Below are 55234 nucleotides of genomic sequence, written 5' to 3' on the forward strand. Positions count from 1 at the left end.
AACTCGAGGCGAGCTGCGAGGTCCTGAAGATCAGCGATCTGGAAATGCTGGACTATGCCGACTCCGGGATGATGGGCTGGGCGACCAACGACGCCCCCGGATCCTTCTGGCAGACCCCGGTGCAGGAGGGCGCGGCCCGGCTCGCGGAACTCATGCGGCAGTACCGTCCCGATGTGGTCGTCACCTATGACGAGAACGGCTTCTACGGCCACCCCGACCACATCCAGGCCCACCGCATCACGATGGCGGCACTGGAGATAGCCGGGCCGGTGCCGAAGGTGTACTGGACCACGATGCCCCGCTCGGGGATGCGGCGGTTCGGCGAGATCATGCGCGAGTTCGGTGAGGACATGCCCGAGCCGGACCCCGCCGAGGCCGCCGCGATGGCCGAGATCGGCCTCCCCGACGACGAGATCACCACGTGGGTCGACGCGACCGGGTTCAGCGACCAGAAGTACGACGCCCTGGCCGCGCACGCCAGCCAGGGCGAGAACATCTTCTTCCTCAGGATGGGCAAGGAGAGGTTCGGCGAACTGATGGGCGTCGAGACGTTCCTGCGCGTCCGGGACACCACCGGCGCGACCGTACCGGAGAACGACCTCTTCGCCGGCCTGCGCTGACCCGCCCACCCGCCTGGCCGCCACCGGGCGGGCAGACGGGGCCACGCCCCGGCCACGCGCGCGCCCTGTCTACAGGCGGACGTCCAGCCGCCGGCCGTCCCGTGTGGTCCGCACCATGACGGACTCGGCGCGCGGGGCGTGGCCGGTGGCCGAGACGACCAGCGTGTACGAGCCCGGCCGCAGGCGGAGCCCGTAGTCGCCGTCCTCGGTGTATGTCCGGGCGACCCGCCGGCCACGTGCGTCGATGACGGTGATGCGGGCGGAGCAGCCGCCGGGGTGGGCGGCGCAGCGTACCGAACCGGCGAGATGCGACATGGCCGTGTCGGCCGGGTCGAGGGCCCCGGCAGTCCCGGTGACCCTGGCAGCCCCGGTGATCCCGGCAGTCCCGGTGTGCCCGGCGGTTCCGGTGCGGCGTACGCCGCTGTCCGCTCCGCCCGCCGGCTGTGTCCGTCCGGCGCCGGGCTCCACGGTGAGGCCGCACTGCTCCGCGAACGCGGCCAGCGTCGTGTCGAGCGCCTCCAGCTCGTGCAGGGCGGTCCGCAGCCGTCGGGCGCGGGGGCCGGGCACGGCGGACCACGCTCCGTCCCGCAGCTCACGGACGTACGGGGTGACGGGGCGCCAGACACCCTGGGCCGTGCCGTTGGCGAGGTGGTGGTCGAGCGCGCGCAGCGAATCGGTGAAGGTGCGCGTGATGAGCCGGAGGCGCTCGGACAGGCTCGCCGAGAGGTCGATGTCGATGTCGGCGGCGGACGCCAGCGCCCGGGCGTGTCCCGCGGCCGTGGTCAGCAGCGCCATCCGGTGGTGCGGCTCGCGCCCGCGGACCCCGAGCGGCATGCGCACCACCGGCCGGGACGCCTCCGTCACCTCGAACAGCGCGGCGTCGACGGCCCGTGCCGCACCCCGCAGCCGTACCGGACTGTCCGGTTCCGCCCAGCGGGTCGCCACCTGGGTGAGGAGCGTCTGCACCGCCTGGACGTACCCGTGCTCGGCCTCGCGGACGACGGTCCGGGTGGACAGGGGGAAGATCAGCGCGGCGCACGCCGACGCCACCAGGATGCCGATGCCGTTGTCGACGAGCCGTTCGCCGAGCAGGTGGTCCATCGCACTGTCCGGCGTGGTCAGCCCGTACAGCTGCACCAGGGCGACGACCAGTCCGGTGGTCCACAGCGCGTAGGCGCGCTGCATGCCCCAGGAGCCGAAGGAGAGCCCGAGGACGATGACGGCCAGCGTCCAGTAGATGTGCTGGTGGCCGGTCCAGTGCAGCAGGAGCACCCCGAGCACGGCGCCGGCGGCGGTGCCGGCCATGCGGTGGCCGAACTTGCGCAGCCGTTCGTGGGTGGTGCTGGTGCCGAACAGCGTGATCATCACGCCGACCAGGCCCCAGTAGAAGCGCTGCGGATCGATGGCGTCGGCGATGGGGCAGACGACGGCGGCGGCCACCGCCGCGTGCAGCGGGGCGCGCACGAAGGGCACCACGCGCTGCCATCCGCTCTCCGTACGGGCGGTGAGCGCACGCCGCATCGGCGCGGCCGAACCGGGGATCCGGTTGTTCTCCAGCGCCACGGCGGGCTCGAAGGGCACCGCGGCGGGGGCGTGCGGGGTCCGCCGGCCCAGCGCCAGCCAGCCGGTGAGGGAGTCGGCGAGGGAGTCCATGAGTTCGGCCACCCGGCGGGCGAGGGCGGCGCACTCGGCGTCCCGGGGATCGGCCGCCGGGTCCCGCAGGATGACGTCGGCCTGCTCGCGGATCGTCTCCACGGCGGGCCGCAGACCGCTCGCCCGGTCCGGCGGGGTGTCCCGGGCCAGCAGCAGCCCCACCGCCAGCGCCCGGCGCAGCCCTTCGGGCGGCGACTGCGCGGCGAGCACCTGGACCGCCTGGCTGATCCCGCGCAGGGCCAGCTCCGCGTCGAACAATCGCCGGTGCAGCAGCTCGGCCACGACGGGGTCGGCCGCGGCCTCGGGCTGCGCGAGGCGCGCGTCGATCGTGAGGGTGACGACGTTCAGCCGGCGCAGCGAGCGGTTGGTCCGGCGCTCGACCCGCCGGGGGTCGGCGTCCGGGTCGAGGGCGTCGACGGTGGCGTCGGCCAGACGGCGGGCCTCCACGACGAAGGCCCGCTGCGTGCGGAGCAGGTCCTCCCGGGGCATCGGATAGCACAGCAGCAGCCGGGTGGCCAGCACCGCCGCGGCGGACACCAGGGCCACCGTGAACGCCTTGCCCATCATGGCCGTGGGGATCGGCACGATGGTGCCCACCAGCAGGCCGTTGAACAGCATCATGCCGGTGAGCAGCGCCAGGGGGCCGAACCGGGCGAGCAGGAAGGTCAGGGCGAGCGCGGCGACGTTGAGGCAGATCTCCAGCGTGCGGTCGCCGTGCAGGAGCGCGGCCAGCCAGAGCACCGCCGTGTAGGGGAACGGCATCCACAGGATGAATCCGGTGAGCTGCTTCCAGGTGTTGCCGGACACCGCGAAGGCGCTCATCAGGCCCATCATCCCGGCGACCATCATGGCGATCATGGCGGGCAGACCGAGGGCCCGGCCCATGCCGTAGCCGACGGCGAGGGCGGTGACCATGGCGACCAGCGTCCGCCAGCCCGCCTGCAACTGCCCGAGCCCGGGATCGGCGACCAGCACCCGGTCCCACCACCGGTAGGGACCGGCCACCCGCCGGGGCGCCACGTCGGACACGGCACCGGAGGGCCCGCCTTCCGCGGCACTGGACGGCCGGTTCACCGTGGTGTCGGCGGCCGGGCCTCCCGCGGTGGCGGCGGGCCGGTCCTGTGTGGCGTCGGCGGACCGGCTTCCCGCGGCTCGGTCCCCCGTGGTGTGGTCGGCGTCCTGCCGGGCGGTTCCTGGGCTGGTCAAGTGGTCTCCGGTTCCATGGCTTCGGCGAGGGTGGCGACGGCCCGCCGGGCGTCGTACACCGTGCGCTCGCAGGCGTCGACGGTGGGGGAGTGCAGCGCGGTCAGCAGGGCGGCGGCCATCCGCTGCCGCCCCTGTTCGAGCAGTCGGCGGCCGGTGGGGGTGAGTTCGGTCTCCACCGCGCGCCGGTCCGCCGTGCAGCGCCGGCGGACGACGAGGCCACGGTCCTCCAGCTTCTGCAACAGGACGGTGACCTGCGGCTGGACCATTCCGGTGCGCGCGGCGACCTCGGTCACCCGCAACGGCCCGGCCTCCAGCGCGTCGAGCAGGGATGCCTCGCTGCGCGTCAGCCCGTAGTCACCGGCGCGGAACAGCGCCCGGGAGAGCCGGGAGAGGTCGCGCAGCATGCCGTGTGCCGCGCCTTCGATGCGGCGGGCGTCCGCGAGGGCGCCGTCACCGCCCGAAAATACATGCATATGGAAATTATATAGCGCGGGAGCGGCCCTCCGGTCCGGGCCGAGAGAGGAGGCCGTCACATGACTTTCCGGAAACGTGTCGAGACGAGTGCCGGGTGAACGACTGTTCGGGAGCAACCGACCGCACTGCTTCCCCGAAGTCACCGATGACGCTAGATTTGACACCATGAGTGCCATCACCTTGCGCATCCCCGACGCCATGGACAAACCGTTGCGTGACGCGGCCGCCGGTGCGCCGTCGTTGAACGACTACATCATGCGAGCCGTGCGCCGGCAGATGACGCTCGACGCCGCGCGCAAGCTCGCCTCGATCGCGCCGCTCGACCTCGCGGGCGAGGGCGACGCCCTGTGACCATTCGCAAGGGGGACGTCTGGGATGTCGACACCGGCAAAGGGACCCGCACGGTGCTCGTCGTCAGCCTCGACGGCCTCGCCGAGGCGTACCACGCGGTCGTCGTCCTGGTGCTGCACGCCCCCGCCCAGCACCCCGACACGGCGATGAGCGTGCGCCTGACCACCCCGGTCGACGCCTCCCTCGTCGCCGTGAACCTGCTCCAGCTCTCCGCCCTCCGCTTCGAGACCGCCACCCTGCACGGCAACATCGGCCCCGAGCAGCAGGAACTCGTCGACAACGCGCTCCGGGCGGTCCTCGACCTGTAGCGGGCCCGAGCCGCACCGGCCGCCCGCACCGGCACGGCCCGGCCCACCCGCGGAACAGAAATGACGGTCGATTCCCCGGGGAAGGGACAGTGCCTGGAGGGAGGTGGCCATGACCGCGCTCGCGGTTCCGCTGTGGGACGTCGACAACGGTCAGGGGCTGCGGCAGCTGTCCGAACTCGGCCTCGCCCTGCTGCTGTCGGGCCTGATCGGCTGGGAGCGGGCGGCGCGGCAGAAGAGTGCCGGTCTGCGCACCCACACGCTCGTGGGCATCGCCAGCGCCCTGATGATGGAGGTGTCCCAGCACGGCTTCACCAACGTGCTCGGGCTGGACAACGTCTCCTTCGACCCGTCCCGCGTGGCCGCCCAGATCGTCTCCGGCATCGGCTTCATCGGCGGCGGCCTGATCTTCGTACGACGGGACGCGGTGCGCGGCCTGACCACCGCCGCGACCATCTGGCTGACCTGCGCGGTCGGCATGGCCTGCGGCGGCGGACTGCCCATCCTCGCCCTGGCCGTCACGGCCGTGCACTTCGTGGTCGTACGCGGCTACCCCCGGCTGGCCGCGCGCCTGCTCCCCGGCACCGCCTCCGCCTTCGAACTGCGCATGACCTACCGCACCGGCACCGCCCTGCTGCCCCAGCTGATGGAAACCTGCACCCGGCGCGGCTTCCGCATCCTCCAGGTACGCGTCGACCGCCTCCCGGGCCGCGCCGACCCCGCCGCCCGCGTCCTGCTCGAACTGGAGGGCTCCGCCGACACCGGCACGCTGACGTCCGAACTGTTCCACAACGACGGCGTGATCGACATCGAGATGACCGCCACGGACGACGACGGGTAGCGCCCTCGGTACCGCGTGACGACCCCGCGGTGCCCGTGCCCGACGCCCACCGTGTCACCGGCGTCCCGGGACGGGAGCCACCAGCCGCAGTCGCTGCCGACAGGTGCCCACGCGTACCGTCTGCCCCCACGTCAGCTCCAGGGCGTCGCCCTCCATGCCGTCCCCGAAGGCGACGAGGCGGTCGGACTCCACGGTGAGGCACAGCCGGCCGGCGGCGGCGAGTTCGCCCGCCACCAGGGAGGTGCCGGTGGACGGGGACGGCCAGGCCTCGCGGACGAACCACAGCAGGCGGTCCTCCGTGGGGTGCGGCAGCCGCAGCTCGCTGTTCCGCTGCTGCCACACCGACCGGAGCCAGCCGGTCGCGCCGGTGCCCGTGCCCACCAGCACCCCGGAGGATGCCTGGGCCTCGACGACACCCCCGTCGCCCTCCAGGCCCAGGCGGTATCTGGCCGTCTGGTGTCCGACGGCGCCGAGGTAGATCTCGTTGAGCGCGAGCAGCCGCTGGGTGTCGTCGGCGACGGCCTCGACCATGGTGAGCTCGTCCACCCGCGCGGCCGGCGCATCGCGCAGCAGCGCCGCCGCGTCGGCCGCGCGGTGCCGCACCAGCACGCCCGGGTTGCGCCCCGGCTCCGGGTCCACGCCGATCACCGGCTGCCCGGTGAGGTACTTGGCCACGTTGGCCACCAGCCCGTCCTGGCCCACCACGACCACGACGTCCTCCGGGGCGAACAGGAAGCGGTCCAGGTCACCGCGTTCCACCCGGGCCTGCCGCCAGGCCGGCGGGACCGCGGCGGCCACCTCGGCCAGCGCCCGGTGCGCGCGGTGGTGGCGTGCGGCGATCTCTCCGAGGTCGCGGCCGCGGGAGGAGAGGAAGAAGGCGGCCTGTCCGTGGGTGCCGTGCCGGGCCAGCAGCTCCTCGTACTCCGTGGTGCGATGGACCAGGACGGCCCGCGGGGCGAGGCTCATCCCCGCTCACCGCCGCCGAGCCGGGCCAGCAGCCCGGTCAGCACGTCGGGGGAGAGGGTCACGCTCTCGATGCGCGGCAGGTTCTCCGCCAGCCGGGTGCCGGTGAGCGCGTGCAGCGTCGCCACGTCGACATCGCCGTGGACGCGCAGCCAGGCCGCCTGGGCCTCGGCCCGGGCCTCGCCGACCTCGCGCGCCGCCTGCGCCTCCGCCCGGGCGAGCGCCACCGAACGGGCGGCCTCCGCCTCGGCGAGCCGGACCGTGCGCGCCGCCTCGGCCTGCGCGCGCACCTGGTCGGCCGCCGCGTTCTCCTCCGCCTCCCGGCGCGCGTTGGCCCCGCGCTGCTCCACCAACCGCTCCTCGCGCCGGGCCAGTTCGATCTGGCTGGCCAGTTCGTTCTCGGCGATGGCGCGCTCGCGCTCCACCGCGACGGCCCGCCGCTCGTACGTCGCCCGGTCGGCCTCCTGCTGGATCAGCTCCCGGGCGGGCGTACGCAGCGCGCGCTCCACCTCCGCCTCGGGCCGTACGGCCATGACCCGTACGGCCACCACCTCGATCCCGGTGGCCGGCAGCCGGGGCTCGGTGCCGAGGCCCGCCGCGATCCGCTCGCGCACCGCGGCCACCCCGTCGACCAGCGCCTCGGACAGCGGGGTACGGGCCAGCACATGCAGCGCGTGCTGCTGCGCGGTCTCGGTGAGCAGGGTGCCCAGCTGCTCCAGCGGGGCACCGCGCCAGACGCCGGTGTCCGGGTCGATGGAGAAGTCCAGACGGGCGGCGGCGAGCGCCGGATCGCCGATGCGGTAGGTGAGGGTGGCCTGCACCGACACGTCCTGGAAGTCGGCGGTGCGGGCGCGGAACGTCATGGCCAGCTCCCGGTCCTCCACGGGCACTTCGGACAGCGCGGCGGTCAGCGGACGGAACCAGAAGCCCAGCCCGGGCCCGTCGTGCACGAGCCTTCCGTCACGGTGGTGCCGGATGTGCGCCGTGGGCGTGGCACGCAGGTGGCGCCAGCCCAGGCGCCGGGTGATGTCGGCCATGAGAGCCCCCTCTTTCTCGTCCCAGTGACGATAAAACGAGAGGCTCATAATCGTCAAGAAGACGAGAAAGGCTCGTGCGGTGGCGGTACGGCGTGGCCGCCCGCCGGGACCGCGTCGCCCTGTCGGCCGGCGGCGTCCCGCAGCGCGGGGGGATCGCCGTGCCGTCCGTGCCCGTCACCGCGCGGACACCGCCATGCGCCGGTGCGGGAGCGACTGTCAGACCCGCCTGAGATGCTCCGCGCATGGAGATGACAGTGCAGCTGACGATCGACTGCTCCGATCCGCAGCGGATGGTGGCCTTCTGGGCGGAGGCGCTGGGCTACGTGCCCGAGCCTCCGCCGGGCGGGCATGCCACCTGGCGTGCCTACTGGGCGGCCATGGGCGTGCCCGAGGAGGAACTGCCGGCCGGTGCCGGGGATGTTCCGGAGTCCCTCGTCGATCCCGCGGGACACGGGCCGAGAGTCTGGTTCCAGCAGGTTCCGGAGGCGAAGGCCGCCAAGAACCGGTGGCACTTCGACCTGAAGGTCGGCGGGGGCCGTGACGTCCCGCTGGACGTCCGCGTGCGGCGGGTCAGGGCAACGGTGGACCGGCTGGTCAAGGCCGGTGCCACCGTGCTGCGGATCAACGACGAGCCGGACATGGGGTTCTACGCCACGGCCATGCAGGACCCCGAGGGCAACGAATTCGACGTCGTCTGACGGCTGTCGCGGCCCGCTCGGCGCCGTCAGGCGAAGGTGCGGCCCAGATGCGCCGCCAGCTCCTCCGGTACGGCCGACCGGAAGCGCGCGGAGACGTAGCCGTCCGGGCGGATCAGCAGCGCCTCGCCGTCCTGCGGCGCGTACGCGGCACGGAACTCGCCCGCCGCGTCGCGCAGCCGGGGCGGACGCAGGCCGACCGGGCGGGCGTCCTGCGGGACCTCCGCGTCGGTGATCAGGTAGGCGTCGAGCAGCCCGTGGGCGGCGCGACGAGCCTCGGCGGCGCAGGCCTCGAGCCGCGCGGCGCCGTCGCCCGAGACGTGCCGCGGGCCCGCGTACAGCAGCAGCGTGTGCCGCGGGGTGCGCAGCAGGTCGAACAACCGCTGCGGGTAGGCGGCGAGTTCGCCCAGCAGGCCGCGGCAGTCCGGCGCGCGCTCACCCGACGCGGGACCGTCCGCGCGCTCGCCGTCCGCCGCCCGCGGCTGGATCAGCGGGCTGTCCGGGTAGGCGACCGTGAGCTGGGCCTGACGCCGCAGGAACACTTCGGGGCCGTTGCCCTTGTCGCTGTTGCCGCGGGCGTCGCGGACGGTACGGGCGTGCCGGACCGTGCGGTCGACCACCTCGCGGGCGACGGGGTGGCGTTCGGCGTGGTAGCTGTCCAGCACGTCGTCCGTGGCCAGACCGCGGACGGCGAGGGCGAGCTTCCAGCCGAGGTTGTGGGCGTCCTGCACACCGGTGTTCAGCCCCTGCCCGCCGATCGGCGGGTGGACGTGCGCGGCGTCCCCGGCGACGAAGAGGCGGCCGCTGCGGTAACGGTCCACCAGCCGGTGACCGGTCCGGAAGACGGACGACCAGCGCAGCGCGGAGGCTCTCGCCGGCTCGGGGGACAGCCGGTCCAGCACGGCCTGGATGTAGCCGAGGTCCGGCCCCTGACCGTCCCCCAGGTCGAGCGCCCCGTCCGACGCGCTCGCGCCGTCGTCGGCCCCGGCCCCGTCACCGGGCCGCAGCATCGACAGCCAGTACCGCCGCGCACCCGGCATCGGGATGCAGACGAGCATGTCGTCCACCGCACCGCCGGCGTCCAGGTGTACGGACCGCATGCTGTAGCCGGCGGGCATGTCCCAGTCGACCTCGACGTCGGCGATCAGGAAACGCTCGGGCAGGACGTCGCCCTCGAAGGCCAGCCCGGCCGCCTTGCGGACCAGGCTGTGCGCCCCGTCGCAGCCCACCACATAGCGGGCGGTCAGCCGCTCGGTGCCGCCGTCGGGGCCCGCGAGGACGACCTCCACCTCGTCCGGGTGCGCCGTGACCGAGCGGACCTCGACCGGCCGCTCCACCTCCGTGCCGAAGCGTGCGAGATGCTCGGTGAGCAGCCGCTCGGTCGTGTACTGGGGCAGCGTGGCGAAGGGGTACGGGATGTCCGGCGGCAGCGTCAGCCGGACCGGTCCGTCGCCCGGCTTGCCGTCGGTGAAGACCAGCTGGCCCAGATGCGGCACCGCCTCGTCCAGCACCCCGGGGACCAGGCCCATGCCGTCCCACACCTCCAGCGTGCGGGGCAGGACGCCGATGGCCTTCGCGTGAGGCTGCGGGGCGGCCAGGCGGTCGACGATGCGGCAGTCCACTCCGTGCCGCCGCAGCTCGGCCGCCGCCGTCAGTCCCACCGGGCCCGCGCCCACCACGAGTACGTCGACATCGGCCATGATCCGGCCCTCTCCTCGTCCGACAGGGGGTTCCGGGCCAGTCTGCGCCGGTGGACCGCGGGCGACGCGGCGGGGACGGGGCCGCTCGCCGCGCGAGGGCGACAGACCGGCTGGTCAGGACGGGTCCACCAGGCGCCAGGTTCACTGGATCGGCCGGGGCCGGACTGGAGTAGCGCCGCGCGGAGACGGCCCGTGGTTCAGCCGGCGGCACGAGGCGGCGACGGTGTTTCCGCGCCGTTCGGGGCGGTACTCCATAGCCTCGCACCGCTGCTGGGCGATTCGGTACCGGAAGGGATGATGGTGTGCTGCCCCGACTCGAGCGATACCTGCTTCAGGACTTCCCGTTCATCCACCTGGTCATCGGGGGCATCGGCAACACGACGTTCCTGATCGGCAGCGTGTTCTTCCTCTTCCCCAGCTTGGAACGGGTCGCCCTGTGGCTGTTCGTGGTGGGATCGCTGGGCATGTTCGTCGGCACCCTCGGTGAGGTCTTCGTCCGGCATGCGCGCAAGTCCCGTCAGCGGACAGGGAGCTGAACGGGCGCACCGGGCGGTCACGAGCCGGCCTCCGGGGAGGCCGGCTCGACGTCCGGATCCGGGCGCGCCGCGACTTGGGCGGCTCAGACCGTGAAGCGGTATGTGCCCGAGTCCACGTGGAAGATCTGGTGGCCGTCCTCGTGTCGTAGCCGTGTGCCGCCCGAGTGGGTGACGCGCTCCGTGGCGGAGGCTGGGACCCATACCTGGGCGGTGGTGTTCGGGGGGATGGAGCAGGTCAGTTCGAAGCGGCCCCGCTTCCGGCTCCAGCGGGTGGAGATCGGCCCGCGGACGGAAGTGAACGTGGCGCGGGCCGAGTCGATGCCGCCGCCGGGACGGGGGCGGATGAGGACCTCGCGGTAGCCGGGGCGGGCGGCGGAGATGCCGGCGATGTTCGCGTACATCCACTGGCCCACCGAACCGTAGGCGTAGTGGTTGAAGGAGTTCATGCCCGGGTCCTGGAACGTGCCGTCGGGCCGCAGGGAGTCCCAGCGTTCCCACATGGTGGTCGCGCCCCGGTCGATCTGGTAGCCCCAGCTGGGGAAGGTGCGCCGGGTGAGCAGCCGGTAGGCGACGTCGGTGTGGCCGGTGTCGGTGAGGACGGGCAGCAGCCGGGGAGTGCCGAGGAACCCCGTCGACAGATGCTCGTCGCGCGCCTCGATCAGTGCGACGAGCCGGTCGGCCGCCGCACCGCGCAGCGCGTCCGGGAGCAGGTTCATCGACAGGGCCAGGACGTAGGCGGTCTGCGTGTCGCCCTTCACCGTGCCGTCGGCCCCGACGTACGCCTTCTGGAAGGCGGCGCGGACCCGGCCGAAGAGGTCCTCCTGGGCGGCGGGGTCCTTGCCGAGCTCACGGGCCATCCGCGCGGCGAGGTCGGCGCTGTGCGCGAAGTACGCGGTGGCGACGACGTCCTTGGGCGTCTCGTCGGACAGGTTCAGCCAGTCCCCGTAGCCCTCCGCGGGCCGCAGCAGACCGTCGCTGTGCTTCTCCAGATAGCCGAGCCAGTCCACCACCGACGCCCACGCGTCCTGGAGCACCCGCAGGTCCCCGTACGCCTGGTACAGCGCCCACGGCACGGTCACCCCCGCGTCACCCCAGCCGGCCGCGCCGTCACCGAGACGGCCGACGTCGGGCGCCACATGCGTGAAGGAGCCCTCCGGCGTCTGTGCGTCGCGCAGGTCGGTGAGCCACTTGGTCAGAAAGCGGGCCGACTCCATGGTGTACGCGGCGGTGGGCGCGAACACGTTGATGTCACCGGTCCAGCCGAGCCGCTCGTCGCGCGCCGGTGTGTCGGTGGGGACGGAGAGGAAGTTGCCGCGCTGCCCCCAGGTGATGTTGCTGTGCAGCTGGTTGAGCAGGGCGGAGTCCGTCACGAAATCGAGGGTGGCGGGCGCGTCGGTGTGCATCACGCGGCCGGTGATGGCCTTCGCGGTGGGGGTGCCGGGGAAGCCGGTCACCTCCACGTAGCGGAACCCGTGGAAGGTGAAGCGGGGCTCGTAGGTCTCCGTGCCGCGCCCCTTGAGGACGTAGGTGTCGGTCGCCTTCGCCGTCCGCAGGTTGGCCGTGTAGACCGTGCCGTCCGGATTGAGCACCTCGGCGTGGCGCAGCCGTACGGTCGTCCCCGAGGGGCCGGAGACGGTGAGCCGCACAGAGCCGACCATGTTCTGCCCCAGGTCGAAGACGAAGACACCGGGCCGGGGCTCGGTCACCTCGACGGGCCTCAGTTCGTCGGTGACCCGGACCGGGCCGTCCGCCTGGGCGACGATCCGCTGCGGCACGTCCGTCCCGGCCTCGCGTACGGCGAGCCAGTCCCCGTCGTCGAAGCCGGGCGAGGCCCAGCCGGGAGTCTCCGCGCGGGCGTCGTACGTCTCACCGTTCAGCAGGTCGGCGGAGAGGATCGGTCCGGCGGACGCCAGCCAGTCGGTGTCCGAGGTGATGCGCGCACTGCTGCCGTCGGCGTAGTCGACCTCCAACTGCGCGAGCAGCGCCGGGTGTTCGCCGTACTGGTGCGGGCCGAACATGCCGACGTTGCCGGCGTACCAGCCGGGCGCGAGGTACACCCCGAGGGCGTTGGCGCCGGATCGCAGCAGGTGCGTGACGTCGTGGGTCCGGTACTGCACACGGGTGCGGTAGTCCGTCCAGCCGGGGGCGAGTTGGTCGGTGCCGACCCGGACGCCGTTCAGATGCGCCTCGTACAGACCGAGCGCGGTGAGGTACAGCCGGGCCCGCTCGACCTTCTTGCGCCGCAGCCGGAACGTGCGACGCAGCTGCGTGACGGCGTACGAGGCGGGGGTGACCGTCCCCCAGGGGCCGGAGCCCGAGGGGGCCGCCTCCTTGGCGGCCTCCCAGGCGGAGTCGTCGAAGTCCGCCTCGCGCCAACTCCCCTCCGGTTCCCGGTCGGTGGTCTTCCACGAGGCGTCGGTGACGATCCGCCGCTCTCCGGAGGCGGTGCGCACGACGAGTACGGCGAGCAGGCCGGCGGGACCGTCGGTGGCGTTGGTGGCCGCGACCGCGAGTACCGTGCGCCCGGACCGCGCGTGCGCGAGGACGTCCACGACGGCGGGCCTGCGCCAGTCCTCGTTGTCGGTGTCGAGGTCGGTGCGGGCCACTTCGGTGCCGTTGACGGCGACGGAGTACACGTTGTCGGCGGTGATCGCCAGCGTGGCCGAGGTGATGTCCGCCGGGAGGTCGACCGTGCGGCGGAACCAGCGGGTGCCGGCGGGGACTTCGGTCGCCGGATCGCCCTCGGGGAACCAGATCCAGTCGCACCCCTGGAACGACGGCGCGTCGGTCAGCTCGGCGGGCGGGGCGATCCACCGCGCGGTCCACTGATCGGCGCCGAGCAGCCCGGTCTCCCACCAGGACGGCTCGCTCCACCCGGACACCGCGCCCTCGCCGTCCCACACCTGTACGGACCAGAAGTACCGCTTCCTGGGCTCCAGCGCGGGACCGCCGTAGGGGACGAGGACGGAGTCGGCGGACTGCACCTTTCCGCTGTCCCACACGTCGGGTCGCCGCAGGCCGGCGGCGCTGGACGCCACACGTATCCGGTACGCGCTCTGCCGGACACCCGGCGCCTTCGACACCATCGGCCAGCTCAGGCGGGGGCGGGCCGTGTCCAGGCCCAGGGGATGCCGGACGTACTCGACGGTGGGCGCCACCACCTCCGCCGCGGCCCGTCGCCCCGCCGTCCCGGTGCCCGGGGACGCGGTTGCGGCCCCGGCCGCGGCAGGTCTCGCGGCCACCGCGGCGACCGCCGCCGCCGTACTCGCCAGGATGCCTCTACGACTGATCACTGCGCCACCTCGCACGGAGTAGGAGTGAATCGATTCAAAGCAGAGGAGCGCGGCCACGGTAGAGGCGGGCGCACGGGCGGGTCAATGAGTGTGCGTCAACTTACCGTGTTGATCGGGCTGTTAGCGTCAACGGGGGCGTAGGTAGCCGAGGATGTGTGGCGGCGGAGCGGAGCCCCGGTGGCCGGGAGGCGGGGAGATCGACTGAACGCTTTCAGACCGCCGGACGGTCGGCGTTCACGCCGGGAGGGAAGCGGCGCGGAACCCGCTCGGTCAGGGCGGCGACGACGGGGCCGTGACCTCCTTCGGCGTCGGGAAGTGACCACCGCGATGAGTTTCGAACCCTGCCGGAGTCTGTGGTGGTGAGCGTCGTCCGGACGCTCCGGGGAGGGTGACCCCGCGGTTCCGACGTGTCCGGAACCGCGGACACGGCAGTGCGTGCACCTACCCGCCGACGAACACCACGAGTGGGAGACCATGCGCAAGACATTCGCCACCCTCGCGGCCGGCGCGTTCGCGGTCGCCGCGGCCTGCTTCGCCGCACAGCCCGCGGCGGCCTACGACGGCAGTCCCCTCATCAACACCGAGGAACCGTGGATCACCGTGTGCGCGACACCGTACGGCGGGCACACCGTCAACGGCACCTACCTCACCCTGTGGTCCTGCAACGGTGACGACAGCCAGGCGTGGAAGTGGATCAGCACGTCCCAGGGCCGGGAGCTCTACAACTCCGCCAGCCGCAAGTGCTTGACGCCGTCGGGCGGGCGCAGTGGCACGGACGGTACCCAGCTCACGCTGTGGACCTGCGGCGTCGACACGGCCCAGCTCTTCGTGGCCGATCCGACCCAGGGCACCGTCTACACGAAGTACGGCAACGAGTGCATCACCAACTACGGTGGCAGTTTCACCGACGGTACGAATCTCGTCCTGTGGGGCTGTAATGGCAGCAGCGCCCAGAAGTGGTCTCTTTCCTGATTCGATCACCTTTCGGCGTCTGTCCCTGATCGCACCGGATCGCGCAAGGCCGCGGTGTCGATCAGGGACTACGGCCGGCCCCTTCGCGCGTCGCGTCTGCGGTAGCGGACATGGGTGGTCAGCGGTGAGTGGAGCACCTCGACGGGGTCGAAATCGAAGGTGGTGACGCCGTCGAACAGGCGCTCGCCGCCGCCGAGCAGGACGGGGGCGATGTCCAGGGTGAGTTCATCGATCACGCCGGCGTTGAGCGCCTGCCGCACCGTCGAGGCGCCACCGGCGATGTCCACACCTCTCCCGCCGGCGGCTTCGAGCGCCCGCGCGTACGCGGTGTCGAAGCCGTCGGTGACGAAGTGGAAGGTGGTCCCTCCCTCCATCCTGATCGGTTCGTGGGCGTAGTGAGTGAGGACGAAGACCGGGGCGTGGTAAGGGGGTTCGGGGCCCCACCATCCCTCCCACGTCTCGTTCCACTCCCTTCGGACAGGTCCGAACATGTTGCGGCCCATGACGTAGGCGCCACGCGGGCGCATCAGCCAGCCGTTGGCCGTCGCGTCGGCCTCGGTCGCGCGTGGGTCGCCGATGTGCCAACCGTGCAGCTCCTGTCCGCGCCTGCCCAGCGGATCGTCCCGGCTCTGCCCGGGTCCGGCGACGAAGCCGTCGAGCGAGATCGACATGTGGCAGGTGGTGTCGGTCATCAGCTTCCCTCTGAGCGCGGCGGGTGCGGGTCGGACTGCCGGCAGGTCCGGTCGGGGACCGGAGCGGTTCCGGCTGTCATGGCGCGACCGTAGCGCACGCCTCTGACATTGATCCCGATACTCAGGTTCCGGTGGTCATGGCTCTGCCGCGACCGGGGTCAGGCGGCCGTGGCCGTCCGCGCACCTGCCTCGCGCACCCCGCGCAGCGCGCCGGACCAGGCGATCAGCTGATCGAGCATGCCGCCCACGGCCGTGTCGAGGCCCTCCTGGGGGACGAAGGCGCCGGTGGCGAACGAGGCGTGGGTCGAGATGGTGGGCTGGGCGCGGACCGTGGCCAGCTGGAGCTCGGCGAGGACGAGCCGCAGCGCCTCGGCGGCCCGGGCCCCGGAGACCCACCCGCCGTAGCTGATGATGCCGGCGGCCTTGTCGTTCCACTCCCGGTAGACGTAGTCCAGGGCGTTCTTCAGGCCCCCGGGGTAGGAGTGGTTGTACTCCGGGACGAGGAACACATACCCGTCGAAGCTGTCGATGAGCGCGCCCCAGGCGCGGGTGTGGTCGTGCCGGTACTGCTGGAGGTTCGGGTTGCCGGGCTCGTCGAGATTGCCGAGGCCGTGGTCCGCGAGGTCGACGAGTTCGTACTCGGCTCCTCCGTGCGCACGGGCGGCCTCCAGTGCCCAGGCGGCGATCTGGTCGCCACGGCGTCCGGGCCGGGTGCTGCCGAGGATGAGCGCGATGCGAAGCGTCATGGTCTTCCTTCCGGTGGAGGCGGAGTTGATGTATCAACTCTAGGCCGGGAGAAGTTGAAGTGACAACTCCGCTGGTCGGTCGCGGTATCCTCGGTGGCATGACGGAGACGCGGCCGCTGGAACCTGAGGAGTGGGAGTTCTGGGATTCCTGGATGCGGGCACAGCGTCTGCTGGTCAGGGAGCTGGAGCGTGGTCTCCAGCGTGACTGCGGCATCTCCAAGGCCGAGTTCAGCGTGCTGGTGACGTTGTCGCAGGCCGCCGGCCGCGAGATGCGTGTCGGTGAGCTGTCCGAGTCGCTCGACTGGGACAAGAGCCGTGTGTCGCACCAGCTCACGCGCATGGAGAAACGCGGCTTCGTCGCGCGCACTCAGTACGGCGCCGATGGCCGCCGCGCGGGAATCGGGCTGACGGACAAGGGCCGCCACGCCGCCCGGAGCGCCCTCCTCGTGCACGGCGGCAACATCCGCCGCTACTTCCTCGACGCACTGACCCCCGAGGACGCAACGGCCCTCCGGGCATGGAGCGAGCAGGCGGTCGATCGCCTCGAATCGCTCGACGACGAGGCCACCGGCGACGACGCCTCCTGAACCCCGCCGCCCGCCCCCGCCCCCGCCGCCGTCCGCAGGGGCACCTCCGGCGCGGCCTGGACATCGCCGGACGGCCCGGCCTTCCAGGGCCTGTCTGGCAAATGATCCATGGCCGTTGGCGGCCTCTGCTTCACTGACCACCAGCGCTTTGGCTGCTCGGTGCGGCCACTCGAAGGGAATCCACCGTGGGTGTCGAGATAGAACTGCATGCCAGCCGGCCTGTGCTCGACTGGGATCGGTCCAGGGCGACTTTGATCCGTGGGTCGTACGCGCATGGCGACGCGCTGGCCGACGTCCTGCTCGGCATGGACGAGACCCATCAAGGCAACCTTGCGCGTGTGGATCCTTACGGGGACACGTTGTTCAACGAGCAGCAGGCAGAAGCCGCGCTGCGGGAGGTGCCTGACCTGTTGAAAATGTGTTCGGGACCGCCACAGACGGCGGCCGTCCTTGATCTTGAGGGGCTGTTGCAGTCCTGCTCGAAGACGTCAGGCAGCTACCTATGGTTTGTCGGCGACTGATCATCCCGCGTTTTTCAGGGCCGCGACAGGCAACGTTCGTCCCGTCGTCGACTCCAGTCGGTTCCCGGTGTCGTCGTGGTGGTCGCCCAGCGTGGGTGTGCCGGTGGGTTCGAACATGAGGAACGCGGCGCCGGACGGAGCGTGCGGCTTGTGCTCCGTGCCGTGGGGGACGGTGAACACCGCGCCCCGGGGAAGCAGCACCGTGCGTTCCCCGTCGGGCTCGCGCAGGGAGACGTGCAACTCCCCGTCGAGTACCAGGAAGAACTCGTCGGTGTGGTCGTGGACGTGCCAGACGTGCTCGCCCTCCGCCTTGGCGACCCGGACGTCGTAGTCGTTGACGCGGGTGACGATGCGGGGACTCCACGGGGCGTCGAAGGAGGCCAGGGCTTCGGCGAGGGGAATGGGTTCGTTGCTGTTCATGGGTTCAGCCTGGGCCGTTCCGCCCGGCCGGCGTGAGTGCTAGGAATCGCACATGGCGAAAGATTCCTCGCACCCGGCCCCCGGAACGGGGACACATCGGGTCGTCGTGATCGTGGACGAGAACTCCAACCCGTTCGAACTGGGCTGTGCCAGCGAGGTCTTCGGCCTGCGCAGACCCGAGATCGGCCGCGATCTGTACGATTTCCGGCTCTGCTCGCCCGAGCCCCGCACGCTGATGCGGGACGGGTTCTTCACCCTCACCGGAGTCGTCGGTCTGGAGGCGGCCGACACGGCGGACACCCTGATCGTCCCCAACCGGCCGGACATCGAGGTCCCCCGGCGTCCCGCCGTGCTCGACGCCGTCCGGCGGGCCCACGCACGCGGTGCGCGCCTGGTCGGTTTTTGCAGCGGCGCCTTCACCCTGGCCGAGGCCGGGGTTCTCGACGGGCGCCGGGCCACCGCGCACTGGCAGTGGGCGGCCGCCTTCCGCGCTCGCTTCCCCAGCGTCCGGCTCGAAGCGGACGTCCTGTTCGTCGACGACGGCGACATCCTGACCGCCGCCGGCAGCGCGGCCGCACTCGATCTCGGGCTGCATGTGGTCCGCCGCGACCACGGTGCGGAGATCGCCAACTTCGTGAGCCGGCGCATGGTGTTCGCGGCCCACCGGGACGGCGGGCAGCGGCAGTTCGTGGAGCGCCCGGTGCCCGACCTGCCGGACGAGTCGCTGGCGCCCGTCCTGGCCTGGGCCCAGGAACGGCTGGACACACCGCTCACCGTGACCGGCCTCGCGGCCCGGGCGGCGGTCAGCCCGGCGACACTGCACCGCCGCTTCCAGGCGCAACTGGGCACGACGCCGCTGGCCTGGCTCACGGGGGAGCGGCTCGCTCTGGCGTGCCGGCTGATCGAGCGGGGCGAGTGCCGCGTCGAGGTGGTCGCACGGCGCAGCGGGCTGGGCAGCGCCGCCAATCTGCGTCGGCTGATGCGTCGTGGGACCGGCCTCACGCCGTCGGAGTACAAGCGGCGGTTCGGGTCGGGCGTGAGGTGAGGGAACGGGTGCGGTGCGGGCGCGGCGGCTCGCGTCACGCTGTCGACGAGACGGCGGGGGAGGGGGCGAGGCCTACAGCTCGGCAGGGTCCCGGCGCAGCGTGACCTCGCGCCCGGACGCGGTGCGTACCGTCAGCGCGTGCACGCCCGGCCTGCCCGGCACGACCTCCAGCGGCAGCCGGCCGAACGTCTCCGCACCGATGTGGTCCCGCAGCTCCCCGGGGTCGGCGCCGATCTCCAGCCGGGTCACGGCGGCCCCGCGCTCACCGGGCCCGACCGCCCCGCGGTCCGGGTTGGTGGCCGGGTCCTCGTGGTAGAACCAGTTCGGCAGCCCCCGGCGCCAGCACGTGTCGAACGCCCGGCCGGGGCCCGGTGCGGTGGTGATGATGCGCTGGGTGCCGTCGGGCTGGACGCGCCCGGGGACCCGCGCCACCTCGCCGCCGAGCCGCTCCGCGACCGCGTGCATCTCTTCAAGGGTGTCGGCGCGCAGGCACCAGAACAGCCATCGGTCGCTGCCGTCCGCGAGGAGCCCGTCGAACCACGCGGCCGCCGTGTCCGGCTCCCTGGCGGGTCCCGTCGCGGCCTCGACCTCCAGATAGACGTCTCCGCCCAGCGGGAAGATCGTGTTCGCGATGCCGGCGGCGAAGACGCCACCCTCGTAGTGGGCGAGTCCGGTCTCCTCGTGGACGCGCCGGACGCCGCCGTCCAGGTCGCGGACGGCGAGGGAGAGGTGATCCAGGTGGAACATGCGTTGCACCCCTCATTGCCAAACGATCGTTCGGAAACTTACCGAACACACGTTAGGAATCTTGGAGCTGCTTGTCCACTCCGGGGGCAGCGGTCGCCGTCGCCGGGGGAGAGGTGGCGGTGAGGGGAAGGGTGGAAAGGTGCGGGAAATCAGGCGAAAAGGAGGGAAACGAATTCGTCGACGAACGCCTGTACGGAGTCCGCGTCGTTGTGCTCGGCGGACTGCTGGAAGAGGGCGACGCGACCGTGCGCGCCGACGAACGCGATGACCGCGGCTCGCTCGGCCGACACCCGGAGCGGTACCCCCGCTTCGGCGCAGCGCGCGAAGCCGGCGACGAGCAGGTCGATCACGTCGTGCAGCGGCCCGGCCGGGCGGACGCCGGGCGCGGTCCGCGGGGGACCGCCGGCCGTCATCAGCCGGTAGTGACCCGGGTTGTCCACCGCGAACCGGCAGGCGGCGTGCATCATCGCCCGCACGCGCCGCACGGCGTCGTCCGGGTCCATGAGGCCCTCGGCCGTCTCCATCGCGACGCGCAGCCGGACGAACTCGTGCGCGGTCAGGCCCGCGACGAGCGCGGCACGGTCGGTGAAGTGCTGGTAGATGCTGGCCGGCGCGATCCCGGCGGCGCGGGCGACACCGCGGATGGTCAGCCCGTCCTCCCCGCCGAGTTCGGACAGCAACCGACTGGCCGCGGCGAGGATCTCCCCGCGCAGCCGCTCGCCCTCTCCCCGGCGGTTGCGCTTGCGGGGGGCGCTGACCTCGACCTCGTCCGACACGCCCCCATTCTTGCAACTGCCGTCCCCGGGCGACGGGCGAGGTCGCGACGCGCCGTGCCTGGGGTCTCGACCCTCCCCGCATATTGACATGTCCGCGACTCGCCACGATCCTGTGACCTGTGAAGAACCTTTCATCGATGTAAATCCCTTGAGGCAACTCCCGGCGCGGAAGCCGGAAGAGAAGACCGGCGGCCGGAGTCGTCCCCACCGCTTCCTCCCCCGCGATCCCCGGCCGGATGCCGCCCCCACCCCGGCGCACGTACGCCGGCGCGGCATCGACAACGGGAGGACGACCATGGGACGGGACCATGAGGCTTTCCCGCTTTCTCTCCGGCGTCGCCGTCTGCGCACTGTCCGGAATGCTCACCGTCGTCATGTCACTGTCGGCGGCGCAGCCCGCCCGCGCGGACCAGACGAGTCTGCGGGCCGCCGACCCGAGCGTCCTGCGCGTGGGCGGCACCTACGTCGGAGTGCAGTCGACCGGCGGGGGCATCGCCGTACGGCAGGCCTCCTCCACAGCGGGCCTCGCCTCGGCCCCGGCCCGTCAGATCTGGTCGGACAGCCGCGGGCTCGGCGAGGTGTGGGCCCCGGAGATCGTGCGGGACGGCGGACGCTACTACGTCTACTTCTCGGCCGGCCGCGGTGCCGCCCACCGGATGTACGTGATCAGCTCCGCCACCCCGGACAGCGGCTACACGGCCGAGACGAAACTGGCGCTGCCGGACGACAAATGGGCCGTCGACGGAAGCCTGTTCACCTTCAACGGGCAGCGCTGGTTCGTCTGGTCGGGCTGGGCCGGCGACACCAACGTCGAACAGAACCTCTACCTCGCGCGGATGAGCGACCCGAGCACGCCGACCGGCGCGCGGTACATCATCTCGCAGCCTCGTGAGCCCTGGGAGCGAGTGGTCGGCAACCCGTACATCAACGAGGGACCCGAACCCATCAGGGACCCCAACGGGCAGCTGCACCTCGTGTATTCGGCCAACGGAAGCTGGAGCGAGCAGTACTGCCTCGCCGATCTGAGGCTGCGGGCCGGCGGCGACCCGACCTACGTGTGGGACTGGTACAAGTCCAACGGCTGCCTGTTCGGCTCCAACCGCGCGACCATGATGTCCGGCTGGGACCCGACGCTGTACGTCAACGGCCCCGGCCACCACACCTTCGTACTCCTCGACGGCGACATCGCCACCAGCCCGCCCGCCGGGCCCACGTTCCCCCTCATGTTCCACGCCGTGCCGAAGGGGACGCCCTACACCTGGGAGAACCGGTACTGGTACACGGGTTCGTTCACCTGGTGGGGCAACACCACGTACCGCCGCGCCAACGTACCCGGCGCGTCCACCGACACCGGCTGGAGTCTGAAGTTCTTCGAGTAGCCGGAACCGGGGGGGCCGGGTGCGCGAGGCTGTCGAGGCTTCTCGAATCTCGAATACAGTCTCGCCCTCACCCCGGGGGACATGGCGCGCTACCAGGACGCGGGCGTCCGTCTCACCGAGGCGACCGACTGCCGCTTCGGCCCCACTCTGGCCGACGACTATCAGCACCGGGGTGTCGGCACGCTCGTCTTCCCGTATGTCACGGAGATCGCACGGCTGCTGGGCAGGTCGAGGATCATCCTGTGGGGCGGCGTGCGCGCCGACAATGCTCGCGCCATTCGTTACTACGAGAAGAACGGCTTCCGGCCGGTCGGCTCCTTCACCGGGGCGGACGGCTCCCTGTCGCTCGACATGATGCTGGACCTGGACCTGGACCTGGACCTGGACCCGGACCCGGCGCCGGGTCGGGCGGGGTCCGACGTCCGGCGCCGTGCGTAGCGTCAGGGGCCGGTCAGTCGAGACCCTTGCGGCCGGGTGTCCAGAACGGCTTGGTGCGGATGCTGCGCCGTGGCCATCCGCGCTCCTCGACGAGGTGGCGGCGGACGAGCTGGATCGTCCGGGCCTCGCCCGCCAGGTACGCCACGCCGGGCTCGTCCGGCAGGGCCAGGCCGCGGACGGCCTCGACCAGCGACTGCGAGGAGGCGGCGGAGCCGCCGTCGCGGTAGCTCCAGGCGAGATCCCAGTGGGCGGGCGTGCCGGGCCGGTCATCAGGGACCATGTCGACGCGTTCCGCGTCGGTGTCGACCTCGAGCCGGGCGAAGACCATGGCGTCGTCCGGCAGCGCGCGCAGCATGGGGCCGTAGGAGACCTGCGCGGTCTCCTCCCCGGCGAAGAGGTGGTAGGCGGCCGTGTCGTCCGGGACGAAGGTGCCCTGCGGCTTGAGCAGCATCAGCTCGTCGCCCGGCCGGGCGGTGCGGGCCCACTGGGCGCCCGGCCCGTCACCGTGGTCGAACACGATCAGCTCCATGGACTGGTCGCGGTAGTCCCACACGGAGTAGGTGCGCAGGGTGCCCACGAGCCAGTCGACGGCAGCCGACGCGGCCGCGACCTGGAGGCGTACGTGCTGGCCCGGCTGCCAGGTGAGACCGGCCAGCGCGGGGCCGGTGAGGGTCACCCGGCGCAGGCGCGGTCCCCGCTGCTCGACGGCGTGTACCCGGGCAGGCAGGAGGAGGCGGTCCATGAGGCGGCTCTTCACGGGGTGGGTCTCCTTGGACTGGGAGTGGGACAGGTGGCCGAGGCCTTGTAGGAGGGGACGACGGCGGGCGGGCCCGGGTTGAGGCGAAGCGGAATCTGCGGGTCACGGTGCCGGCGGAGGCGGAGGCGGAGGCGGGGGCGGAGGCGGAGGCGTAGGCGGAGCGCGAGGCGGTAGTCCGACGGATGGGCCCCGCCCTGCGGGCCGTGCTCCTGCCCGCGCCGCAACCTGCTGCTCCGGTGAAGGAGGAGGGGCGTCATCGAACCGCGTGGTCACGCGGCCGTTAGGGTGGGGCGGTGCGCACGGTCGAGCTGTTGTTGGACGAGGCGGCGGACTCGACGGTCCGGGAGGCATGGCGACGGCTGGCGGACGCGGGCCTGCCGAGCCAGGCGCGCCACCCCTCACCGACCAACAGCCCGCACCTCACCCTGGCCGCCTGCCCCGAGCTGACCGCCCCGATTCGCTGGGAACTCGCGGAGGTGGCCGCCTGTCTGCCGCTGCCGGTGTGGTTCGACGGTGTGGTCCGCTTCGAGCGGCCCACCTCGGTGCTGGCCTGGTCGCTGGAGCTCGACGCCGCGCTGGCCGGCCTGCACCGCAGGGTGTGGGACGCGGTGGTCTCCGACAGCCCGCCCGACGCACTCAACCCGTTCCACCAGCCCGGGCGCTGGAGCCCGCACATCACCCTCGGCCGTACCCGCCGGGCGGGTGCCTTCGCCGGCCGCCGCGTCCCCGAACTGCTGCCCGCGCCACCGCTGTCCGCCCGCCTCACGCTCCTGCGGAGCTACGACACGGAGACCGGAACGCTGGAGGTGCTGGAGCCCCGGGCCTGAGCGATCCCCTCGGCCGTCGCCGTCGCCGTCGCCGTCGCCGTCGCCGTCGCCGTCGCCGTCGCCGTCGCCGGTCACGGCGGCGCCGGGCTATAGTCACGAGGTCGCGAAAAACGATGTACCGCGGGTGCGCCCCGGACATCGCTCGTACATCGACGCAGATGGTTCTGCTCGGTGAGCGTCTCCTTGCCGAGGCCGGACAACCCGTCCGCTCCCGGCGCCGACCACCGCCGGCGCGTGCCGGCGCGACAGAGGAGCGCACCGCATGCGGAAGACCATCGATACCGGGACCGTGACCGGCACCGACATCGCCATCGTCGGAGCGGGACTGGGCGGGCTGACGCTCGCCCGGGTGCTTCAGACCCACGGCGTCGCCACGACGATCCACGAGGCCGAACCCTCCGGAACGACCCGCACCCAGGGCGGCCTGCTCGACATCCACGAGGACACCGGACAGGTCGCGCTTCGCGCGGCCGGGCTGTACGAGGAGTTCCTCGCCCTGGTCCGCCCGGGCGAGGACGCCAAGCGCGTGGTCGACCGCCACGGCACGGTCCTGCTCGACCTGCCGGGGGACTCCGGTACGGCCCGACCGGAGGTGGACCGCGGCGCACTCAGGCGCCTGCTCATCGACTCACTGACGCCCGGGACGATCAGGTGGGGGCACAAGCTCACCTCGGTCCGGCGCGGTGCGGAGGGCGGCTACGACCTCGCCTTCGCCGATGGCTCCGGCGCACACGCCGGCCTCGTCGTCGGCGCGGACGGCGCATGGTCGAAGGTGCGTCCGCTGCTCACCGAGGCCGAGCCCCTGTACAGCGGAACCTGTTTCATCGAGATCGCCCTCGCCCCAGGACGCCCAGGACGCCCAGGACGGCCAGGAAGCCCAGGACGCGCAGGGCAGCCAGGACGGCCGGGCGAGCCTGGCCTCGATCGGCAGCGGCACGCTGATGGCGGTCGCGCCGGGCAAGGGCATCATCGCCCATCGCTACGCCGACGGGCAGGTGCGCGGATACGTCGCACTGAACAAGCCCGAGGCGTGGGTGCGGTCGATCGACTTCGGCGACCGCTCCGCAGGTCTCCACCACGTGGCCGCCGAGTTCGACGGCTGGTCGCCGTCGCTCACCGCCTTCGTGACCCGGAGCCAGGCGGAACCGTGGCTCCGCCCCATCCATGCCCTTCCGGTCGGCCTCCGATGGGGCAGGGTGCCGGGTGTGACGCTCCTCGGCGATGCCGCGCATCTGATGTCGCCCTTTGCCGGCGAGGGCGCGAACCTCGCCATGTACGACGGCGCGGACCTGGCGGGCGCGTTGGCGGAGCAACCCGATGTCGAGTCCGCGCTCAGCGCCTACGAGGAACGGCTGTTCCCGCGCGGGGGCGGCGCCGCCGACCGCTCGGCCCGCAACATGCGGCTCTTCTTCGGCCCGGAGGCACCGCGGAGCGTGGCAGCCCTGTTCGATCCCTCCTGAATCCCGTGGCCGAGGCGTCGGTCACCCGTGCCGAGGCGGCGCACTCGCCCGTACCAGGGCTCGTGCCAGGTCCGCGCTCAGGGAGACGTCGTCGAGCGGGAGCAGTCGTGTCGCGAGGGCGCCCTCGTGGAGCAGGAGAAGCCGGGCGGCCAGGACGGCGGGCTCCCGATTGCGCCACGACGCGCCGGACCGCGGCCGGGGCCTGTCGTCGGACCGGGGCCGAAGGACGGTGCCCGGCGCCGCGCCGGGCACCGTGCCCCCTCCTCCCGCTACTCCCTGACGAACCAGACCGTCCCCTCGGCCGGCAGCCGGCCGTCCACCGCCGTCGAGGCGGCCAGTACCCGGGCCCCGGGCGGAAGGGGGACCGGCTCGGTGGTGAGGTTGGCCAGGACCTCGACGGGGCCGTTGGCGAAGTACAGCAGCCCGGGCGGGGACGGCAGCCAGCGCAGCTCGCCCGCGCCCAGCCCGTACCGGCGGCGCAGTGACAGCAGAAGGCGGTAGAGGCTGAGGGTCGAGTCGGGATCGTCGCGCTGGGTGTCGGCCGCGAAGGAGGCGAAGTAGGACGGCTGAGGCAGCCAGGTGCCGGGGGTGCTGCTGAAGCCCATCGCGGTGTCGCCCGCGGTCCAGGGCAGGGGGACCCGGCAGCCGTCGCGGCCGCGGATGCGGTGGCCGGAGCGCTCCCAGACGGGATCCTGACGGGCGGCGTCGGGCAGGTCGGTGACCTCGGGGAGGCCCAGTTCCTCCCCCTGGTAGAGATAGGCGGAGCCGGGCAGGGCGAGCATGAGCGCGGTCGCGGCGCGGGCGCGGCGCAGGCCCAGCGCGCGGTCGGGCTGGGGGTCGTCGGCGCCGACGCCGTGTTCCAGGGCGACGGGGCCGTCGTAGCCGAAGCGGCTGGCGTGGCGCATCACGTCGTGGTTGGACAGGACCCAGGTGGTGGGAGCGCCCACGGCGTCGTTGGCGGCCAGCGACTCGTCGATGACGCGGCGCAGGTCGGCCGGCCGCCACGGGGTCTCCAGGAAGCGGAAGTTGAAGGCCTGGTGCATCTCGTCGGCGCGGATGATGCGGGCGGCGCGCTCGGGGGGCAGCCAGGCCTCGGCGCACAGGATGCGGTGGCCGTCGTAGCCGTCCAGCAGCCGGCGCCAGGAGCGGAAGATGTCGTGGATGCCGTCCTGGTCCCACATGGGCGGCATCACGCCGTCGACCGGTTCGACGACCCCGTGGACGGGATGCGGCCAGTCGGGCAGGCCGGGGGCCTTGACGAGGGCGTCGCAGACGTCGACGCGGAAGCCGTCGACGCCGCGGTCGAGCCAGAACCTCAGCGTGGTCTCGAAGTCCTCGCGCACGGCGGGACTGTCCCAGTTCCAGTCGGGCTGGCCGGGGTCGAACAGATGGAGGTACCACTGCCCGGGGCTGCCGTCGGCCTCGGTGACGCGGGTCCAGGCGGGGCCCTCGAACATCGACGTCCAGTCGTTGGGCGGCAGGCTTCCGTCGGGGCCGCGGCCGTCGCGGAAGTGGAACAGGGCCCGTTCCGCGCTGCCGGGCGGCGCGCCCAACGCCGCCTGAAAAGAGGGGTGTTGTGCGGAGCAGTGGTTCGGGACGAGGTCGACGACGACGCGGATGCCCACCGCGTGGGCGCGGGCCAGCAGGGCGTCGAAGTCGTGGAGGGTGCCGTAGCGCGGGTCGACGTCACGGTAGTCGGCGACGTCGTAGCCGCCGTCGACCTGCGGGGAGGGATAGAACGGCGAGAGCCAGAGGGCGTCGACGCCGAGACCGGCCAGATGGTCCAGGCGGGCGGTGATGCCGGGCAGGTCGCCCGTGCCGTCGCCGTCGCTGTCGGCGAAGGAGCGCGGGTAGATCTGGTAGATGACGGCGGTGCGCCACCAGGCGTCGTCCGCGGCGGAGGAGGCGGGCGACGGCGCGGGCGTGGTGTCGGCTGACGTCATAGCTGGGGGCTCTCCTGGGCGTAGAGGTCGGTGCGGCGGTCGCGGAGCAGGTCGTTGTGCGGGGAGAGGGACTTGTCCCGGGAGAGGTGGAGGAAGACATCGGTGACGGCCCGGTGCCGTGTCGCCGCGGTGGCGGTGGCGGTGAGCCAGCCGTACTGGTTGACGACGGCCGTCCCCTGTGTCCAGGCCTGCCCGCGCTCGGTGCCGCCGCGGTCCGCGCAGGCGATGTAGACGCCGTTGGCGCGTGCGGCGGCCTGGGCCTGGACGATCTCGGCGGGGCGTTCGCCGGCCGGGTGCTCCTCCAGGGGCCAGTTGGTCGGTACGGCGATCAGGTCGGCCCCCGCCGTGGCCAGCCGGCGGGGCATCTCCGGGAACTCCAGGTCGTAGCAGATCAGCACACCGATGCGGCCGTGCGGTGTGGTGACGACCGGAGCCATCCGTTCACCGGGGGTGAAGAACAGCGTCTCGCGGTCCCAGAGATGGGTCTTGCGGTACACGGCGCGTACGCCGTCGGCGTCGACGACGGCGGCGCTGTTGTACAGCGCGTGGCCGCCGTCCTCGCAGAAGCCGAGCACCACGACGGTACGGGTGCCGGCCAGCAGGCGGGTGAGGTCGGTGAAGAAGGCGTCGCCAGGGGTGATCGCGGTGCGCCGCGCCTCGTCCGCGTCGGCGAACACATAGCCGGACGTGGTGAGTTCGGGCAGGACGACGATGTCGGCCCGCTCGGAGCGGGCGCGCCGGACGGCGTCGAGGGCCAGTTCCTTGTTGTGGGCGAGCTCGCCGACCCGCGGCGCGAGTTGTTCGCACACCACACGGGCGACGCCACTGTCCGGGACCGGGGCGGGCGCGGTCATTTGACGGCTCCTTCGGTGAGGCCGCTGATCAGGCGCCGCTGGAGGAAGACATAGGCCAGCAGCACCGGCAGGGCGACCAGGACGGCGGCGGCCGCGGTCACGGCCGGGTCACTGGAACGGGCGGCCCCGGAGAAGAAGGACAGCGCCAGCGGCACGGTCTGCACCGAGGGGTTGTCCGGGACGAGGATGAGCGCGAGGAGGAACTCGTTCCAGGTGAACAGGAACAGCACGGTGCCCAGAGTGGTGATCGCGGGACCGGCGATGGGCAGGACGACCAGGCGCAGGCTCTGCAAACGGCTCGTGCCGTCGATGCGCGCCGCCTCCAGCAGCTCCACCGGGACGGAGGCGAAGAACGACCGCATCCACAGCACGCCCAGCGGCACCGACAGCGCGATCTGCGGCAGGATCAGTGCCCAGTAGGTGTCGATGAGATGCCATCCGGTGAGCAGCTCGTACAGCGGCAGTACGGTCACCTCGTAGGGCAGGACCAGCCCCAGCAGCAGCAGTCCCACGATGACCTTGCCGCCGGGCACCCGCATGGTGGCGAGCGCGTAGCCGGCCAGGGCGGCCAGGACGACGGTGACCACCACGACGGTGACCGACACCAGCGCGCTCGACAGCAGGGCGGAGCCGAACCGGCCCTGCGTCCAGGCCGTGGAGTAGCCGGCGAACGTCCATCCGCCGGAGGAGCCGGCCACCCCGTGCAGGGACGAGACGACGATCGAGGCCAGGGGGAAGACGGCGACGGCGGCGGCGAGGACGAGCAGCGCGTGGGTGGCGACGCTCTCGCCGCGGGCGATCCTCATGACGACTGCACCTTCCTGTCCGGTGTGCGCGGCCCGGCGAACCGGCGGCGCGGGCCCTCGCGTTCGCGCAGCGCCAGCTGGACGACCACCACGACGAGGAGGATGACCAGGGTCAGCACGATGGCCAGGGCGGAGGCCCGGCCGAGCATGCGGTTCTGGAACGCGTCCTGGTAGACGTACAGGCTGGGCACGGTCGTGCTGGTGCCGGGGCCGCCCCGGGTGGTGTTCCAGATCAGGTCGAAGTTGCGCAGCGCGAAGGTGATGGTGAGGACCAGCGCGATCGAGATCTGCGGGCGCAGGGCGGGCAGGGTGATCGCGAAGAACTCCCGCACCGGCCCGGCGCCGTCGAGACGGGCGGCCTCGTAGGTGGAGCGGTCGATGGTGACGATGCCGCTGAGGAAGAGCACCATGCACAGCCCGTACTCCACCCAGGTGCCGATCAGTCCGATCGACGGCAGGGCGGTGCTGAAGTCGCCCAGCCAGCTGGTGGCGAACCGGCCCAGTCCCATGGCCCGGAGCACCGCGTTGACGGGGCCGTCCGAGGCGAGCAGGTTCCGCCAGGCGACGGCGACGACGACGCTGGACAGGATCTGCGGCAGGAACAGCACCGCACGGAACACCGTCAGCCCGTACACCCGGATCCGGGACATCGCCCCGGCCAGCAGCAGGCCGACGCAGACCGGCAGCGCGGAGTAGAAGAACAGCAGGACCAGGGAGTGCAGCAGTGCGGCGCGCAGCCGGCCGTCGGTGAAGACGGCCGTGTAGTTGCCCCAGCCGACGGGCGTGCCCACGGTCAGACCGTCGTAGGCGTAGAACGAGTACCAGACGGAGATGCCGATCGGGTAGAGCACGAAGACGCCGAAGAAGGCCAGGGCCGGGGCGACGTACAGCAGTGAGGTCCAGGAGAGGGAGGACAGCCGGGCGACGGGGGAGGGGCGGCGGCGCCGGCCGCCGGTGGCCGACGGCGCGGAGGTCGCGGTGGAGCGCCCGGTGGTGGGGGCCGCGGTGCTCATCGCTTCTGCCTCGCCGTCCGCCAGGAGGCCTGGACCGCTTTCAGGAACTCCGCGCCGCTCGTGCGGCCGGACATGACCTCCTGGAGCTTGCCGCCCATGACGTTGAGCATGTCGGTGGCGGTCCAGTCGTAGTAGCCGATCTGGGTTCCGGCGGCGATGGTGCGCTTGAGCGCGTCGAGGGTCTGGCTCTGGAGGCTGTTGCCGCCCTTCACGCCGTCGGTGACGACGGGAAGCCGGCCGGTGTCGAGGATCTCCTGGCCGGTTCGCGGGGTGTGCAGGGCGGCGAGGAAGGCGACCGCGGCGGGGGTGACCTTCGAGGAGGCGGAGATGTGCCAGGGGGAGGCGGTCGCTCCGGCGCCCCCGGTGGTCAGGGCACCGAAGCCGAACTTCCCGGGGTCGAGTGTGGCGCCGTTCCAGGAGCCGCCGACGAAGAAGACGCCCGAGCCCTTGGCGAAGCGGGAGACGGCGTCCTCGTTGCTCAGGCCGTCGTAGCCGGAGCCGAAGTAGCCCTTCTTCGCCCAGTCGGCCATCGTCCCGGCCGCCTTCGCGTTGCCCGGGGTGACGAAGGTGGTGTCCGCCTTGCCGCCGATCCAGTCCCGGATCGAGGCCGGTGACTGCTCGGTGGCGGCGAGGTCGGAGAAGATGTGGGTGGCGGCGTACTGGTCGCTGTTGCCCAGCATGATCGGCTGCTTGCCGGCCTTCTTGACGAGCGGCAGGTCCTTCTCCAGATCGGCGAGGGACCGCGGCGGCCGCAGGCCGACTTCCTCGAGCTGGGCCTTGTTGTAGTAGATGCCCTGGACCTCGCTGATGGGCGACATGCCGTAGAGATTGCCGTTGCCGAACGCGGTACCCGAGCCGTTCCAGCGGGCGGGGGCCAGGGTGCTGGCGCCGGTGCCGGTGATCCAGCCGTAGGCGGCCGCCACGTCGTCCAGCGGCCGGACCAGTTTGGCCTTGACCAGCGCCCCGTCGACCGCGTAGCCGATGTTGCCCTGGAAGAGGTCGGGCGGGTTGGTGCCGGAGGCGGCGTTGACGACGGTGGCGACGAGGTCGTCGAAGCTCTTATAGGTGAGGTCGACCCTGACGTTCGGATACCGCTTCTCGAAGGCCGGCACCACGGACTTCATCAGGGGCTTCTCCGCCTGGTCCGCCCACATCCGCAGGGTGACCTCGCCGAGCTCCGCGACCTGTGCGGGGGTCACGGGGTCGGTGACGGCGGGCTGGTTCGCGCCGGCGGGGCTCTTGCCCGCCCCGGGCGGGCTGCATCCGGCGCAGGCCAGCAGGGCGGCCAGCGCGGTGACCGCGGCGGCGACCGGGGCGAGCCGGGGCGGGCCCGCCCCTTCACGGCGTACGGATTTCATGGTGCACCGGTTCTCTGTACGGGGTGGCTGGGTCGGGAGGTGAGGGAGAGGGGGGCGGAGCCGCGCGGGCCGGACCGTCCCGGGGAGGCGAGGGCGCGTGGGCCGGGACGGTACGGGCCGCGGGAGAGGCCCGGGGTCAGCCCTGGTAGGTGCGCAGCCGCAGGGTGGCCGTGGCCTCGTGGGCGGACATGCCCTCGCTCGCGGAGATGACCTCCACGGCCTCGGCGAGGAGCGGGGTCGCCTCCCGGGCGACGCGCTGGTAGGTGAGCGGCTTGAGGTAGCGCGAGACGGACAGCCCGGCGCTGTGCCTGGCACCGCCCGCGGTCGGCAGGGTGTGGTTCGTGCCGGCCATGCCCTTGTCCGAGTAGGCCACCGTGCTCCAGTGACCGAGGAAGAGGGAACCGTAGTTGTGCAGCGCGTCGTGGTACCAGTCGTCCTCGCCCGTGTGCACCTCCAGATGCTCGGGGGCGAACTCGTCCATGACCGCCACCGCGTCCTCCCGGCTGCCGACCAGGACGACCGAGCCGTAGTCGCGCCAGGCGGGGCCGCAGATGTCCCGCGTGGACAGGGTCGTCAGCTGTCGTTCGACCGCGGCGACGACATCCCGCCCCAGCCGTTCGGAGGTGGTGACGAGGGCGGCCGGGGACGTCGGCCCGTGCTCGGCCTGACCGAGCAGGTCCGCGGCGACGGCCTCGGCGTCGGCCGTCCCGTCCGCGAGCACGGCGACCTCGGAGGGGCCCGCGAGCAGGTCGATGGCGACCGTGCCGAACAGCTGGCGCTTGGCCTCGGCGACATAGGCGTTGCCCGCGCCGACGATCATGTCGACGGGTGGCCGGCCCAGCAGGCCGAACGCCATGGCGGCCAGCGCCTGCACGCCTCCCAGGACGTAGAGGTGGTCGATCCCGGACAGGTGCGCGGCGTAGGTGACGGCGTCGTTGGCGCGGCCGTCCGGCTGCGGGGGCGTGCATCCCACCACCGTCGGGACGCCCGCCACCTTGGCGACGCCCACGGTCATGAACGCGCTGGCCGTGAGCGGGAAGCGCCCGGCCGGCAGATACGCGCCGACCGCACCGACCGGAACGTAGCGCTGCCCGACCAGCAGCCCGGGGGCGATCTCCTCCTCGAAGTCCGTCAGATGCGCGCGCTGGAGCGCGGCGAAACGCCGGGTGCGCTCGGCACCGAGTTCGATCGCCTCCCGCAGGTCCTTCGGCAGCCGGTCGCCGCTGCGGGCCACCTCCGCCGCACCGAGTTCGACCGGGCCGTCGGACTGGCCGTCCAGGGAGCTCGCGTAGCGGCGGATCGCGTCCATGCCATGGCGCTCGATGTCCGACAGCATCCGGCTGACGGTCTCGATCACCTCGGGGTCGCGCTGGGCCGGGGGAGCGTCCACCTCGGGAGCCTTGAGCAGGGTGAATCGGCCGGCGAAGGCGGTGGTGAAGCGGTGGCTCAATTTCATGCATCCGAGCCTGAAGCAGCACCTTCTCAAGGACAACCCCGAATTGTCCTCGGCATTCCATAGGGCCGCCCTATGGCACAATCCCGGCATGCCTCCCTCCGCCGCCGCCGCGATCACCCTCAACCAGTTGCGGGCCTTCCTCGCCTCCGCACGGCTGGGCACGTTCTCCGCCGCCGCGGCCGAGCTGCGGACGACCCAGCCCTCCGTGTCGGAGCTGATCAAACGCATGGAGGAGCACTACCGGGTGCCCCTGTTCACCCGCGGCCCGCGCCGGCTGGTGCTGACCGCGGCGGGCCAGGAACTCCTGCCCTACGCCCAGCAGGCCACCGAGGCGGCCGACGGCGCCGACCGCGCCCTGCGCTCCCTGACCTCCCTCGACGGCGGCGTCGCCACCTTCGGCCTGCTGCGCAACGCCGACTACTACTTCCTGTCCGAACTGCTGGAGACCTTCCACGCCCGTCACCCCAGGGTGCGGCTGCGGATCGTCGGCCTGAACTCCGTCGAGGTCGCGGAAGCCGTCACCGCCGGGGACCTGGAGGCGGGGCTCGTCGTCCTGCCCATCGACGCCGAGGGGCTCGACGTCACTCCCCTCATGCGGGACGAGGTCGTCTACACCTCCGCCGACCCCGAGCGCACGGCACGGCCCGTCACCATGGCCGACCTCGCCAAGGCGAACCTCATCCTCTACGACGCCCACTACGGCTGGCGGGACCCCACCCGCCGCCAGCTCGCCGAACGCGCCCAGGTGGAGGGCGTCGTCCTCTCCGCGGCCATCGAGGTCGAGCACGTCGAATCCGCGCTGCACATCGTGGCCCGGGGAGCCGGCGACACGATCGTCTCCCGCGCGGTCTCCCGCAGCCGCACCTTCCCCGACACCCTCCACACCGTCGGCTTCGCGGAGCCCCTCTACGACACGATCGCGGTGGTCCGCAGACAGGGCTCGGTACTGTCACCGGCGACCCGGGAGATCACCCGCCTGGCCCGGCGGATGCTGCTGGCGCACTGAGGACAGCGGCGCGGTCCCGGCCCCGGTGAACGCGAAGGCCGCGGTGTTGCCGGCCCTGCCGCTCCGGTGGTCGTCGCCCCGGAAGCACTGCGCGGCGCAGCCCGTGCCGGAGTTCCACGCACCCTGGTACGTGACCGTGCCGGGTGTGCACGCGGTCTTGGCCGAGGTCCTGACAGCCGCTAAGGTCCGGACCAGCCACGTCCCGGACGGGTCGCCGACCGGACGGGTTTCTGCTGTGCCGCTCCTACCCCTGTGAGGAAGCCGATGGCAGGTCCGAACTCGACAAGCCGTTCCCACGCACCGGTGCGCGTGCGTGCACTCGTCGCCCTCGCTGCGGCCTGCGCGGCAGCCCTCGCCGCCACGGCGTCGACCGCCTCGGCGACCGCGCCGGCGCAGGCGGAGCCGCACGTGGCGGCCGTCGCGTCGGGTCCCGGCTATGTCGCGATGGGCAGTTCCTTCGCGGCCGGACCGGGGATTCCGCCCACGCAGGGCAGCGAGGGTGCCTCGGCATGCGCCCGCTCGGCCGTCAACTACCCGAGCATCGTGGCCCGTGAGACCGGGGCGAACCTCACGGACGTCTCGTGCAGCGGCGCGACGACCGCGAACGTGCTGACGACCGGTCAGTCCGGGCAGCCTCCGCAGGTGCGGGCCGTGACCTCGGAGACCCGCGTGGTCACCGTCACCATCGGTGGCAACGATGTCAACTACCTGGGCAGCATCAACGCCTACTCCTGTCAGACCGGCGGCGGCAACAACTGCGGCACGGTGGACCGGAACGCGATCGACCAGACCTTCCCCGCCCTGGCCGGACGGATCGAGAACGTCGTGCAGGCCGTCCGCGGCGCCGCACCACAGGCACACGTCTACCTGGTCAACTACTTCACCCTCCTGCCGGCCTCGGGGGTGTGCGCGAACGTCCCGCTGACCGATGACCAGGCGGCGTTCGAGCGGAGCATCGCCTCGCGCCTGGCCGAGGCCACCGCGACCGCGGCGAGCGCCACGGGGGCCACCCTGGTCGACCTGGCTGCCGCGAGCCGCGGGCACGACGCGTGCGCGGCGAGCCCGTGGGTGGAGTCGTACCGCCCGGCCGCCGGGCGTGTCACCTACCACCCGAACGAGGCGGGGATGAGAGCGGCGGCCGCACTCGTCGAGTCCGCTCTCGACTCCGGCGGCCAGACGGCCACGGTGACGTTCCGCTCGGGCATCGAGGGGAAGTGCGCCGACGTGCGGAACTCCGGCACCGCCGACGGCACGCCCGTACAGCTTTACGCCTGCAACGGCACAGGTGCGCAGCGATGGACGTACGTCCCCGGCGCGGGCGGCACGCTGCGGGCCCTGGGCCGCTGCCTCGACGTGAACGGCGGCGCGACCGCGAACGGGACCAAGGTCCAGCTCTGGACGTGCAACGGCACCGGCGCCCAGCGCTGGGTGACGGGCCCGGACTCCTCGCTGATCAACCCGCAGTCCGGTCGTTGCCTGGACGACCCGGGGAGTTCCACGGCGGACGGGACCCAGTTGCAGATCTACGACTGCAATGGCACGGCGGCCCAGCGCTGGACTCCGACCGCGTGACGCCGGCCCGTGTGACATGCGGCGGTCGGACGGACCCCGATCTCCTGGGCACCACCCCGGACCTTCGTCTGACCGGCTCGACCACCTGACAGCCCCTCGGCTTCCGGCCCTGGCCGGGCCGTACGCCGACGATCCGCAGCACGTTCCGCGTGTCACCGGGAACCCGCGGCCACCAGGGTCGCGGTGAGGGGTTCGAGTTCCGTGATCAGTTCGTCGAGTTCGGTGGAGGACAGGGCCTCGTAGGGCGGAGCGGCGAGTTCGTCGGTGAGCGTTTCGATGCGCTGTTTGGTCGTGCGGCCGGCGTCGGTGAAGCGCCCCTCGGTGTCGATGAGTCCCCGTTCGCGCATACCGCCCATGACCGCGGCCAGGCGCTCTTTCGGCAGGTGATGGACGCGTCCGAACGACTCCGGGGGATGGATGCCCTGTTCCAGGGCGGAGAGCAGGTGAGCCTCCGTGCCGCCGATGCGCGCGGCGACGAGAGCGGCGATGTGCCCGTCGCCGCGGTGCTCACGGAGCATCGTGGCGGAATGCCACAACCGGGCGACGGGTTCGCAGGGCACTTCGAGGCCGCGCATGCCGGCGTACATCACCCGGCCTTCGACGGGGGCGTTGGTCGCGGCCTTGGTGGCCAGGTCCGCGGCGCGCGCCAGGCCGGGAGAGCCGGCCACCTCGTCGCCGAGGATGCGGCGCAGGGAGGCCGCGCTGCCACGCTCCCGCGCGGCGACCGAGGCCTCGGGCGGGATCGTCTCCCATGCGCTGGGGATGTGCCGTGCGGCCTCCCCTTCGGCGAAGCTGTAGAAGGCCGCGTGCACGACGCGGGCCGGCACCCGCCCCAGGGGTGCGGCGCGGCTGGCGAAGTAGCCGTCCCAGTAAGTGCGGTGGCCGAGTGCGGCCAGTTCCTCGTTGCACTCGTCGGCGAAGTAGGTGACGAGGCAGATCGGCTCCAGGAGTTCGAACATGCGACGGGCGATGCGAGCCATCGGATGCGCGTGCGTGTTGCCCACTGGGTCCTCCCTCGGTCGGATGTGCCGACTTGGACCGTCCGGCACACCGAAACTCATCGGCGAGCGAAGGGAAACCGGTGGCACTGGCACTGGCCACGGTTTGCGCGCGCATCCTTCACGGCCCGGTCGGGGAACCGAACGCGGTCCCTTCGTGTCGCGCAGCCGGTCGCGCCTCGGCCGCCACCGGCCTGACCCCACTGGCGCGCGCCGCCGCCGGGCGGCCTGTTTCCGCCACCCCGCGGCACCCCGCGTCATCCCGTCCTTTGCCGCCGTGTGGAGGGCCCGCCAATGGCCAACCCGCGCGTCTGGGAGGATCCCTGCGTGGACTACCCGAACGACCAGGCCCCCGGCGCCCCCGTTCGCTCCGGGATTCCGGAGCACGGCCGCGTGCCGAAGTACTACGCCGTCAAGGCGCGGATCGACCGTCTCGTGGCCGAGCTGGGGGAAGGCGGCGTCATCCCCACCGAGCGCGATCTCTCCGAGCGGTACGAGGTCGCCCGCGAGACGGTCCGGCAGGCTCTGCGTGAGCTCGTGCTGGAGGGCAAGCTGCGCCGGCAGGGGCGCGGCACCGTCGTCGCCGGCCCCAAGCTGGCCCAGCCGCTGTCGCTGGCCAGCTACACCGAGGGCGTGCGCCGCCAGGGGCGTACGCCCGGCCGCGCGCTCGTGACCCTGGACCGCTTTCCCTGCCCCGACCCGCTCGCCGCCGAGACCGGCCTCACACGCGGGGAGCCCGTCTGGCATCTGGAGCGCGTGCTGCTCGCGGACGAGGAGCGGGTCGGCCTGGAGAGCACCTACGTCGCCGTGGCGCGCGTCCCCGATCTCGACACCGCCTTCGACCCCGACTCGTCCTTCTACGCCCATCTCGCCGGGCGGGGCATCGCCTTCGGTGACGCCGACGAACGCATCGAGACGGTGCTCGCCACCCCCCGCGAGGCCCTGCTCATCGGCACCCCGCCGGCTCTGCCCATGCTGCTCATCCACCGCGTCTCCCGCGACACGCAGGGCCGCCCGCTGGAGCGGGTGCGCACGCTGTACCGGGGGGACCGTTTCTCCTTCACCGCCCACCTGCGTGGCTGAGACACGTCCTCGCTCACCGGCCAAATATGTAACGGTAAGATAACGGGTCTAGCCCAAACGTGATGGCCGGTTCACGCTCTCGTTGTCGGCCGGATTCCTTCGGTTCCCCGATGCCAAGGAGCGTTGCCGTCGTGAGAGTGATAGTCGTCGGAGCCGGCGTGGTGGGCACCATGCACGCCTGGCACGCAATGGAACGCGGCCACGAGGTCGTACAGATCGAGCGCGAGACCGAGGCGCGCGGCGCCTCGCTGCGCAACTTCGGCCAGATCTGGGTGAGCGGCCGCGCGGGCGGCGAGGAACTGGAGACCGCGCTGCGGGCCCGGGAGCTGTGGGAGGAGATCGGCGGCCGGATCCCGGCGCTCGGCTTCCGCCCGAACGGCTCGCTGACCCCGCTGCGCGGCGACCTGGAACGCGCCGTCGGCGAGGCGGCCGTCGCCCGCCCGGACGCCGCCGTCCGCGGCCACAAGCTCCTCACCCCCGGTGAGGCCCGCGCCCTCAACCCCGCCCTGCGCGGCGGGTTCGACGCCGCCCTGTACTGCGAGCGCGACGCCGCCGTCGAACCGCGCACCGCCCAGCTCGCCCTGCGCGCGGAGCTGCTGAAGTCCCCGCACTACACCTTCCTGCCCGGCCGCGAGGTCCGTGACGTCGTCGGCGAGCGGGCCGTTCGCGACGACCACGGCGACGTGCACACCGGCGACGTCGTCGTCCTCGCCACCGGCGCCTGGCTCGGCGGCCTCGTGCGCGAGCTGACCGGACCTGACCTGCCCGTGCGCAGGGTCCGCCTCCAGATGATGCAGACCGACCCCCTCGGCGAACCGCTGACCACCTCGGTCGCCGACGCCGACAGTTTCCGCTACTACCCCGCGTACCGCTCGCCCGCCCTGGACGAGCTGAACGCACGGCAGCCGCAGCCGGCCACGGCCGCGGAGCACCGGATGCAGCTGCTGATGGTCCAGCGCGCCGACGGCGGCCTGACCATCGGCGACACCCACGAGTACGAGCACCCTTTCGCCTTCGACACCGTCGAGGACCCCTACGAGCACCTCACCGGCGTCGTCGAGTCCCTCCTCGGCCGCCCGCTGCCGAGGATCCGCCGCCGCTGGGCCGGGGTGTACGCGCAGTGCACGGACACCAGCCGAGTCGTGCACCGCCAGCAGGTGCGCGAAGGCGTCTGGCTGGTCACCGGGCCCGGGGGGCGCGGCATGACCTGCTCGCCCGCGATAGCCGAGACCACCGCGAACGAACTGAACTGGTGACCACCATGACCACTGCGACCGCCACCCCGACAGCCCCCGACATCCGCCTCGCCGTCCTCGACATGGCCGGCACCACCGTCGCCGACGGCGGCCTCGTCGAGCGCGCCTTCGACACCGCCGCCCGCGAGCTGGGCGTAGAGCCCGGCACCCCCGAGCACGCCGAGAAGCTCCACTACGTCCGCGCCACCATGGGCGAGTCCAAGATCTCCGTCTTCCGGCACCTGTTCGGCGACGAGGACCGCGCCCAGCGCGCCAACGCCGCCTTCGAGAAGGCGTACGGCGCACTCGTCGACGCCGGACTGATCAGCCCGGTCCCCGGTGCCCGTGAGGCCGTCGAGGAACTCACCGCCGACGGCCGTACCGTGGTCCTGACCACAGGCTTCGCCCGGGTCACCCAGGACGCCGTCCTCGGCGCGCTCGGCTGGCGCGACCTGGTGCCGCTCACCCTGTGCCCCGCCGACGCGGGCGGCCGCGGACGGCCCTATCCGGACCTGGTGCTGGAGGCGTTCCTGCGCACCGGGGCCGCCGACTCCCTCGCCCAGGTCGCCGTCGTCGGCGACACGTCGTACGACGTGCTCAGCGGCGTACGCGCCGGTGCGGGCCTGGTCGCGGGCGTGCGCACCGGGGCCCACGGCGACGACGCCTTCCGCGAGGCGGGCGCGACCCACGTGCTGGACTCCGTCGCCGACCTGCCCGCCCTCCTGCGGGGAGCAGCCGGCCGATGAGCACCCTCAGCGGCATCCGCTTCGACTCGGTCACCGTCGCCTACGACGGCAACGTCGTCCTGGACGCCCTCGACCTCACCGTGGGACCGGGCGAGGTCATGGCGCTGCTCGGGCCGTCCGGATCCGGCAAGACGACCGCGCTGCGGACGGTCGCCGGGTTCGTACGGCCCGCCTCCGGGCGGGTCTTCCTCGGCGAGCGGGACGTCACCGGCCTGCCCCCGCACCGGCGGGGCATCGGCATGGTCGTCCAGAGTTACGCCCTCTTCCCGCACATGCGGGTCGAGGACAACGTCGCCTTCGGTCTCAAGGCCCGCAAGACGCCCAGGGCCGAGATCCGCGAACGGGTCGGCGAGGCCCTGGAGATGACCGGCATGGCCGCCTACGCCCGCCGTCACCCGCGCGAGCTGTCGGGCGGCCAGCAGCAGCGCGTCGCCCTCGCGCGGGCCCTCGCCGTCCGGCCGGACGTCCTCCTGCTCGACGAGCCCCTGTCCGCTCTCGACGCCCAGCTGCGGTCGGGCATGCTCGCCGAACTGGCCCGGCTGCACCGTGAACTGCCCGACGTGTCGATCCTCTACGTCACCCACGACCAGATCGAGGCGCTGACCCTCGCCGACCGGATCGCGGTGATGGACAAGGCCCGCCTCCGGGCGTGCGGCACCCCGCGCGAGCTGTACCGGGCGCCGGCCGACGCGTTCACGGCGTCCTTCGTGGGCGGCGCGAACCTGCTGCCCGTCATCGTGGCGGGCGGGGGAGTGGCCTTCGCCGGTGCCGAGATCAAGGTCGGCACGGCGGGCGCCGCGCCGGGTGCCTCCGCCACCCTGTGCGTCCGGCCGCACCTCGTCGGACTCGGTGACGGGCCCAACCGGCTCACCGGGACGGTGCGGGAGATCCAGTGGCGCGGGTCCACACACCGGCTGTACGTCGAGGTCGGCGGACACCAGGTCATGGCCGACGTGCGCGAGCTGAGGACTCCGCCGGTGCTGGGGGAGCGTGTGAGTGTGCACTTCGCGTCCGAGGACGCGGTGCTGCTGCCGGCCGGGGTGGACCATGGCTGAGACCGTCGAGGAGCCGCGGGCCGTCGTGCGCCCCGCGCGCCCGGGCGGCCGCGGCCGCACACCGGGTACGGCCCCGCGCGCCTACGGGGCACGGCTGCTGTGGGCGCTTCCGCCCGTCGCCGTGCTCGCCCTCGCCTTCCTCTACCCCCTCGCCCTCGTCGTCCGGCAGTCCTTCCGGCCCGACACCGGCGGCACCTCCGTACAGGCGTACGCCGACGTCCTCGCCTCGGATGCGTTCCGCGAGGCGCTGTGGACCACCGTCTGGCTGGCGGTGGCCGCCACGGCCGGATGCCTGGTGCTCGGGTTCGTGCTGGCGCTGGTCATCGCCTTCGTGCCGTACCCGGGGGCCAGGGCGGTGTCGCGGTTCATCGACGTCTTCCTGTCCTTCCCGTCCTTCCTGATCACGCTCGCCCTGCTGTTCGTCTACGGCACGGTCGGCATGGCCAACGGACTGTGGACGGACGTCACCGGCGCCGCCGAGGGGCCCTTCCAGTTCCTCACCACGCCCTGGGGCGTCCTGCTCGCCGAGATCACGTACTTCACGCCGTTCGTGATGCGCCCGCTGCTCGCCGCCTTCTCCCAGCTGGACACCGGCCAGTTGGAGGCGGCCGCTTCGCTGGGCGCCCGCGCGCCCCGCATCGTCCGGCGGATCATCCTGCCCGAGGCGCTGCCCGCCCTCGCGGCCGGCGGCAGCCTTGTCCTCGTCCTGTGCCTCAACGAGTTCGGCATCGTGCTCTTCACCGGCGCCAAGGGCGTCACCACCCTGCCGATGCTCGTCTACGGCAAGGCCATCCTGGAGTCCGACTACCCGGGCGCCTGCGTGGTCGCCGTCGTCAACGTCCTGATCTCCGTCGGCCTCTACGGCCTCTACCGGATGGTGAGCCGCCGTGCTGGTGCATAGCCGCGGGGCGAGGTGGGCCGTGTGGGCGGTCTTCCTCCTCCTCTTCCTGCCCCTGTTCGCCCTGCCCCTCCTCGTCGTCCTCGGCGCCTCCTTCGCCACCCACTGGTCCAGCGTCCTGCCGTCCGGCTTCACCACCGCCAACTACCGGGCCGCCACCCGCGGCGAGGCACTGGAGGCCCTCACCACCAGCCTGGTCACCGCCGTCACCGCGAGCCTGATCGCGCTGGCGGTCGGCACCTGGGCCGCCCTCGCGGCGGCGGCGCTGCGCCGGCGGCACCGCAAGGTGCTCGACGCCCTGTTCGTGCTGCCGGTCGCCGTCCCCTCGGTCGTCGTCGGCCTCGCCGTCCTGGTGGCCTTCTCCCGGCCGCCGCTGCTCCTCAACGGCACCCGCTGGATCGTGATCACCGCCCATGCCGTCCTGGTCACCGCCTTCGCCCACCAGTCCGTGTCGGCGGCGATCACCCGGCTCGACCCGGCCTACGAACAGGCCGCGGCCTCGCTCGGCGCCTCCCCGGCGTACGTCCTCCTGCGGGTCCGCCTCCCGCTGCTGCTGCCGTCCCTGACCGCCGCCGCCGGCCTCTGCTTCGCCCTGTCCATGGGCGAGCTGAGCGCCACGATGATGCTCTACCCGCCCGACTGGACCCCGCTGCCGGTCCTCGTCTACGCGTCCACCGACCGCGGCGCCCTGTTCACCGGCTCCGCGATCGCCGTGGTCCTGATGACGGCCACGCTGCTGGTGCTGTCGGCCGTCTCCAGGCTCCGCACCAAAGCCTCGTACCGGTAACCACGCGCACTGGTCATCACCCGTTCTCTCTCTTTCCCCCGCCACGCAAGGAGTTCGCCTCGCCATGCCCAGGAACGCCCTCACGCCGATCGCCGCCCTCGCCGTCCTCGCCCTCTCCCTGACCGCCTGCTCCGCCGCCGCCGACGAGAACGTCGTCACCGTCTACAGCGCCGACGGACTCAAGGGCGAGCACGGCGACGGCTGGTACGACCAGGTGTTCAAGGATTTCCAGAAGGAGACCGGTATCAAGGTCGAGTACGTCGAGGGCGGCTCCGGCGAGATGGTGCAGCGCGCCGCCCGCGAGAAGAGCAACCCGCAGGCCGACGTCCTCGTCACCCTCCCGCCCTTCATCCAGCAGGCCGACACCAAGGGCCTGCTCCAGAAGTACGCTCCGAAGGGCGCCGGCCAGGTCGGCGGCGCCGACAAGTCGGCGACGGGCACCTGGACCGCCGTCGTCAACAACTACTTCGGCTTCGTCCACAACACCAAGGAGTTGAAGCAGGCCCCCACCAGCTGGGAGGACCTGCTCGACGGCAGGTACGACAACAAGCTCCAGTACTCCACCCCCGGTGTCGCCGGCGACGGCACCGCCGTGCTCATCAAGGCCATGCACGACTTCGGCGGCGAGAAGCAGGCCATGGAGTACCTGAAGAAGCTCCAGGCCAACAACGTCGGCCCGTCCGCCTCCACCGGCAAGCTCGCCCCCAAGGTGGACAAGGGCGAACTCCTCGTCGCCAACGGCGACGTCCAGATGAACCACGCCCAGTCCAGGACCATGCCGAACCTCGGCATCTGGTTCCCGGCCCGCGAGGGCGGCAGGCCCACCACCTTCGCCCTGCCGTACGCGGCCGGCCTGGTCACCAGGGCCCCGCACAGCGAGAACGGCCGGAAACTCCTCGACTACATGCTCAGCCGGAAGGCACAGGAGCAGGTCAGCGAGATCGGCGGCGGCTTCGCGGCCCGCCGGGACGTCAAGGCCACCGACGCCAACGCCGTCGCGCTGGCGAAGCTCATGGACGGCGTCGAGATCTTCGCGCCCGACTGGAACGACATCGAGAAGAACCTGACGTCCTACATCGACGCCTGGAAGTCGGCCACCGGCAGCTGACCGCCGCGTCGGGCCGAGCGGCCGCCGCGGCATCAGGCCCGGGCCGGGGAGCCCCCGGTGAAGCTGTTGCCCCATCGGAGTGAGTAAAGAGAGTCCCAGCGCGGTATCTCGCACAGGTCTATAGATCCTTTTGTTCAGGTAAAGGATCGTTCGTGCCATGGACCGGCGGCACGCGGTCTCCGCGGCGCTTCGCGCCGAGGGGCGCTCGTGCGCCCACCCCCCCTCAACCGGAGGAGTCACGCCATGAGTCACGGAAAGAAACTGCGCGAGCAGATCGCCGGACCGGGGACCACCCCGCTGATCGGTGTGTACGACATGTACTCGGCGTCCATCGCGGCCGGGCACTACGACGGGATGTTCGTCTCCGGCTTCGGCTTCGCGGCCTCGTACTACGGACTGCCGGACATCGGCTTCATCGCCTGGCCGGACATGATCGCGTTCGTCGAGCGGCTGCGCGGCGCGTTCCCGGCGCACCACCTGCTGGTGGACATCGACGACGGTTACGTCGACCCGGAGGTCGCTTGTCACGTGGTGGAGCGGCTGGAGCGGATCGGCGCTTCCGGAGTGATCCTGGAGGACCAGAAGCGGCCCCGTCGGTGCGGTCACGCGGACGGCAAGCAGGTGCTCCCGCTCGACGAGTACCTCAGCAAGCTGGAGCGGGTGCTGGCGACCCGGCGGGACATGGTCGTGGTCGCCCGGACCGACGCCACCGAGGAAGCGGACATCCTGAACCGCGCCAAGGCTCTCGCGGCCACCGACGCGGACGTGATCCTGGTCGACGGGATCCGCAGCGTCGAGTGGATCGGCCGGGTGCGCGACGTGGTCGGTGACAAGCCGCTGCTGTTCAACCAGATCGCCGGCGGCAAGTCCCCGCGGCTGTCGCTGGACGAACTGTCGAAGCTCGGTGTGAACGTCGCCATCTACAGCACGCCGTGCCTGTTCGCCGCGCACGAGGCGATGGACAGCGCGCTCGCCGAACTCAGGCGGGCCGACGGCCGGTTGCCCGTCGTGGACCCGGAGCGCGGCATCGGCGTCCGGGCCGCGACCAGCCTGCTGGAACTCAACATGGCGCACCGGCGCACCGAACGCGCGGGCGTGGGCGGGTGAGCGGGCCCGCGCCCCGGCTGCGTACGGCGGCCTTCCTGGCGGTGGCGGTACTGGGCGGTGCGGCGACCCCGGCCGCGGCGGACGGAACGGGTGGTCTGATCACCGTCCTCGACAACTCGCACGCCGACTCGATCCTCGAGGTCGACCGCACGGCGAACCTCCAGGCCGGCAGCGGCACCGCCGGCAGCGATCACGACGGCAGCGCGGTGGACCTGATGGAAGCCCTGGTGGGCGCGGCCCACGGCGGAGCGGAGGACGGCGGCTGACGCCGAGGGCCGGGCACCGCCCGGCCCTCGCGCGGCGTCACCGTACCGCCGTCCCGGCGGCCGGCCGGTGCCGGCCGCCGTCGTGCCACTGCCGGTGATCGCCGCCGGGCCGGGCGCGGGGTTTCTCCCCGCGCCCGGCCCGGCCGGGTCCGTCACGTCTGCGGGCAGGTTTCCGTGCGGGGGGCGCGGCGGGAGCGGAGCCCCTGGGCGAGCAGGGCGAGGGCGGAGAGCAGGACGACCGTCACGGCGTACGCGACGAACGTGTCGTGCAGCCCCGTGTGGGTGACGGCCATTCCGGCGGCCACCGCGGGCACGCTGAAGGACAGGTAGGAGATGACGAAGGCCACGGAGAGCAGCTCGCCGCGTTCGGACGGGGCGGCGATTCGGGCCAGGGTGCCGAAAGCGGCGAGGCCCGAGCCGCCGAAGCCGACCCCGGCGATCACGGTACCGAGTACCGCCGTGCCCAGGGAGTTCTCCTCGACCCCGATCAGGGCGACGGCCGTGCCGACCAGCAGCAGGCTCGCGCCGAGGGTGAGCGTGCGCGGGGCGGGCCAGCCGCGCAGGAGCAGCGCCGTGAGGAAGGCGGGTGCGGTCAGCAGGGTGACCACCAGTCCGCCGACCACATGGCTGGAGAGACCGAACAGACTGAGGGCGACGGACGGTCCGAGCGAGAGGTAGAGGCCGCCGAGCGCCCAGCTCGCGACCAGGATCGGCACCAGGCCCAGCAGGTCGGCCCGCAGATGCGGGGCGACCCTGAGCCGGGGCTGGAGCGAACGGGCGGCGCCCGGACGCCGGACCGAGGTCTCGGGCAGCGCGAGAAGTACGGCACCGGCCAGGACCAGCCCGGCCAGCAGCGCTATGTACACCAGCCGGGTGGGGTGGGGCCCGTACTGGACGAGGAAGCCGCAGCCCAGGGCGCCCAGGCCCAGCCCGAGGGTGGGGGCCGCGCCCGTGATGACGCCGGCGCGGTGCGGTGCGTGAGACGGGTTGAGGTCGGCCAGGGCCGCGCCGAGGGTGGTCATGGCGGCGCCGGTGGCGATGCCCTGGACCAGCCGTGCGGCCAGCAGCAGGGCGACGTCGTTCGCGGTGAGGAAGAGAACCATCGACACCGCTTCGAGGGCGAGCGCGGACAGCAGTACCGGGCGGCGGCCGAGATGGTCGGACAGGGCGCCGAGAACCAGCAGGGCCCCGATCATCCCGATGACGTAGACCGCGAACACCGTGGTGAGGGTGGTCGCGGAGAAGTGCCACTGCTGCTGGTAGACGACGTACAGCGGGGATGGCGCGCTGGACGCCGCCGAGAACAGCACGAAAACGACCGCGAGGGCGGCGAAGGCGGCCGGACGGCCCAGCTCGCGTCGGCGGCCGCCGACGCGGGAGGCGTCGCCGGCCGGGGACGCGCCGGGAGGCGGGGAGGTGTCGAAGGGCGGGGAAATCTGGCTCTCGGGCAGGGCGGAACCGGGCACGACGTTCTCCAAACGCAGTAATCGATGCGTTAAGGACGCTACCACTAACGCAGCGATCAGTGCGATAATTCCGGCATGGTTGACGCTTCAGCTCAGGTACGTCCCGGTGGCCGCTCCGCGAAGGTACGGGCGGCCGTCCACCGCGCCGTCGGGGAACTCCTCGCGGAGGAGCAGTCGGCGGAGGCGCTCACGATCCCCGCCGTCGCCGCCCGTGCCGGCGTGCACCCCACCACCGTGTACCGGCGCTGGGGCTCGGCCGCCCAGTTGCTGAACGACGTCGCCACCAGCCGGTTCAGCGACGACGTCGTCGTACCCGACTCCGGCACGCTCGCCGGTGACCTGGAGCGGTGGATGGAGGACGTCGCCACCGACCTCGCCGACCCGGACACGCTCGCGCTGATGCGTGCCACGATCGGCTCCGGGCCGGCGGGCGGCTGCGCCTGCACCGAGGACCGCCACAAGCAACTCCGCGCCATCATCGAGCGCGAACGCTCCCGGAGCGGCGACACACCCGAGGTGGAGAGCGCCGTCGACTTCCTGCTCGGCCCGCTGTACTACCGCGCCGTCTTCAGCGCACAGCCCGCCTCCCGGGACTGGGCGCGGGAACTCGTGACCACATTCCTGACGGCGTCCCGAGCGCTCTCCTGAGCCGTGCGCGCCGTGTGCCGGCCCCTGTGACCCTCACGGCGGCCTGACCGCCACGGCGGGCTGACCGGCCGGACCGGAGCGGGGGACGGCGCACGAGCCGCGTCCCGCCCGCGCGTTCACAGCATCGCCGCGAGCTCTCGCAGCATGTCGTGCGCCGACAGCAGCGACGGACCGTACCAGGTGATCAGTCGGCCGTTCACCAGATGGGTGGGCACGTGGTGGAACGCCTCGGGGCCGTCGCTCTCGGTGAACTCGTACGGCTCGTCGGGCAGCAGTACGACATCCACGTCCGGCCGGTCGATCTCCTCCAGCGCCACGTGCGGGTAGCGGTCGGGATGCTCGGCGAACGCGTTGGCGAAACCCGCCCGGCGCAGCAGGTCGCCGGTGAAGGTGGACCTGCCGACCGCCATCCAGGGATCCCGCCACACCGGGACCGCGACGGTGGCGGTGACATCGGGAAGCGGTCCCGACCAGAGCGTGCGTGCCGCGTCGAGCCAGTCGGGGACCGGGGCGCCCAGGGCCTCGGTGAACATCCGCTCGAGCGAGTCCAGGGCCTGCGGAACGGTCTCGACGACGGTCACCCACACCGGTATTCCCGCGGCGCGCAACCGGAGGACGTCCAGCTCGCGGTTCTCTTCCTTGTTCGCGATCACGAGGTCCGGCCGCAGCCTCGTGACCGCGTCACGGTCCGGGTTCTTGGTGCCCCGTACCCGTACCACGTCGAGGCCGCCGGGACGGGTGCACCAGTGGGTCGCCCCGACGAGGACCTCCGGACGGACGGAGGCGATCGCCTCCGTCAGCGACGGCACCAGTGACACCACCCGTCGTGGCGGGCGAAGCAGGCGCAAGGCGGTGCCCATGTCGTCGTGCGGTGGAGACATCGCGGCCTCCTCGGAGCGACGGATCCGGCCTGGGGACTCGATGGTAGGGCGCCCGGAGTGCGCCAGGAGGGCCACCGGGGGTGCAGGACAGCGGGCGTCGGACACATGAGACGTGCTGTCGAGGCCCGCTGATCGCCGGCTGCTCCGCGGCCTCGAACCCGGCATCGGCCGCCGGGGCGGGCGCCCTGGGGTCCGGAGCCCCTACTCGCGCGTGAGGGAGCGCAGGCGGGCCGTGGTCTCCCGGATGAGGTCGGGCAGGGAACGCTCCGGGACCTCCTGGTCCAGCCAGCGGGTGAGGGAGAGCCGCAGCACCGTGGTCGCCAGGTGCGCGACGAGCTCCGCATCGGCCCGGGGACAGCCGTTGCGGGTCAGGGCGTCGGTGACCAGCTCGGCGAGGTCGGCGAACTTGCGCAGCTCACGTTCCTTCAGCCCGGGGTCGGTGGCGATGACGGCGCGGACGGCGCGCAGCCGGGCGAACTGGTCGGCGAAGGCGGTCTGTGCGATCTCGACGAGCCCGTCCTCGACGAACGCCATCGGGGTCAGGGGCGTGGCGCCGAAGTCGGTGATCCTGGCGACCCGCTCGGGGATGTGCTCCTCACCCGCGAACAGCACCTCCCGTTTGTCGGCGAAGTGGCGGAAGAACGTACGCGTGGTCAGGCCGGCGCGCTCGGCGATCTGCGGGACGGTGGTCTGGGCGAAGCCCTGCTCGGCGAACAGGTCGAGCGCGGCACGTTCGAGCCGCTCGCGGGCGTTCGGCTTCCATCGGGACATGCGCCCATCTTAGTGATGACACTGCATGTCATAATGCTGATGACACTGCATGTCATCATGGCTCGGGAGGCCACCGTGAAGGAAGAAGTCTGGGTGCTCGGAGCGACCGGGCGGTTGGGCAGCGGGATCACCGCCAAGCTGACCGCCGCCGGGGTCCCGGTCACCGTGCTCGGACGCACCGCGGCGACGCTGGAACGCCTGGCCGCCGCCCACGCCGGTTCCGGCGCGGCTGTCCGCACCAGGGCCGGCTCGTTCGAGGAGACCCTCGACGCGATCCGCAGCGAGCGCCCGCGCGTCGTCGTCAACACGATCGGCCCCTTCACGCGCACGGCCCCCGCCGTGATCGACGCGTGCGGTCCGGGCACGCACTACGCGGACGTCGGCAACGAACCCCCGGCCGCGCGGGCCGTGTTCGACGCCGAAAAGCGCGCGTCGGAACAGGGCAGTACGTTCGTCACCAGCGCGGGCTTCGGCGTGCTCGGCACCGAGAGCGCGCTCCTGAAGCTCCTTGAAGGCAGGCCCGCGCCGCATCGGGTCCGGGTGGACGGGATCGCGTCGGTCGCGGTGCCGGAGGGAGCGGGGCCGCTCGGTGAGGCGTTCGCGCGCACCATCATCGAAGGGCTCACGACCAGCAGCGGGAGCCTGGCCGGTCCCCGGATCGGCTCCGAGCCGCAGAAGATGACGACTCCTGACGGCGACCAGGTGACGACGGCGGCTCTGCCCAGCGTCGATGTGCTCGCCGCGGCACGGGCGAGCGGCGCCGCGACGGTGGTGGCGGCATCGGCGGAGGCCCCGCACGGCGCGGCGGCGGCGCTGCTTCCCGCGATCGTCGCGGCCCTGCGGATCGGACCGCTGCGCCGCTTCGCCGTCAAGCGGCTCGCGGCGGTCCAGCCCAAGCCGAAGCCCGCGCCCCGTGCCCACACCTGGGCCCGTGCCCACGCGGTCTGGGACGACGGCCACACCGCCGAGTGCTGGCTGCGCGCCGGCGAGGCCATGGAGTTCAGCGTCGCGGCCGCGAGCGAGGTGGCACGACGCCTCCACGCCGGCGAAGGCCGCCCCGGCGCCTTCACCCCGGCGGCACTCTTCGGCCCCGCACTTGCCGAGTCCATCGGCGGCGACTTCGTGACTTCTTGACGGGGAGACCCTCACGGGGGCTTCCTCCTCGCCTCGGCAACGCTCAGGGGTCGCTTTCCCGCCGGTGAGGCCGCGGGCATCAGGCCGGTCGTGGCCGGCTGGACCATGGCTTCGGAGCAGGTGGCAGGGTCGCGAAGTCGCGGGCCGGGCGGCGGCGGAGCATCAGCCATCCGTAGGTCCGCCTCACCTGCCACCCCGCCGGGGCCGGCGCCCCTTGTGATCGGTCACGTCGTGGTGCCCGGGCCGGGCGCGGGCAATGGTGGTCTTCATGACCGACGTGGCCGAACGGTTTCCGGAACGTTGGGCGTCGGACAAGCCCGCCACCACGTCCGCTCCTTCGGCCCTCAGGACCTCATGATTACCCGACGTCGCCACCGGCCGGGCTCGAGGCACGGAAAGTGCGCCGGTACGCCGACGGGGCGACGCCCGCCTCCGCCGCCAGGTGCCGCCGCAGCGAGGTGGCGGTGGCGAAGCCGACCTCGTGGGCGACGCGTTCCACCGGCAGGTCGCTGGACTCCAGCAGGTGTCGCGCCCGCCGCAGCCGCTGCTGGGTCAGCCAGCGGCCGGGGCTCAGCCCGGTCTCCTCCCGGAAGCGCCGGGCGAAGGTGCGGGTGCTCATCGCCGCGTGCGCGGCCAACTCGTCCAGCGACAGGGGCAGGTCCAGCCGGTGCAGCGCCCAGTCGCGGGTCGGCCCGGTGCCGGTTCCGCTCACCGGCGGCAGTGGCCGCTCGATGTACTGCGCCTGCCCGCCGTCCCGGAACGGCGGCACGACACAGCTCCGGGCGACCTGGTTGGCCACCTCGCTGCCATGGTCCTGGCGCACCAGGTGCAGGCAGACGTCGACACCGCTCGCCGCCCCCGCGGAGGTCAGCACGTCACCGTGGTCGACGAAGAGCACCCCCGGATCGAACTCGACCCGGGGGAACAGCTCCTGGAAGTAGTCGGTGAGCGCCCAGTGGGTGGTGGCCCGGCGCCCGTCCAGGAGACCGGCGGCCGCCAGGAGGAAGGCGCCGGTGCAGATGGACACCAGGCGGGTGCCGGGGCGGACGCGGGACAGGGCGGCGAGGGCCGACGGGTCCGGGACGGCCGAGGCCGGGGAGAGCGCGTACGGAGGGATGACCACGGTGTCCGCCTCGGCCAGCGCCTCCGGACCGTGCCCGGGGGTGACGGTCAGGTCCGAGTCGGTACGCACGGGCCGCCCGTCCACGCTTGCGGACAGCACCTCGTAGCGGCCGTCGGCGGACCCCAGGACCCGGTGGGGGATGCCGAGTTCGAAGGGGTACACGCCGTCGAGGGCAAGGACGACCACCTTGTGGGCGCCGGGCCTGGGATCCGGGCGCAGCCGGCTGACCAGTTCGTCGGCGAGCGCACGGGCCCGGGACGACGCGGCGGACAAGGGGAGGGCGGACAGGTCGGGGGCCATGGCAGGAATGTATCGGACGATGACCTTCTTGCCATCGCCCCGGGCCTGACGGTACGGCCAGGATCGGCGTATGACTTCGACGGACACCCCTGAGAACCTCAACTCCCCGGCCCCTGCGGCCCTTGCGGCCGCTCCGGATTCGCCGGACCCCGCCGTCCCGGACGGCGCCCCCGCGATGCTCGCCCTGCACCAGACGGCCCTCGGCGGCCCCGAGGTCCTCCGGCTGACCGAGCTTCCCCGGCCCGCTCCGGGCCCCGGGCAGATCCTCGTCGCCGTGCACGCGGCCGGACTCAACCCGACCGACTTCAAACACCGTGCCCTGAGCATCTTCCTGCCGCCCCCGCCGCTGACCCTCGGCTGGGACGTCTCCGGCACCGTGGCGGCGACCGGACCAGGCGTCACCCTCTTCGAGCCCGGTGACGAGGTGTTCGGCATGCTGCCCTACCCGTACGGGGCCGGCTCCCACGCCGAGTACGTGACCGGCCCCGCCCGTGCCTTCGCCGCCAAGCCCACCGGGATCGACCATGTACAGGCGGCCGCTCTCCCGCTGGCCGCGCTCACCGCCTGGCAGGCACTCGTCGAGACCGCCAATCTGAGGGCCGGACAACGCGTCCTGATCCACGCCGCGGCCGGCGGGGTCGGCCATCTCGCCGTACAGATCGCCAAGGAGCGCGGCGCACACGTCACCGGGACGGCGAGTGCCTCCAAGCACGACTTCCTGCGCGGGCTCGGCACGGACACCTGCGTCGACCACCGCTCGGAGGACTTCACCGACACCGAAGAGCCGTACGACGTCGTCCTCGACACCCTCGGCGGAGAGACCGCCACCCGTTCCGTGAGTGTGCTCCGCCCCGGCGGCGTCCTCGTCTCCCTGGTGCCGGGCGCCGAGGACACCCAGGCCGTGGCGGAGAAGGCACAGATCCGCGCCGTCACCCTGATCGTCGAACACGACCAGGCAGGGATGCGCGCCATCGCCGAACTCGTCGACCGGGGCAGCCTCCGCGCCCACGTCTCCGGCACCTTCCCCCTCGCCGAAGGCGCCCGGGCACACGCACTGGGGGAGACGGGCCGCACCACGGGCAAACTCGTCCTCACCATGCGCTGAGGAGGCCGACTGTCGTAGGGCCGACGCGCCACCGGTGCGCCTGCGCCGGCGCGAGTCCTGAACGGGCTGCCAACTGGCGAGCCCCGTACGCACGTTGAGAGCCCCGCCCCGGCATCCCGCCGGAGCAGGGCTCAGTGCTCTCCGGTCAGGCGAGGTACAGTTGCCACTTTCCGGATCCGTCGAAGTAGTTGCAGGAGTACTGGGAGTAGCCCCACCAGATGACCGCCGTGCCACCGATGGCTTGGCACTCCCATTGGGAGTCGTAGTCGCCGTACCACTGCCAGTCGGCGGCAGGGGACGCCGGTATCTGTTTCACCTGAGTCGTGACAGAGGAAGCGTGCTGCACGGCGGGCTGTGCCGCGCTCGGGCCGGCGACCGCCAGAATGAGGCCGCCGGCGGTCAACAGGCCGATCAGAGAGCGGCGTACGACATTTTTGCTCACGGGTGTTTCCTTCCGTTCAGGTCTTGAGCCGTCGAGGACGCTACAGACGGGGGGCCGAGCCGACCAGCCGTTCGAAGGTGGTCGAAATGATGGCGTACGTGCCTCGACGGAGAGCGAACACATCCGCCGGGGTCCGCGCCCACAGGCCCGGGCAGCCGGGGACCGCGCATCCCGGCTAGGCCATCAGTACACGTGTCCGCTGCCTGGTACCGCCGGGTGCCTCGGGGCAGCGGTCCTCGGCCAGGGCCTGTCACCGTCCGGCCGACTCGTTGACGGGCCGGGTGGGCGGGCGTATAAAGAGCGGTAACGGTGTTGCCGAACAGAAACGGCGTTACCGTGGGCTCTCTCTACCAGCAGGCCCAGCGCGAAGGGCGGAGCGCCGTCAGGACGGCCGTCCTCGGCGCGGCCAGGAACCTGCTCATCAGCGAAGGGCCGACGGCATTGACCGTCCGGAGGATCGCCTCCGAGGTCGGCTGTTCCACGAAGGTCATCTACACGCTCTTCGACGGCAAGGACGGCATCAGCGAGGCCCTCTGGCTCGAAGGCTTCGCCCGGCTCGAACAGCGGCTGCTGATGGTGCCGCGCGACAGCGGCCCGCTCGACTGGCTGCTGGGCGCGCTGGACGCCTACCGCGCGTACGCGCTGGCCGAGCCCGATTTCTACCGCGTCATGTTCTTGGGAGCCCTGCCCGGCTTCAGGGCGGATGACGAGGCGGTTCACGCGGCCAAGCACACGTTCGAACTGCTTGTGGCGGGTGTGGCGGCGTGCCTGGAGACAGGGGAACTGGCCGGGGGCACGGCGACGGAGATCGCGGACGTGCTGTGGATGGCGGTCCACGGCGCCGTGAGCCTGGAGATCATGAGCTACTTCGAGGAGGCCGGCGCGTCGGCGCGCTACCGGCTGCTCCGCACCTCGGTGCTCACGCCGTTCCTCACCGCTGACCAGCGGCCGCTCCCGGCCGGACCACGACACGAGACGAGCGAGAGGGAAACCACATGAGCAGCACGCCGTACACCGGCGGCTTCACCCCCGTCACCGAGGAGATCACGGCTTTCGACCTGGAGGTCACCGGCCGCATCCCGACCGAGTTGAACGGCCGCTACCTGCGTAACGGCCCCAACCCGCTGAACCTCGACGATCCGAGGACCGGTCATCTGCTCACGGCCGAGGGCATGGTGCACGGCCTGCGGCTGCGTGACGGCCGCGCCGAGTGGTACCGCAACCGGTGGGTGCGCAGCGCCGCCGTCGCGGGTCTGCTCGGCGAGGAGCCGCGCCCGGGGCCGGTGCACGCCGGCCGGGACCTCGCCCCCAACACGCATGTGATCGGGCTGGCAGGGCGCACGTTCGCCACGCAGGAAGGGGGAGCACTGCCGTACGAACTGGGCTACGAGCTCGACACGATCGGCTCGTGCGACTTCGACGGCGGACTGCCCGGGGGATTCACCGGCCACGCCCACCTCGACCCGGTCAGCGGCGAACTGCACGCGATAGCGAACTTCTTCCACTGGGACCATCACCAGCACATCGTCATCGACCCCAAGGGCGTGGTGACGCGGGTCCAGGACATCCCGGTCCCCAACGCGCCGATGGTGCACGACTTCGCGCTCACCGAACGGTACGTGGTGCTCTACGACCTGCCGGTGACGTTCAGCCCGCCGCACGCGGAGAAGGGAGCCCCGCTGCCGGTCGCGTGGAACGAGGCACACGCCGCACGGCTCGGCCTCCTGTCACGCCGGACCGGCGAGGTGCGCTGGTTCGAGGTGGAGCCGTGCTGGGTGTTCCACACGCTCAACGCCTACGACGACGGCGACCAGGTCGTCGTGGACGTCGTGCGCTATCCCAAGCGGTTCGTGGACGGCCGGCTGGACGCCGGGGGGACGCCCACGCTCGACCGCTGGCGCATCGACCTGCGCACCGGCCGCGTGACGGAGACCCGGCTGGACGACCGGTCGCAGGAGTTCCCGCGCGTCGATGAGCGCCGTACCGGTCGGCCGTACCGCTACGGCTACACCGCCGCCATCCTCGACATGACCGAGGTCTTCTACCCCGGCGACACCGGGCTGGAGGACATGCCCGACGAAGCGTTCGACAACACCCTGATCAAGCATGACCTGGAGCGGGGTACGCAGGAGACACGGCGGCTGGGGCGCGAGGCGTACGTGGGCGAGCCTGCCTTCGTCCCCGCAGGCGAGGGGGAGGACGACGGCTTTGTGCTCTCCTACGTCAACAACCCCGAGCGGGGAGCGGCCGACCTGGTGATCCTCTCCGCGCAGGACTTCACCGGCGATCCCATCGCCACCGTCCACCTGCCCGTCCGCGTCCCGCTCGGCTTCCACGGAAGCTGGATCGCCGACTGAGGCCCCCTCTTCGGAGGCCGGCCACTGTCTCGCCGACGCGGTACACCAGGAAGGTGGTGTACCGCGTTGATGCCGCGTGAGCAGGACACGGCGAAGGTGCCCTTGGAGAGCGCCGAACTGTCGGTCGCGGGGTGGCCGTTGTCCTCGACGAGCAGGGTGTGCGGGCCGAGGGCGCACGCGGCCACGCACACGTCGCCCATACCGCGGTCCTCGATCTCGCCCTGCGCCGGCAGGTCGTCCCAGGTGCCCGTTCGGATCCGGTCCGGGTCGGCGCCCAGCCGCGGCAGTGCCGCATCGGGAGCCGTGTGGGTGCGGGCGCAGCGTCCGGCCCCCGCGTTACGGCTTGGCTGACGAAGTCAGCGGCGATCCGGGCGGGGCCGCGAAGTCCGGCGTCCCCGCGTACTCGGGCAGGTCGATGCCGTTGATCGCGCGCCCGACCAGCTCGGTGAACCACGCGCCGGCGAAATCGGGGCGCGGCCCGGCGTCTGGACCGGGGACATCGCGGCTGCGTGCGTTCAACCGGCCGATCTCCTGGTTGGCCTCCACGAACGGGCGCATCCGCGCCTCGTAGCGGGCGAACCCGATGGCGGGATCCCACTCGGCGGCGGCCAGCTCTCCGGCCAGCAGGTAGGCGCCGACCAGTGCCAGCCCGGTGCCCTGCCCGGACATCGGTGA

At 72.3% G+C, this 55234-nt stretch carries 55 protein-coding genes and 1 pseudogene (2 of these 56 cut by a window edge); 31 read left to right on the plus strand and 25 right to left on the minus strand.

From position 1 onward, the window contains the following. Nucleotides 1-620, plus strand: partial view of a PIG-L family deacetylase gene (locus IO29_RS02030; RefSeq protein WP_030377272.1) — the 3' portion only. 214 nt of this gene lie to the left of the window's left edge; the window shows 620 of its 834 coding nt (coding positions 215-834); its start codon lies beyond the left edge, outside the window; its stop codon occupies nucleotides 618-620. Between the two features lie 69 nt (nucleotides 621-689). On the opposite strand, the gene IO29_RS02035 is transcribed toward IO29_RS02030, so the two are convergent. Together IO29_RS02035 and IO29_RS02040 are read right to left on the minus strand one after the other, a co-directional pair. Further along, nucleotides 690-3479: an FUSC family protein gene (locus tag IO29_RS02035; RefSeq protein ID WP_234307359.1), complete on the minus strand. Its 2790-nt coding sequence runs from the start codon at nucleotides 3477-3479 to the stop codon at nucleotides 690-692. After that, entirely contained in the window at nucleotides 3476-3952 is a 477-nt protein-coding gene (locus IO29_RS02040) for a MarR family winged helix-turn-helix transcriptional regulator (RefSeq protein WP_030377274.1), read from the minus strand. The genes IO29_RS02035 and IO29_RS02040 overlap by 4 nt, the downstream gene beginning before the upstream one ends. A 166-nt stretch (nucleotides 3953-4118) precedes the next feature. On the opposite strand from IO29_RS02040, the gene IO29_RS02045 reads away from it, so the two are divergent. The 3 genes from IO29_RS02045 (at nucleotide 4119) to IO29_RS02055 (ending at nucleotide 5450) form a co-directional block, all read left to right on the plus strand. After that, a complete protein-coding gene (locus tag IO29_RS02045) occupies nucleotides 4119-4304 on the plus strand; it encodes a hypothetical protein (protein WP_030377275.1) in 186 nt (61 codons plus the stop codon). Then, complete coding sequence (locus IO29_RS02050; protein WP_030377276.1) at nucleotides 4301-4612, plus strand: hypothetical protein; 312 nt, start codon at nucleotides 4301-4303, stop codon at nucleotides 4610-4612. The genes IO29_RS02045 and IO29_RS02050 overlap by 4 nt, the downstream gene beginning before the upstream one ends. A 109-nt stretch (nucleotides 4613-4721) precedes the next feature. Continuing rightward, nucleotides 4722-5450, plus strand: coding sequence for an MgtC/SapB family protein (locus IO29_RS02055; protein WP_030377277.1), 729 nt, complete (start codon nucleotides 4722-4724; stop codon nucleotides 5448-5450). A 54-nt stretch (nucleotides 5451-5504) separates the two neighbouring features. On the opposite strand, the gene IO29_RS02060 is transcribed toward IO29_RS02055, so the two are convergent. Together IO29_RS02060 and IO29_RS02065 are read right to left on the minus strand one after the other, a co-directional pair. Next, complete coding sequence (locus IO29_RS02060) at nucleotides 5505-6416, minus strand: NAD(+)/NADH kinase (protein WP_030377278.1); 912 nt, start codon at nucleotides 6414-6416, stop codon at nucleotides 5505-5507. Beyond that, on the minus strand, nucleotides 6413-7450 hold the full coding sequence (locus IO29_RS02065; RefSeq protein ID WP_030377279.1) for an SPFH domain-containing protein: 1038 nt from the start codon (nucleotides 7448-7450) through the stop codon (nucleotides 6413-6415). Before IO29_RS02065 ends, IO29_RS02060 begins: the two co-directional genes overlap by 4 nt. Before the next feature lie 242 nt (nucleotides 7451-7692). Here IO29_RS02065 and IO29_RS02070 point away from each other — a divergent pair, with 242 nt between their 5' ends. After that, entirely contained in the window at nucleotides 7693-8148 is a 456-nt protein-coding gene (locus tag IO29_RS02070) for a VOC family protein (protein ID WP_030377280.1), read from the plus strand. Between the two features lie 26 nt (nucleotides 8149-8174). On the opposite strand, the gene IO29_RS02075 is transcribed toward IO29_RS02070, so the two are convergent. Next, complete coding sequence (locus tag IO29_RS02075) at nucleotides 8175-9845, minus strand: FAD-dependent monooxygenase (protein ID WP_030377281.1); 1671 nt, start codon at nucleotides 9843-9845, stop codon at nucleotides 8175-8177. A 302-nt stretch (nucleotides 9846-10147) separates the two neighbouring features. Here IO29_RS02075 and IO29_RS02080 point away from each other — a divergent pair, with 302 nt between their 5' ends. Next, a complete protein-coding gene (locus IO29_RS02080) occupies nucleotides 10148-10381 on the plus strand; it encodes a YrhK family protein (RefSeq protein WP_030377282.1) in 234 nt (77 codons plus the stop codon). An 83-nt stretch (nucleotides 10382-10464) separates the two neighbouring features. Here IO29_RS02080 and IO29_RS02085 read toward each other — a convergent pair whose 3' ends face one another. Further along, nucleotides 10465-13674: an alpha-L-rhamnosidase gene (locus IO29_RS02085; RefSeq protein ID WP_030377283.1), complete on the minus strand. Its 3210-nt coding sequence runs from the start codon at nucleotides 13672-13674 to the stop codon at nucleotides 10465-10467. A 435-nt stretch (nucleotides 13675-14109) separates the two neighbouring features. On the opposite strand from IO29_RS02085, the gene IO29_RS02090 reads away from it, so the two are divergent. After that, complete coding sequence (locus IO29_RS02090; RefSeq protein ID WP_030377284.1) at nucleotides 14110-14646, plus strand: RICIN domain-containing protein; 537 nt, start codon at nucleotides 14110-14112, stop codon at nucleotides 14644-14646. Between the two features lie 68 nt (nucleotides 14647-14714). On the opposite strand, the gene IO29_RS02095 is transcribed toward IO29_RS02090, so the two are convergent. Both IO29_RS02095 and IO29_RS02100 read right to left on the minus strand, forming a co-directional pair. Continuing rightward, on the minus strand, nucleotides 14715-15338 hold the full coding sequence (locus tag IO29_RS02095; RefSeq protein WP_030377285.1) for a dihydrofolate reductase family protein: 624 nt from the start codon (nucleotides 15336-15338) through the stop codon (nucleotides 14715-14717). Between the two features lie 158 nt (nucleotides 15339-15496). Beyond that, complete coding sequence (locus IO29_RS02100; RefSeq protein WP_030377286.1) at nucleotides 15497-16084, minus strand: NADPH-dependent FMN reductase; 588 nt, start codon at nucleotides 16082-16084, stop codon at nucleotides 15497-15499. 98 nt (nucleotides 16085-16182) lie between these two features. On the opposite strand from IO29_RS02100, the gene IO29_RS02105 reads away from it, so the two are divergent. Together IO29_RS02105 and IO29_RS02110 are read left to right on the plus strand one after the other, a co-directional pair. After that, complete coding sequence (locus IO29_RS02105) at nucleotides 16183-16671, plus strand: MarR family winged helix-turn-helix transcriptional regulator (RefSeq protein ID WP_030377287.1); 489 nt, start codon at nucleotides 16183-16185, stop codon at nucleotides 16669-16671. A 185-nt stretch (nucleotides 16672-16856) separates the two neighbouring features. Next, nucleotides 16857-17192 (plus strand): hypothetical protein, encoded by a 336-nt coding sequence (locus IO29_RS02110; protein ID WP_030377288.1) that lies wholly within the window; start codon nucleotides 16857-16859, stop codon nucleotides 17190-17192. On the opposite strand, the gene IO29_RS02115 is transcribed toward IO29_RS02110, so the two are convergent. After that, nucleotides 17193-17612, minus strand: coding sequence for a cupin domain-containing protein (locus IO29_RS02115; protein ID WP_051707141.1), 420 nt, complete (start codon nucleotides 17610-17612; stop codon nucleotides 17193-17195). It abuts the gene before it with no gap. A gap of 52 nt (nucleotides 17613-17664) precedes the next feature. On the opposite strand from IO29_RS02115, the gene IO29_RS02120 reads away from it, so the two are divergent. Further along, nucleotides 17665-18657 carry a GlxA family transcriptional regulator gene (locus IO29_RS02120; protein ID WP_030377290.1) on the plus strand — a complete coding sequence of 331 codons (993 nt, stop codon included), beginning with the start codon at nucleotides 17665-17667 and terminating at the stop codon, nucleotides 18655-18657. 72 nt (nucleotides 18658-18729) lie between these two features. Here IO29_RS02120 and IO29_RS02125 read toward each other — a convergent pair whose 3' ends face one another. Together IO29_RS02125 and IO29_RS02130 are read right to left on the minus strand one after the other, a co-directional pair. Then, nucleotides 18730-19404 carry a VOC family protein gene (locus IO29_RS02125; protein ID WP_030377291.1) on the minus strand — a complete coding sequence of 225 codons (675 nt, stop codon included), beginning with the start codon at nucleotides 19402-19404 and terminating at the stop codon, nucleotides 18730-18732. A 149-nt stretch (nucleotides 19405-19553) separates the two neighbouring features. Next, nucleotides 19554-20180, minus strand: a complete 627-nt coding sequence (locus IO29_RS02130) for a TetR/AcrR family transcriptional regulator (protein ID WP_234307360.1) — start codon at nucleotides 20178-20180, stop codon at nucleotides 19554-19556. Between the two features lie 308 nt (nucleotides 20181-20488). On the opposite strand from IO29_RS02130, the gene IO29_RS02135 reads away from it, so the two are divergent. Continuing rightward, the gene (locus IO29_RS02135) at nucleotides 20489-21559 is read left to right on the plus strand and encodes a glycoside hydrolase family 43 protein (RefSeq protein WP_030377293.1); all 1071 of its coding nucleotides are present in this window, start codon (nucleotides 20489-20491) and stop codon (nucleotides 21557-21559) included. 81 nt (nucleotides 21560-21640) lie between these two features. Beyond that, a complete protein-coding gene (locus tag IO29_RS02140) occupies nucleotides 21641-21997 on the plus strand; it encodes a GNAT family N-acetyltransferase (RefSeq protein ID WP_051707143.1) in 357 nt (118 codons plus the stop codon). A gap of 13 nt (nucleotides 21998-22010) precedes the next feature. Here the strand turns inward: IO29_RS02140 and IO29_RS02145 are convergent, their stop codons facing one another. Then, nucleotides 22011-22754 (minus strand): siderophore-interacting protein, encoded by a 744-nt coding sequence (locus IO29_RS02145; RefSeq protein ID WP_051707146.1) that lies wholly within the window; start codon nucleotides 22752-22754, stop codon nucleotides 22011-22013. Nucleotides 22755-23047: 293 nt separating this feature from the next. Here IO29_RS02145 and IO29_RS02150 point away from each other — a divergent pair, with 293 nt between their 5' ends. The 3 genes and pseudogenes from IO29_RS02150 to IO29_RS40170 all read left to right on the plus strand — a co-directional run bounded on the left by IO29_RS02150 (nucleotide 23048) and on the right by IO29_RS40170 (nucleotide 25041). Beyond that, on the plus strand, nucleotides 23048-23581 hold the full coding sequence (locus IO29_RS02150; protein ID WP_030377296.1) for a 2'-5' RNA ligase family protein: 534 nt from the start codon (nucleotides 23048-23050) through the stop codon (nucleotides 23579-23581). Between the two features lie 262 nt (nucleotides 23582-23843). After that, nucleotides 23844-24308, plus strand: a pseudogene (locus tag IO29_RS40165) (FAD-dependent oxidoreductase); the annotation flags it as partial. Nucleotides 24309-24816: 508 nt separating this feature from the next. Beyond that, the gene (locus IO29_RS40170) at nucleotides 24817-25041 is read left to right on the plus strand and encodes an FAD-dependent oxidoreductase (RefSeq protein ID WP_324608147.1); all 225 of its coding nucleotides are present in this window, start codon (nucleotides 24817-24819) and stop codon (nucleotides 25039-25041) included. Between the two features lie 269 nt (nucleotides 25042-25310). Here IO29_RS40170 and IO29_RS02165 read toward each other — a convergent pair whose 3' ends face one another. The 6 genes from IO29_RS02165 to hisD form a co-directional block, all read right to left on the minus strand. Next, complete coding sequence (locus IO29_RS02165; protein ID WP_033224356.1) at nucleotides 25311-26984, minus strand: glycoside hydrolase family 13 protein; 1674 nt, start codon at nucleotides 26982-26984, stop codon at nucleotides 25311-25313. Further along, nucleotides 26981-27838 carry a nitrilase-related carbon-nitrogen hydrolase gene (locus tag IO29_RS02170; RefSeq protein ID WP_030377299.1) on the minus strand — a complete coding sequence of 286 codons (858 nt, stop codon included), beginning with the start codon at nucleotides 27836-27838 and terminating at the stop codon, nucleotides 26981-26983. The genes IO29_RS02165 and IO29_RS02170 overlap by 4 nt, the downstream gene beginning before the upstream one ends. Continuing rightward, nucleotides 27835-28644 (minus strand): carbohydrate ABC transporter permease, encoded by an 810-nt coding sequence (locus tag IO29_RS02175; protein ID WP_030377300.1) that lies wholly within the window; start codon nucleotides 28642-28644, stop codon nucleotides 27835-27837. Before IO29_RS02175 ends, IO29_RS02170 begins: the two co-directional genes overlap by 4 nt. Further along, complete coding sequence (locus IO29_RS02180) at nucleotides 28641-29657, minus strand: carbohydrate ABC transporter permease (RefSeq protein ID WP_030377301.1); 1017 nt, start codon at nucleotides 29655-29657, stop codon at nucleotides 28641-28643. Before IO29_RS02180 ends, IO29_RS02175 begins: the two co-directional genes overlap by 4 nt. Next, the gene (locus IO29_RS02185; RefSeq protein ID WP_030377302.1) at nucleotides 29654-31015 is read right to left on the minus strand and encodes an ABC transporter substrate-binding protein; all 1362 of its coding nucleotides are present in this window, start codon (nucleotides 31013-31015) and stop codon (nucleotides 29654-29656) included. Before IO29_RS02185 ends, IO29_RS02180 begins: the two co-directional genes overlap by 4 nt. 136 nt (nucleotides 31016-31151) lie before the next feature. After that, nucleotides 31152-32471 (minus strand): histidinol dehydrogenase, encoded by a 1320-nt coding sequence (gene hisD, locus IO29_RS02190; RefSeq protein ID WP_030994042.1) that lies wholly within the window; start codon nucleotides 32469-32471, stop codon nucleotides 31152-31154. An 88-nt stretch (nucleotides 32472-32559) separates the two neighbouring features. Here hisD and IO29_RS02195 point away from each other — a divergent pair, with 88 nt between their 5' ends. Then, the gene (locus tag IO29_RS02195; protein WP_051707147.1) at nucleotides 32560-33477 is read left to right on the plus strand and encodes a LysR family transcriptional regulator; all 918 of its coding nucleotides are present in this window, start codon (nucleotides 32560-32562) and stop codon (nucleotides 33475-33477) included. 303 nt (nucleotides 33478-33780) lie between these two features. Next, on the plus strand, nucleotides 33781-35049 hold the full coding sequence (locus IO29_RS02205; RefSeq protein WP_420707432.1) for a ricin-type beta-trefoil lectin domain protein: 1269 nt from the start codon (nucleotides 33781-33783) through the stop codon (nucleotides 35047-35049). Nucleotides 35050-35201: 152 nt separating this feature from the next. On the opposite strand, the gene IO29_RS02210 is transcribed toward IO29_RS02205, so the two are convergent. Further along, a complete protein-coding gene (locus tag IO29_RS02210) occupies nucleotides 35202-36053 on the minus strand; it encodes an SCO6745 family protein (RefSeq protein ID WP_234307361.1) in 852 nt (283 codons plus the stop codon). 321 nt (nucleotides 36054-36374) lie between these two features. On the opposite strand from IO29_RS02210, the gene IO29_RS02215 reads away from it, so the two are divergent. The 9 genes from IO29_RS02215 to IO29_RS02255 all read left to right on the plus strand — a co-directional run bounded on the left by IO29_RS02215 (nucleotide 36375) and on the right by IO29_RS02255 (nucleotide 44332). Continuing rightward, nucleotides 36375-37130 carry a GntR family transcriptional regulator gene (locus IO29_RS02215; protein ID WP_030377308.1) on the plus strand — a complete coding sequence of 252 codons (756 nt, stop codon included), beginning with the start codon at nucleotides 36375-36377 and terminating at the stop codon, nucleotides 37128-37130. A gap of 110 nt (nucleotides 37131-37240) precedes the next feature. Next, a complete protein-coding gene (locus IO29_RS02220; RefSeq protein ID WP_199806950.1) occupies nucleotides 37241-38386 on the plus strand; it encodes a TIGR03364 family FAD-dependent oxidoreductase in 1146 nt (381 codons plus the stop codon). A gap of 5 nt (nucleotides 38387-38391) precedes the next feature. After that, nucleotides 38392-39111 carry an HAD family hydrolase gene (locus IO29_RS02225; protein WP_030377310.1) on the plus strand — a complete coding sequence of 240 codons (720 nt, stop codon included), beginning with the start codon at nucleotides 38392-38394 and terminating at the stop codon, nucleotides 39109-39111. Beyond that, complete coding sequence (locus IO29_RS02230) at nucleotides 39108-40166, plus strand: ABC transporter ATP-binding protein (protein WP_030377311.1); 1059 nt, start codon at nucleotides 39108-39110, stop codon at nucleotides 40164-40166. Before IO29_RS02225 ends, IO29_RS02230 begins: the two co-directional genes overlap by 4 nt. Further along, on the plus strand, nucleotides 40159-41067 hold the full coding sequence (locus IO29_RS02235) for a 2-aminoethylphosphonate ABC transporter permease subunit (protein ID WP_106969682.1): 909 nt from the start codon (nucleotides 40159-40161) through the stop codon (nucleotides 41065-41067). The genes IO29_RS02230 and IO29_RS02235 overlap by 8 nt, the downstream gene beginning before the upstream one ends. Further along, nucleotides 41054-41851 carry an ABC transporter permease gene (locus IO29_RS02240; protein ID WP_030377313.1) on the plus strand — a complete coding sequence of 266 codons (798 nt, stop codon included), beginning with the start codon at nucleotides 41054-41056 and terminating at the stop codon, nucleotides 41849-41851. Before IO29_RS02235 ends, IO29_RS02240 begins: the two co-directional genes overlap by 14 nt. Nucleotides 41852-41915: 64 nt before the next feature. After that, on the plus strand, nucleotides 41916-42959 hold the full coding sequence (locus IO29_RS02245; protein WP_030377314.1) for a 2-aminoethylphosphonate ABC transporter substrate-binding protein: 1044 nt from the start codon (nucleotides 41916-41918) through the stop codon (nucleotides 42957-42959). Between the two features lie 243 nt (nucleotides 42960-43202). Beyond that, nucleotides 43203-44066, plus strand: coding sequence for an isocitrate lyase/PEP mutase family protein (locus IO29_RS02250; RefSeq protein WP_030377315.1), 864 nt, complete (start codon nucleotides 43203-43205; stop codon nucleotides 44064-44066). Beyond that, the gene (locus IO29_RS02255) at nucleotides 44063-44332 is read left to right on the plus strand and encodes a hypothetical protein (RefSeq protein ID WP_030377316.1); all 270 of its coding nucleotides are present in this window, start codon (nucleotides 44063-44065) and stop codon (nucleotides 44330-44332) included. Before IO29_RS02250 ends, IO29_RS02255 begins: the two co-directional genes overlap by 4 nt. Nucleotides 44333-44484: 152 nt before the next feature. On the opposite strand, the gene IO29_RS02260 is transcribed toward IO29_RS02255, so the two are convergent. After that, entirely contained in the window at nucleotides 44485-45798 is a 1314-nt protein-coding gene (locus tag IO29_RS02260; protein WP_234307362.1) for an MFS transporter, read from the minus strand. A 75-nt stretch (nucleotides 45799-45873) separates the two neighbouring features. On the opposite strand from IO29_RS02260, the gene IO29_RS02265 reads away from it, so the two are divergent. Continuing rightward, nucleotides 45874-46446, plus strand: coding sequence for a TetR/AcrR family transcriptional regulator (locus IO29_RS02265; RefSeq protein WP_030994040.1), 573 nt, complete (start codon nucleotides 45874-45876; stop codon nucleotides 46444-46446). Between the two features lie 116 nt (nucleotides 46447-46562). On the opposite strand, the gene IO29_RS02270 is transcribed toward IO29_RS02265, so the two are convergent. After that, nucleotides 46563-47327, minus strand: coding sequence for a helical backbone metal receptor (locus tag IO29_RS02270; protein ID WP_030377319.1), 765 nt, complete (start codon nucleotides 47325-47327; stop codon nucleotides 46563-46565). A gap of 201 nt (nucleotides 47328-47528) precedes the next feature. Continuing rightward, nucleotides 47529-48098 (minus strand): TetR/AcrR family transcriptional regulator, encoded by a 570-nt coding sequence (locus IO29_RS02275; RefSeq protein ID WP_030377320.1) that lies wholly within the window; start codon nucleotides 48096-48098, stop codon nucleotides 47529-47531. Nucleotides 48099-48137: 39 nt separating this feature from the next. On the opposite strand from IO29_RS02275, the gene IO29_RS02280 reads away from it, so the two are divergent. Continuing rightward, a complete protein-coding gene (locus tag IO29_RS02280; RefSeq protein ID WP_199806949.1) occupies nucleotides 48138-49232 on the plus strand; it encodes a saccharopine dehydrogenase family protein in 1095 nt (364 codons plus the stop codon). Between the two features lie 358 nt (nucleotides 49233-49590). Here IO29_RS02280 and IO29_RS02285 read toward each other — a convergent pair whose 3' ends face one another. Beyond that, nucleotides 49591-50655 carry a GlxA family transcriptional regulator gene (locus IO29_RS02285; RefSeq protein ID WP_078618045.1) on the minus strand — a complete coding sequence of 355 codons (1065 nt, stop codon included), beginning with the start codon at nucleotides 50653-50655 and terminating at the stop codon, nucleotides 49591-49593. Nucleotides 50656-50725: 70 nt separating this feature from the next. Here IO29_RS02285 and IO29_RS02290 point away from each other — a divergent pair, with 70 nt between their 5' ends. Beyond that, entirely contained in the window at nucleotides 50726-51760 is a 1035-nt protein-coding gene (locus IO29_RS02290) for an NADP-dependent oxidoreductase (protein ID WP_030377323.1), read from the plus strand. 145 nt (nucleotides 51761-51905) lie between these two features. Here the strand turns inward: IO29_RS02290 and IO29_RS02295 are convergent, their stop codons facing one another. Beyond that, nucleotides 51906-52202: a hypothetical protein gene (locus IO29_RS02295; protein ID WP_030377324.1), complete on the minus strand. Its 297-nt coding sequence runs from the start codon at nucleotides 52200-52202 to the stop codon at nucleotides 51906-51908. Between the two features lie 336 nt (nucleotides 52203-52538). Here IO29_RS02295 and IO29_RS02300 point away from each other — a divergent pair, with 336 nt between their 5' ends. Beyond that, nucleotides 52539-53201, plus strand: a complete 663-nt coding sequence (locus tag IO29_RS02300) for a TetR/AcrR family transcriptional regulator (RefSeq protein WP_078618046.1) — start codon at nucleotides 52539-52541, stop codon at nucleotides 53199-53201. Beyond that, nucleotides 53198-54559, plus strand: a complete 1362-nt coding sequence (locus IO29_RS02305) for a carotenoid oxygenase family protein (RefSeq protein WP_030377326.1) — start codon at nucleotides 53198-53200, stop codon at nucleotides 54557-54559. The genes IO29_RS02300 and IO29_RS02305 overlap by 4 nt, the downstream gene beginning before the upstream one ends. A 336-nt stretch (nucleotides 54560-54895) precedes the next feature. Here IO29_RS02305 and IO29_RS02310 read toward each other — a convergent pair whose 3' ends face one another. Continuing rightward, nucleotides 54896-55234: the final stretch of an FAD-dependent monooxygenase gene (locus tag IO29_RS02310; RefSeq protein WP_030377327.1), read on the minus strand. It continues 951 nt past the right edge of the window; 339 of the gene's 1290 nt are visible here — the last part of the coding sequence; its start codon lies beyond the right edge, outside the window; its stop codon occupies nucleotides 54896-54898.

Source organism: Streptomyces sp. NRRL F-6676 (assembly GCF_000725625.1).
In the GTDB taxonomy this organism is placed as follows: domain Bacteria; phylum Actinomycetota; class Actinomycetes; order Streptomycetales; family Streptomycetaceae; genus Streptomyces.

Bases quoted from the DNA above. Each gene is read 5' to 3' on its own strand.
- IO29_RS02060 (WP_030377278.1), bottom strand. From the start codon at position 6,416: ATGAGCCTCGCCCCGCGGGCCGTCCTGGTCCATCGCACCACGGAGTAC.
- IO29_RS02235 (WP_106969682.1), top strand. From the start codon at position 40,159: ATGGCTGAGACCGTCGAGGAGCCGCGGGCCGTCGTGCGCCCCGCGCGC.
- IO29_RS02290 (WP_030377323.1), top strand. From the start codon at position 50,726: ATGACTTCGACGGACACCCCTGAGAACCTCAACTCCCCGGCCCCTGCG.
- IO29_RS02225 (WP_030377310.1), top strand. From the start codon at position 38,392: ATGACCACTGCGACCGCCACCCCGACAGCCCCCGACATCCGCCTCGCC.
- IO29_RS02305 (WP_030377326.1), top strand. From the start codon at position 53,198: ATGAGCAGCACGCCGTACACCGGCGGCTTCACCCCCGTCACCGAGGAG.
- IO29_RS02280 (WP_199806949.1), top strand. From the start codon at position 48,138: ATGACACTGCATGTCATCATGGCTCGGGAGGCCACCGTGAAGGAAGAA.
- IO29_RS02285 (WP_078618045.1), bottom strand. From the start codon at position 50,655: ATGGCCCCCGACCTGTCCGCCCTCCCCTTGTCCGCCGCGTCGTCCCGG.
- IO29_RS02270 (WP_030377319.1), bottom strand. From the start codon at position 47,327: ATGTCTCCACCGCACGACGACATGGGCACCGCCTTGCGCCTGCTTCGC.
- IO29_RS02055 (WP_030377277.1), top strand. From the start codon at position 4,722: ATGACCGCGCTCGCGGTTCCGCTGTGGGACGTCGACAACGGTCAGGGG.
- IO29_RS02265 (WP_030994040.1), top strand. From the start codon at position 45,874: ATGGTTGACGCTTCAGCTCAGGTACGTCCCGGTGGCCGCTCCGCGAAG.
- IO29_RS02040 (WP_030377274.1), bottom strand. From the start codon at position 3,952: ATGCATGTATTTTCGGGCGGTGACGGCGCCCTCGCGGACGCCCGCCGC.
- IO29_RS02175 (WP_030377300.1), bottom strand. From the start codon at position 28,644: ATGAGGATCGCCCGCGGCGAGAGCGTCGCCACCCACGCGCTGCTCGTC.
- IO29_RS02185 (WP_030377302.1), bottom strand. From the start codon at position 31,015: ATGAAATCCGTACGCCGTGAAGGGGCGGGCCCGCCCCGGCTCGCCCCG.
- IO29_RS02100 (WP_030377286.1), bottom strand. From the start codon at position 16,084: ATGACGCTTCGCATCGCGCTCATCCTCGGCAGCACCCGGCCCGGACGC.
- IO29_RS02140 (WP_051707143.1), top strand. From the start codon at position 21,641: ATGGCGCGCTACCAGGACGCGGGCGTCCGTCTCACCGAGGCGACCGAC.
- IO29_RS02275 (WP_030377320.1), bottom strand. From the start codon at position 48,098: ATGTCCCGATGGAAGCCGAACGCCCGCGAGCGGCTCGAACGTGCCGCG.
- IO29_RS40170 (WP_324608147.1), top strand. From the start codon at position 24,817: ATGTCGCCCTTTGCCGGCGAGGGCGCGAACCTCGCCATGTACGACGGC.
- IO29_RS02245 (WP_030377314.1), top strand. From the start codon at position 41,916: ATGCCCAGGAACGCCCTCACGCCGATCGCCGCCCTCGCCGTCCTCGCC.
- IO29_RS02120 (WP_030377290.1), top strand. From the start codon at position 17,665: ATGGCGAAAGATTCCTCGCACCCGGCCCCCGGAACGGGGACACATCGG.
- IO29_RS02195 (WP_051707147.1), top strand. From the start codon at position 32,560: ATGCCTCCCTCCGCCGCCGCCGCGATCACCCTCAACCAGTTGCGGGCC.
- hisD (WP_030994042.1), bottom strand. From the start codon at position 32,471: ATGAAATTGAGCCACCGCTTCACCACCGCCTTCGCCGGCCGATTCACC.
- IO29_RS02135 (WP_030377293.1), top strand. From the start codon at position 20,489: ATGAGGCTTTCCCGCTTTCTCTCCGGCGTCGCCGTCTGCGCACTGTCC.
- IO29_RS02045 (WP_030377275.1), top strand. From the start codon at position 4,119: ATGAGTGCCATCACCTTGCGCATCCCCGACGCCATGGACAAACCGTTG.
- IO29_RS02075 (WP_030377281.1), bottom strand. From the start codon at position 9,845: ATGGCCGATGTCGACGTACTCGTGGTGGGCGCGGGCCCGGTGGGACTG.
- IO29_RS02105 (WP_030377287.1), top strand. From the start codon at position 16,183: ATGACGGAGACGCGGCCGCTGGAACCTGAGGAGTGGGAGTTCTGGGAT.
- IO29_RS02065 (WP_030377279.1), bottom strand. From the start codon at position 7,450: ATGGCCGACATCACCCGGCGCCTGGGCTGGCGCCACCTGCGTGCCACG.
- IO29_RS02165 (WP_033224356.1), bottom strand. From the start codon at position 26,984: ATGACGTCAGCCGACACCACGCCCGCGCCGTCGCCCGCCTCCTCCGCC.
- IO29_RS02095 (WP_030377285.1), bottom strand. From the start codon at position 15,338: ATGACCGACACCACCTGCCACATGTCGATCTCGCTCGACGGCTTCGTC.
- IO29_RS02180 (WP_030377301.1), bottom strand. From the start codon at position 29,657: ATGAGCACCGCGGCCCCCACCACCGGGCGCTCCACCGCGACCTCCGCG.
- IO29_RS02230 (WP_030377311.1), top strand. From the start codon at position 39,108: ATGAGCACCCTCAGCGGCATCCGCTTCGACTCGGTCACCGTCGCCTAC.
- IO29_RS02070 (WP_030377280.1), top strand. From the start codon at position 7,693: ATGGAGATGACAGTGCAGCTGACGATCGACTGCTCCGATCCGCAGCGG.
- IO29_RS02220 (WP_199806950.1), top strand. From the start codon at position 37,241: ATGCCAAGGAGCGTTGCCGTCGTGAGAGTGATAGTCGTCGGAGCCGGC.
- IO29_RS02115 (WP_051707141.1), bottom strand. From the start codon at position 17,612: ATGAACAGCAACGAACCCATTCCCCTCGCCGAAGCCCTGGCCTCCTTC.
- IO29_RS02125 (WP_030377291.1), bottom strand. From the start codon at position 19,404: ATGTTCCACCTGGATCACCTCTCCCTCGCCGTCCGCGACCTGGACGGC.
- IO29_RS02250 (WP_030377315.1), top strand. From the start codon at position 43,203: ATGAGTCACGGAAAGAAACTGCGCGAGCAGATCGCCGGACCGGGGACC.
- IO29_RS02170 (WP_030377299.1), bottom strand. From the start codon at position 27,838: ATGACCGCGCCCGCCCCGGTCCCGGACAGTGGCGTCGCCCGTGTGGTG.